General features: G+C 68.4%; 43 protein-coding genes. 14 read left to right on the top strand and 29 right to left on the bottom strand.

Annotated features, from left to right (window positions below; genetic code table 11):
* Positions 1–278 (top strand): WXG100 family type VII secretion target (locus G510_RS0110255; protein WP_245563305.1); only part of this gene is annotated, 278 nt, incomplete at its 5' end.
* A gap of 62 nt (positions 279–340) precedes the next feature.
* On the opposite strand, the gene G510_RS0110250 is transcribed toward G510_RS0110255, so the two are convergent.
* From G510_RS0110250 to G510_RS0110210, 9 genes are read right to left on the bottom strand one after another with little or no spacing between them, the layout of a single operon-like run.
* A complete protein-coding gene (locus G510_RS0110250; protein WP_029153560.1) occupies positions 341–1,342 on the bottom strand; it encodes a sugar phosphate isomerase/epimerase family protein in 1,002 nt (333 codons plus the stop codon).
* Positions 1,343–1,367: 25 nt separating this feature from the next.
* A complete protein-coding gene (locus G510_RS0110245) occupies positions 1,368–2,522 on the bottom strand; it encodes a Gfo/Idh/MocA family protein (protein ID WP_029153559.1) in 1,155 nt (384 codons plus the stop codon).
* A complete protein-coding gene (gene idi, locus G510_RS16455; RefSeq protein ID WP_036322819.1) occupies positions 2,519–3,064 on the bottom strand; it encodes an isopentenyl-diphosphate Delta-isomerase in 546 nt (181 codons plus the stop codon). The genes G510_RS0110245 and idi overlap by 4 nt, the downstream gene beginning before the upstream one ends.
* Complete coding sequence (locus G510_RS16450) at positions 3,061–4,470, bottom strand: alkaline phosphatase family protein (protein WP_036322817.1); 1,410 nt, start codon at positions 4,468–4,470, stop codon at positions 3,061–3,063. Before G510_RS16450 ends, idi begins: the two co-directional genes overlap by 4 nt.
* Positions 4,467–5,630: a metabolite traffic protein EboE gene (gene eboE, locus G510_RS16445; protein ID WP_051216669.1), complete on the bottom strand. Its 1,164-nt coding sequence runs from the start codon at positions 5,628–5,630 to the stop codon at positions 4,467–4,469. The genes G510_RS16450 and eboE overlap by 4 nt, the downstream gene beginning before the upstream one ends.
* Position 5,631: 1 nt before the next feature.
* Positions 5,632–6,516, bottom strand: a complete 885-nt coding sequence (locus G510_RS0110225) for a TatD family hydrolase (RefSeq protein ID WP_029153558.1) — start codon at positions 6,514–6,516, stop codon at positions 5,632–5,634.
* 5 nt (positions 6,517–6,521) lie between these two features.
* Positions 6,522–7,931, bottom strand: a complete 1,410-nt coding sequence (locus G510_RS0110220; RefSeq protein ID WP_029153557.1) for an EboA domain-containing protein — start codon at positions 7,929–7,931, stop codon at positions 6,522–6,524.
* Positions 7,928–8,800: an SCO3242 family prenyltransferase gene (locus G510_RS16440; RefSeq protein WP_036322815.1), complete on the bottom strand. Its 873-nt coding sequence runs from the start codon at positions 8,798–8,800 to the stop codon at positions 7,928–7,930. The genes G510_RS0110220 and G510_RS16440 overlap by 4 nt, the downstream gene beginning before the upstream one ends.
* Positions 8,801–8,842: 42 nt before the next feature.
* Positions 8,843–9,907 carry a substrate-binding domain-containing protein gene (locus G510_RS0110210; RefSeq protein WP_029153556.1) on the bottom strand — a complete coding sequence of 355 codons (1,065 nt, stop codon included), beginning with the start codon at positions 9,905–9,907 and terminating at the stop codon, positions 8,843–8,845.
* 257 nt (positions 9,908–10,164) lie between these two features.
* Here G510_RS0110210 and G510_RS0110205 point away from each other — a divergent pair, with 257 nt between their 5' ends.
* The 3 genes from G510_RS0110205 (at position 10,165) to G510_RS0110195 (ending at position 13,977) form a co-directional block, all read left to right on the top strand.
* Complete coding sequence (locus tag G510_RS0110205; protein WP_245563303.1) at positions 10,165–11,685, top strand: sugar ABC transporter ATP-binding protein; 1,521 nt, start codon at positions 10,165–10,167, stop codon at positions 11,683–11,685.
* Positions 11,682–12,692 carry an ABC transporter permease gene (locus tag G510_RS16435; RefSeq protein ID WP_051216667.1) on the top strand — a complete coding sequence of 337 codons (1,011 nt, stop codon included), beginning with the start codon at positions 11,682–11,684 and terminating at the stop codon, positions 12,690–12,692. The genes G510_RS0110205 and G510_RS16435 overlap by 4 nt, the downstream gene beginning before the upstream one ends.
* Positions 12,693–12,795: 103 nt before the next feature.
* Positions 12,796–13,977: an ROK family transcriptional regulator gene (locus tag G510_RS0110195; protein ID WP_029153554.1), complete on the top strand. Its 1,182-nt coding sequence runs from the start codon at positions 12,796–12,798 to the stop codon at positions 13,975–13,977.
* Positions 13,978–14,064: 87 nt separating this feature from the next.
* Here the strand turns inward: G510_RS0110195 and G510_RS16430 are convergent, their stop codons facing one another.
* The 5 genes from G510_RS16430 to coaBC all read right to left on the bottom strand — a co-directional run bounded on the left by G510_RS16430 (position 14,065) and on the right by coaBC (position 22,546).
* A complete protein-coding gene (locus tag G510_RS16430; protein ID WP_036322813.1) occupies positions 14,065–15,141 on the bottom strand; it encodes a COG1470 family protein in 1,077 nt (358 codons plus the stop codon).
* Positions 15,142–15,201: 60 nt separating this feature from the next.
* The gene (locus G510_RS17620; protein ID WP_029153553.1) at positions 15,202–16,482 is read right to left on the bottom strand and encodes a hypothetical protein; all 1,281 of its coding nucleotides are present in this window, start codon (positions 16,480–16,482) and stop codon (positions 15,202–15,204) included.
* Positions 16,483–16,493: 11 nt separating this feature from the next.
* Positions 16,494–17,504, bottom strand: coding sequence for a sugar phosphate isomerase/epimerase family protein (locus G510_RS0110180; RefSeq protein ID WP_051216666.1), 1,011 nt, complete (start codon positions 17,502–17,504; stop codon positions 16,494–16,496).
* A gap of 92 nt (positions 17,505–17,596) precedes the next feature.
* Positions 17,597–20,770 (bottom strand): PQQ-dependent sugar dehydrogenase, encoded by a 3,174-nt coding sequence (locus G510_RS16420; RefSeq protein WP_157560540.1) that lies wholly within the window; start codon positions 20,768–20,770, stop codon positions 17,597–17,599.
* Positions 20,771–21,217: 447 nt separating this feature from the next.
* Positions 21,218–22,546, bottom strand: a complete 1,329-nt coding sequence (coaBC, locus tag G510_RS0110170) for a bifunctional phosphopantothenoylcysteine decarboxylase/phosphopantothenate--cysteine ligase CoaBC (protein ID WP_029153551.1) — start codon at positions 22,544–22,546, stop codon at positions 21,218–21,220.
* 31 nt (positions 22,547–22,577) lie between these two features.
* On the opposite strand from coaBC, the gene G510_RS16415 reads away from it, so the two are divergent.
* The 3 genes from G510_RS16415 to G510_RS0110160 are packed head-to-tail and all read left to right on the top strand — an operon-like array spanning position 22,578 to position 24,410.
* Entirely contained in the window at positions 22,578–23,099 is a 522-nt protein-coding gene (locus G510_RS16415) for an NRDE family protein (protein ID WP_245563301.1), read from the top strand.
* 36 nt (positions 23,100–23,135) lie between these two features.
* Entirely contained in the window at positions 23,136–23,309 is a 174-nt protein-coding gene (locus tag G510_RS18850; protein ID WP_245563299.1) for a hypothetical protein, read from the top strand.
* 60 nt (positions 23,310–23,369) lie between these two features.
* The gene (locus G510_RS0110160) at positions 23,370–24,410 is read left to right on the top strand and encodes an NAD(P)-dependent alcohol dehydrogenase (protein ID WP_029153550.1); all 1,041 of its coding nucleotides are present in this window, start codon (positions 23,370–23,372) and stop codon (positions 24,408–24,410) included.
* A gap of 5 nt (positions 24,411–24,415) precedes the next feature.
* On the opposite strand, the gene G510_RS0110155 is transcribed toward G510_RS0110160, so the two are convergent.
* A complete protein-coding gene (locus G510_RS0110155) occupies positions 24,416–25,156 on the bottom strand; it encodes a lytic transglycosylase domain-containing protein (RefSeq protein WP_051216665.1) in 741 nt (246 codons plus the stop codon).
* 163 nt (positions 25,157–25,319) lie between these two features.
* Here G510_RS0110155 and G510_RS0110150 point away from each other — a divergent pair, with 163 nt between their 5' ends.
* Positions 25,320–26,720, top strand: a complete 1,401-nt coding sequence (locus G510_RS0110150) for a xylulokinase (protein WP_029153548.1) — start codon at positions 25,320–25,322, stop codon at positions 26,718–26,720.
* 6 nt (positions 26,721–26,726) lie between these two features.
* Here the strand turns inward: G510_RS0110150 and G510_RS0110145 are convergent, their stop codons facing one another.
* The 4 genes from G510_RS0110145 to G510_RS0110130 form a co-directional block, all read right to left on the bottom strand.
* A complete protein-coding gene (locus G510_RS0110145) occupies positions 26,727–28,232 on the bottom strand; it encodes a mannitol dehydrogenase family protein (RefSeq protein WP_051216664.1) in 1,506 nt (501 codons plus the stop codon).
* Positions 28,229–29,071, bottom strand: coding sequence for a carbohydrate ABC transporter permease (locus G510_RS0110140; RefSeq protein WP_245563298.1), 843 nt, complete (start codon positions 29,069–29,071; stop codon positions 28,229–28,231). The genes G510_RS0110145 and G510_RS0110140 overlap by 4 nt, the downstream gene beginning before the upstream one ends.
* Complete coding sequence (locus tag G510_RS0110135; RefSeq protein WP_029153545.1) at positions 29,068–30,012, bottom strand: carbohydrate ABC transporter permease; 945 nt, start codon at positions 30,010–30,012, stop codon at positions 29,068–29,070. The genes G510_RS0110140 and G510_RS0110135 overlap by 4 nt, the downstream gene beginning before the upstream one ends.
* A gap of 73 nt (positions 30,013–30,085) precedes the next feature.
* Complete coding sequence (locus G510_RS0110130; RefSeq protein ID WP_211219180.1) at positions 30,086–31,459, bottom strand: ABC transporter substrate-binding protein; 1,374 nt, start codon at positions 31,457–31,459, stop codon at positions 30,086–30,088.
* Positions 31,460–31,587: 128 nt separating this feature from the next.
* Here G510_RS0110130 and G510_RS16410 point away from each other — a divergent pair, with 128 nt between their 5' ends.
* A complete protein-coding gene (locus tag G510_RS16410) occupies positions 31,588–32,388 on the top strand; it encodes a DeoR/GlpR family DNA-binding transcription regulator (RefSeq protein WP_051216670.1) in 801 nt (266 codons plus the stop codon).
* An 8-nt stretch (positions 32,389–32,396) separates the two neighbouring features.
* Here G510_RS16410 and G510_RS0110120 read toward each other — a convergent pair whose 3' ends face one another.
* The 5 genes from G510_RS0110120 to G510_RS0110100 all read right to left on the bottom strand — a co-directional run bounded on the left by G510_RS0110120 (position 32,397) and on the right by G510_RS0110100 (position 37,075).
* Positions 32,397–33,287: a carbohydrate ABC transporter permease gene (locus G510_RS0110120; RefSeq protein WP_029153543.1), complete on the bottom strand. Its 891-nt coding sequence runs from the start codon at positions 33,285–33,287 to the stop codon at positions 32,397–32,399.
* A complete protein-coding gene (locus tag G510_RS0110115) occupies positions 33,284–34,186 on the bottom strand; it encodes a carbohydrate ABC transporter permease (RefSeq protein WP_029153542.1) in 903 nt (300 codons plus the stop codon). The genes G510_RS0110120 and G510_RS0110115 overlap by 4 nt, the downstream gene beginning before the upstream one ends.
* A gap of 63 nt (positions 34,187–34,249) precedes the next feature.
* The gene (locus G510_RS0110110; protein WP_036322811.1) at positions 34,250–35,527 is read right to left on the bottom strand and encodes an ABC transporter substrate-binding protein; all 1,278 of its coding nucleotides are present in this window, start codon (positions 35,525–35,527) and stop codon (positions 34,250–34,252) included.
* A 166-nt stretch (positions 35,528–35,693) separates the two neighbouring features.
* The gene (locus G510_RS0110105) at positions 35,694–36,530 is read right to left on the bottom strand and encodes an aldo/keto reductase (protein WP_029153540.1); all 837 of its coding nucleotides are present in this window, start codon (positions 36,528–36,530) and stop codon (positions 35,694–35,696) included.
* 44 nt (positions 36,531–36,574) lie between these two features.
* Complete coding sequence (locus G510_RS0110100) at positions 36,575–37,075, bottom strand: hypothetical protein (RefSeq protein ID WP_245563297.1); 501 nt, start codon at positions 37,073–37,075, stop codon at positions 36,575–36,577.
* Positions 37,076–37,198: 123 nt separating this feature from the next.
* Here G510_RS0110100 and G510_RS0110090 point away from each other — a divergent pair.
* Positions 37,199–38,117, top strand: a protein-coding gene (locus G510_RS0110090; RefSeq protein ID WP_157560539.1) for an IS5 family transposase whose coding sequence is annotated in 2 segments (ribosomal slippage) — positions 37,199–37,549 and positions 37,551–38,117 — 918 coding nt in all. Because the reading frame shifts where the segments join, the coding sequence is not laid out codon by codon here.
* On the opposite strand, the gene G510_RS17615 is transcribed toward G510_RS0110090, so the two are convergent.
* Both G510_RS17615 and mgtE read right to left on the bottom strand, forming a co-directional pair.
* A complete protein-coding gene (locus tag G510_RS17615) occupies positions 38,099–38,563 on the bottom strand; it encodes a CAAX protease family protein (RefSeq protein ID WP_157560538.1) in 465 nt (154 codons plus the stop codon). The two genes, G510_RS0110090 and G510_RS17615, sit on opposite strands and share 19 nt — an antisense overlap.
* Positions 38,564–38,791: 228 nt before the next feature.
* Positions 38,792–40,150, bottom strand: a complete 1,359-nt coding sequence (mgtE, locus tag G510_RS0110080) for a magnesium transporter (protein ID WP_029153536.1) — start codon at positions 40,148–40,150, stop codon at positions 38,792–38,794.
* A gap of 456 nt (positions 40,151–40,606) precedes the next feature.
* Here mgtE and G510_RS0110075 point away from each other — a divergent pair, with 456 nt between their 5' ends.
* A complete protein-coding gene (locus tag G510_RS0110075; protein ID WP_029153535.1) occupies positions 40,607–42,130 on the top strand; it encodes a catalase in 1,524 nt (507 codons plus the stop codon).
* Here G510_RS0110075 and G510_RS16400 read toward each other — a convergent pair.
* Entirely contained in the window at positions 42,123–44,270 is a 2,148-nt protein-coding gene (locus tag G510_RS16400) for an MMPL family transporter (RefSeq protein WP_051216662.1), read from the bottom strand. The two genes, G510_RS0110075 and G510_RS16400, sit on opposite strands and share 8 nt — an antisense overlap.
* Before the next feature lie 66 nt (positions 44,271–44,336).
* A complete protein-coding gene (locus G510_RS16395) occupies positions 44,337–47,675 on the bottom strand; it encodes a 3-keto-alpha-glucoside-1,2-lyase-like domain-containing protein (RefSeq protein ID WP_084644310.1) in 3,339 nt (1,112 codons plus the stop codon).
* 299 nt (positions 47,676–47,974) lie between these two features.
* Between G510_RS16395 and G510_RS0110060 the strand changes: the two genes are divergently transcribed.
* Together G510_RS0110060 and G510_RS0110055 are read left to right on the top strand one after the other, a co-directional pair.
* Complete coding sequence (locus G510_RS0110060; RefSeq protein ID WP_051216661.1) at positions 47,975–48,574, top strand: hypothetical protein; 600 nt, start codon at positions 47,975–47,977, stop codon at positions 48,572–48,574.
* Positions 48,575–48,594: 20 nt separating this feature from the next.
* Complete coding sequence (locus G510_RS0110055) at positions 48,595–49,605, top strand: hypothetical protein (RefSeq protein WP_051216660.1); 1,011 nt, start codon at positions 48,595–48,597, stop codon at positions 49,603–49,605.
* Between the two features lie 91 nt (positions 49,606–49,696).
* Here the strand turns inward: G510_RS0110055 and G510_RS17610 are convergent, their stop codons facing one another.
* Positions 49,697–50,350 carry a winged helix-turn-helix transcriptional regulator gene (locus G510_RS17610; protein WP_051216659.1) on the bottom strand — a complete coding sequence of 218 codons (654 nt, stop codon included), beginning with the start codon at positions 50,348–50,350 and terminating at the stop codon, positions 49,697–49,699.
* 61 nt (positions 50,351–50,411) lie between these two features.
* Between G510_RS17610 and G510_RS17605 the strand changes: the two genes are divergently transcribed.
* A complete protein-coding gene (locus G510_RS17605) occupies positions 50,412–51,203 on the top strand; it encodes an alpha/beta fold hydrolase (protein WP_051216658.1) in 792 nt (263 codons plus the stop codon).
* The last annotated feature ends 342 nt before the right edge of the window (positions 51,204–51,545 follow it).

Genomic DNA, 51,545 nt, shown 5'->3' with positions numbered 1-51,545 from the left:
CTGATTTCGGAGTCTCATTCGACCGGATGGACGATGCCTCGAAGAAGCTCGAGGATGGGCAGATCGATATCGAGCAGCTCCTCGAGGATCTCCAGGGCGTGGTCGATGACCTCGTCGAGGACGGGTTCAAGACGGAGAAGGCGTCGGAGAACTACCGCACGAATTACCAGGAACTCACCGATAGCTTGAAAGAGGCCGCGCAGTCGGTGGGCGCGATGGCGCAGTGGTTGGACAAGACCGCGGACGACCTCCGCGGCTTCGACGACGACCACGCATAAGCACGACGCCATAACGAGAATGGCCCCGGATCCTCACGGATCCGGGGCCATTCTCGTGAGACTCAGCGGTTCGAGAACGCCGAGTCGAACGCGGCTCCAGGAGGCGTGATCGCGTTGAGCTTGCGCACGAAGCCCACGGCCTCCGACGCACCCTGCAGGCGATCCATACCGGCGTCCTCCCACTCGACGCTCGTCGGCCCGTCGTATCCGATCGCGTTCAGCGCACGGAACAGCTGCTCCCACGGCACGGCGCCGTGGCCGGTCGACACGAACGTCCACCCGCGGCGCGGGTTCGCCCACGGCAGGTGCGAGCCGAGAACGCCATTGCGGCCGTCGAGGTTCGTCACGGACTCCTTGACGTGCACGTGGTAGATCTTGTCGGCGAAATCGAGCACGAAGGCCGCCGGATCGAGCTGCTGCCACATGAAGTGCGACGGGTCGAAGTTCAGGCCGAACCCAGGGCGATCGCCGATCGCCTCGAGCGTCTTCTTCGCCGTCCAGTAGTCGTACGCGATCTCCGACGGGTGCACCTCGAGCGCGAAGCGCACGCCCTCCTCCTCGAACACGTCGATGATCGGGCTCCAGCGATCCGCGAAGTCGCGGTAGCCGGCCTCGATCACGTCGTCCGAGACGGGCGGGAACATCGCCACGTACTTCCAGATCGCGGATCCCGTGAAGCCCGTCACCGTCTTGACGCCGAGCTTCGCGGCGATGCGCGCGGTGTTCTTCAGCTCCTCGGCGGCGCGCTGACGCACGCCCTCCGCCTCGCCGTCGCCCCAGACCTCAGAAGTCAGAATGTCGCGGTGACGGAAGTCGATCGGGTCATCGCACACCGCCTGGCCGGTGAGGTGGTTCGAGATGGCCCAGACCTTCAGGCCGTTCTTCTCGAGGATGTCGCGGCGAGACTGCACGTATGCGTCGTCGTCCCAGCGCGAGGGATCGAGGTGGTCGCCGCCGCAGGCGATCTCCAGCCCGTCATAGCCCCACTCGCCCGCGAGTCGGCAGACCTCCTCGAAGGGAAGGTCGCCCCACTGGCCGGTGAAAAGTGTGATCGGTCGTGTCATGTCATGTCCTCCTTGACGGTGATTCTCAAACCTGAACCCAGCGCGCGTCCTGCGCCGAGCTCTCCTCGACTGCCGCAATGACGCGCTGCACCTGCGCGCCCTCAGCGAACGTCGGTGCCGGCACGGTGCCCTGGTCGATCGCCTCGACGAGATCCTTGACCTGGTGGCTGAACGCGTGCTCGTACCCGAGCATGTGACCCGCCGGCCACCAGCCCTCGAGGTACGGATGATCGGGCTCGGTCACGATGACTCGGGTGAACCCCTGGTCGACGCCCGGCACCGTGCGGTCGTAGACGTGGAGCACGTTCATGTCCTCGAGGTTGAACGCGATCGCGCCCTCGGATCCGGAGATCTCGACCGTCAGCTCGTTCTTGCGGCCCGTCGCGAAGCGCGTGGCCTCGAACGAGGCGAGCGCCCCACCCGAGAGACGCCCCGTGAACAGCGCGAGGTCGTCGACCGTCACCTCGCCCATCTCGTCGCCGCCGACGCCCGCGATCCCGACGCGCTCGGTCTCGACCGGGCGCTCGGAGATGATCGTCTCGATGACGCCCGAGATGCGCTCCAGCGTCTGACCGGTCAGGAACTGCACGAGATCGACGGCGTGCCCGCCGATGTCGCCGAGCGCGCCGGCACCCGCCTGATCCTTCTTCAAACGCCACGACAGCGGGGCCTTCGGATCGACGAGCCAGTCCTGCCGGTATGCCGCGCGCACCTGCTGCACGGTGCCGACGCGGCCTTCGGCGATCAGGTCGCGGGCCCGCGTCAGCGCGGGAACGCGCCGGTAGGTGAAGCCGAGCATGGCGATCGCCGAGCTCGCCTCAGCGGCATCCGCCATGCGATCTGCATCGGCCACCGAGTTCGCGAGCGGCTTCTCGCACAGGACGTGCTTGCCCGCCGCGAGCGCCGCGATCGCGATCTCGTCGTGCGAGTGGCCGGGCGTGACGATGTCGACGACGTCGATGTCATCACGCGCGATGACCTCGCGCCAATCGGTCGCGGCCTCGCGCCAGCCCCACTTGTCGGCGGCCTCTGCGACCGCGTCGGCGCTGCGCCCGACGATCACCGACATCTCGATCTTCTTCGGCAGATCGAAGACCCTCGGCGCCGTGCGCCAGGCCTGCGAATGCGCGGCCCCCATGAACCCGTAGCCGATCATGGCCACGCGGAGTGTGTCGGTCATGTGTGTGTCCTTTCGCGTTCGCTGAGAAGGTGAGGAGATGCGGCCGCCTGGCCGACGAGCCAGGGGCTGACGAGGTGAGGGGCGAGGCGCACGATCGACGCGAGGTCGGCCGGGTCCATCCATCGCCACTGATCGACCTCGCGCGGGTCGGGTTCGATGTCCGATGCGGCGGTCGCCCGATACACCGGGCAGAGTTCGTTCTCGACGATGCCGGCCGAGTCGGTGGCGCGGTAGCGGAAACCCGGGTCGACGACGCGCACGTCGCGGACCTCGAGCCCCAGCTCCTGCCGCGCGCGGCGATCGATCGCGTCGAGGTCGCCCTCCCCCGGCGCCGGATGCCCGCAGAAGGCGTTCGTCCAGACACCGGGCCACGCCCGCTTGGTGAGCGCGCGACGCGTCACGAGCACGCGACCCGCCCCGTCGAAGACGTGGCACGAGAACGCGCGGTGCAGGGGCGTCTCGGCCGAGTGCACCTCGGCCTTCGGCGCCGTGCCGATCTCGTTGCCGTCATCGTCGACGAGAACGACGAACTCGGCCCTCACGTGCCCACCGCCGACTGCACGGGGGCGCCGTGCGCCTGGCGAAGCAGCTCGTGCACGGCGGTCGCGTCGATGCTGTCGACGCCGTCGCCGATGAGCGATGGATCGGAGCAGATGAGCAGCGGCGTATCGTGCAGGCTGTCCGGCAGCCGTCCGTGCGTGCCGCGCACGTAGGATCCGTCGAGCGGCACCGTGCTCATCGCGTACCGCAGGCCGAGCTTCTTCTTCACGAGATTCATGCCCGCCTTCGCCTTCGCGAGCGGATCCGCCGGGTTCATGAACAGCTCTGCGGGGTCGTATCCGGGCTTCTTGTGGATGTCGACGGCGCGCGCGTATTCGGGCGCGCGGTCGTCGTCGAGCCAGAAGTAGTACGTGAACCAGGCGCCGGGCTCGGCGACCACGACGAGCTCTCCGGCGCGCTCGTGATCGATGCCGTACGCCGCCTGGTGCTCGCGGTCGAGCACGAGGTCGACGCCCGGCAGCTCGCGGAGCACGTCGGCGGTGCGCGCAAGGTCGGCCGGATCGTTCACGTACACGTGCGCGACCTGGTGGTCGGAGACGGCGAACGCGCGCGAGGTCCACGGATCCAACTGCTCGAGGCCCTGCTGCACGTACACCTCGAGCAGGCCCTCGCGCCGCAGCGCGCGGTTGATGTGCACGGGCCGCGACGCCGGCGCGATGCCGTACTCGGCCAGCGCGATCACGGTCATGCCGAGGTTCTCGGCGTCGTCGAGCAACGGGGCGAGCGATGCGTCGAGCTCGGCTGCGGCCTCCGCCGACTCGGGCGCATGCGGACCGTACTTCTGGTGCGCGTAGTCGAGGTGCGGCAGGTAGACCATCGTGAGGTCGTTCTCGTCGTCGCTCCACCGGTGCGACAGCAGGCCCTGTGCGGCGCCGATCAGCCAGTTGCTCGACGCGATCGAGGCCGTCGGGCCCCAGTACTGGAACAGCGGGAACTCGCCGAAGGAACCGACGAGCTCGTCGTGCAGCCAGGCCGGGCGCACGTAGGCGTCGGGGCTCTTGCGCCCATCGGAGTGATAGATCGGGCGCGGGGTCACGGCGACCTCGGTGGCGGCGCCCATCGCGTACCACCAGCCGACGTTCGCCACGCGATAGTCGCCCTCGCGGCGCATCGTGTCCCAGATCTTGTCGGCCGTCACCAGCGTGTTGTGCTGCCGCCAGAGCATCGCATCTCCGAGCCCGCGGAAGTACCAGCCGTTTCCGACGATGCCGTGCTCGCGGGGCATGCGCCCGGTGAGGATCGTCGACTGCACGCTGCACGTCACGGCCGGCAGGATCGTGTTCATGTGCGTCTGGCGCCCGCGGTTCGCGAGCTCTGCCAGCCTCGGCATGTGCGCGAGGGCATCGGTCGTCAGACCGACGACATCGAGCAAGAGCACCTTCTTCATCGAACCATCTCCTGTTCCTTCGTCCGGGCGATCGGGCCGTCGATCGCCGCGGCGAGCTCGCGCGCCGCCCAGCGCAGCTCGCCGGCGATTCCGTCGGCGAGCGTCGTCGGCCGCATCTCGGCGGGCAGCACCGTCCACGTGTACGTCTCGATGTCGAGGTGGGCCTCTCGCCCGTGCTCGGTCTCGAGCACGGCGCCGACAGCCTCACGCAGCACGCGCTGCGTGGAGGCGAGCGGCGAACGGGGCGTCAGGTGCAGCGGAATGTGCACGTGCACGCGCCACGGGCGATCCGTCGGCCAGTCGGGATCCGCGAGCACGTCGACGAGGTCGTCGGCCCGAAGAACCTGCCCGCCCCGCGGATGCGTGCGCACCTGGTGCAGATACCGAGCCTCCGCGAACTCCGCGAGGGCGGATCGCGCGTTCGACGGATCCGGCACCTCGAGCGCGGCCGAGGCCTGCACCTTCACCACGCGAACGCCCGCGTCGTCGATCGCGCGCACGGCGGCGGCCGGATCCGCGTACGAGACCGCGAGGTGGCACGTGTCGAGGCACACGCCGATGCGCCCATCGGCGATGAGCGCGGGGCGGGCCGCGAGCCAGCCCACGACATCCGCGACGTCGTCGAGGATGCAGCCGGGCTCGGGCTCGACGGCGATGCGCACGACGCGTCCGGTCTCGCGCTCTAGCTGCGCGAGGTGCGCGTGCAGCGCGGCCAGGTTGGCGGCCGCCGCCTCGTCGTGCGCGGCGGTCCATCCCTCGCGCCAGCCGAGGGGAAGCGTCGAGATGCTGCCCGCGGATCCCTCGGGCAGCAGGTGCGCAAGAGCCGTCGCGCAGTCGCGGGTGAACGCCAGCCGTTCGGCCGTGGTCCAGTCGGGCGAATACACGCCGAGCTTCACGACGTCCTCGTGGAAACCGCGGTACGGGAAGGCGTTGACGGTGAAGAGATCCAGGCCCTCGCTCTCGAGCGCCTCGGCGAGGCGAGCGCGCGCGGAGGCGTCGCGAGCGAGCAGCGCCGCCGCGTCGACCGGCAGCCACAGGCCGACGCCGAGACGACCGAGCCCGGCCGCCCGCCGTGCGGGACCCGCGTGGCCGTGCAGCTGCGCGATGATGCCGTCGAGGTCTTCCGCGGGGTGCACGTTGGTGCAGTAGGACAGCCGCATGTCAGGCCCCCTGGGCCGCGGGCGCGCCGCGCAGGATCGAGTTGCCCGAGAACGTCTCGGACGGCGGGGACGCCGCATCGAACCCGGGAACGGGCTCGAGGTTCAGCCGACCGCTCTGGCCGTAGAACTCGACGGGGTTGCGCCACAGCACGCGGTCGACGTCGTCGGCCGTGAAACCGGCGGCGAGCATCGCGTTTCCCGTCTTAAGCGTCTTCAGCGGATCGGACCGGCCCCAGTCCGCCGCGGAGTTCACGAGCACGCGGTCGAGGCCGATGCGCTGGAGGATCGCGACCATGCGCGATTCGTCCATCTTCGTGTCGGGGTAGATCGAGAAGCCCATCCAGGATCCGGAGTCGCGCACCATGTCGACCGTCATCTCGTTGAGATGGTCGACGAGCACGGCGTTCGCAGGCACGCCCGACTCGCGCACGACGTCGAGCGTGCGGCGCGTGCCGTTCTCCTTGTCGCGGTGGGGCGTGTGCACCATGACGGGCAGCTGGAACTCGAGCGAGAGCGAGAGATGCTGCGCCAGCACCTCGTCCTCCTCCGGCGTCATCGAGTCGTACCCGGTCTCGCCGATCGCGACGACCCCGTCCTTGCGCAGGTAGCGCGGCAGCTCGGTCATCACCTCGCGGCACCGCGGGTCGTTCGCCTCCTTCGGGTTGAGTGCGATCGTGCAGTGGTGCCGGATGCCGAACTGGCTGGCCCGGAAACGCTCCCAGCCGATGATCGAGTCGAAGTAGTCGATGAAGCTCGCGGCGGAGGTGCGCGGCTGACCGAGCCAGAACGCGGGCTCGACGAGGGCGCGCACGCCGGCGTCGTACATCGCCTCGTAGTCGTTCGTCGTTCGCGACGACATGTGGATGTGGGGATCGAAGATGCGCATATCGGTCACCTCGAGACCGTCGACTCGCGGATCAGCGCGAGGTCGTGGGGAATGGTGCGGCCGGCCGCCGCGCGTTCTGCCGCGAAGCGATCCGCCATCGCGGCGAGCTCGTCGTCGCGGCGCTCGTGGAGGCCGGCGACCTGGTCGAGCGGCGCGTCCATGAACACCAGCTTCAGCACGCCCTGCCGCCAGGCCGCGTCGTCGAGGTGGCGCCGGGCGAACTCGCCCATCGCGGCGCCGACGACGCGCGGATCGTTCGTGCGCAGCGCGTCGGTGACGATCTCGATGCCGGTGTCGTGCCAGGCGGATCCGTCGGTCGGCGCGAGGGCGGCCAGGCTCTTGATGACGGCGAGGCGCTCCTCGGCGTCGCCGCGGCGATACAGGTCGCGGGCGACGCCCGGGCCGGCGGGGTGCTCGGCGAGCGCCACGACGAGGGCGATGCGGGCGCGCTCGGCGGGTTCGCCCCGCCCGACCGCACGGATCGCATCCGCGAACAGCTCCTCGGCACGGTCGGGGTCCGACGCGATCCGCGTCACGGCGTCGGCCGTCCACGGATCCTGCGCGCCCTCGCCCAGGCGTTCGAGGTACTGCAGACTCTGCCGGGCACGCAGGGGCGCCTCGCCGGCGTGACGCGGCAGCTCGACCGCGGCGATGCCGGCAAAGCCCACCTCGTCGAGCGCGGCGAACGTGGCGGCGAGGTCGAGATCGCCCTCGCCGAGGGGAAGGTGGTCGTGGCGTCCGGCAGGCATGTCGTCGACGTGCACGTTGAACAGCAGGTCGCCGGCGGCGCGGATCGCTCCCGCGGCGCCGCCCGGCTCGTCCGCCACGATCGCGTGGCCGATGTCGACGGTGACGCCGAGGTTCTGAGGGCTGCCCGCGAGCTCGCGCCACCGCAGCACCTTCGCGACCGTATCGACGATCATGCCCGGTTCCGGTTCGATCGCGAGCCTCACCCCGGCGTCCTCCGCACGGGCGACGAGGGGGCGGATCCGCTCGGCGAGGCGCTCGAACGCGGCGTCCTCCCCGACGCCCTCGGGGAGAGCGCCGCTCCACGTCGACACGCAATCGGCTCCGATGATCGCAGCGATGTCGATCGCGCGCTCGATCAGGGCGGTGCGCGCCGACGCGTCATCCGCGGCGAGCGACGGCGCGAACGGCACGAACGCGTCGAGCAGATAGGGCGATCCGGTCTCGACCGCGACGCGGAAGCCGCGGCGCGAGAGATCCGCGGCGAGCGCCTCGGCGCGTTCGCGCCAGTCGTCGGCGAACGGATCGAAGTGAGTGGTGCCGAGGGTCAGGCCGAGCGCCCGGTACCCCGTGTGCTGCATGACGTCGAGAGCCGCCTCGAGCGTGTGCTCGCCGAATCCGTTCGTTCCGTAAGCGGGAACCCACCTCGTCGTGGGGTCAGAGGTCATGTGACATCTCCTTGCTTTCTGCGGGCCCCGATCACTCGGCCCGCACCATCGATCACGGCCAGGAAGACGGCACCGCCCGGAGATCCGTGCGATGCCGCGAAGGCCGCCTGCAGCGGCACCATCCCTCGAATGCCGCGACGCGTCGCATCGCGGGCGTTGTCGGCGCTCGGATCGCGCGCGGCGCGCACGAACGCCGGCAGCACCGAGGCGAGGAACGCCGCGCCGCCGATGACGGATCCGACGGTGCCGCCGCGACGGCCCGAACGCGCGCCGCGGACGACCGCCGCGCTCGCGGCCCCGATCGCCACGACGGCGGCCGAAACCGCCGCGATGCGGGAGGTGCCGTGCACCTCTCCTCGGGAGACCTGCGTGACGGTCAGGGTGTGGCCGGCGATCGCACCGGCGGGAAGAACCGCGGAGCGCCAGCCGTTCTCGGCGGCGCCCATGATCACATCGAGCCCGCGGCACGCGGCCATCGAGAGCGGCCCGAGGGCGGTCTTCTTCCCGATCAGGTCGTAGAACCAGACGCACGCCGCGAGCGGTCGCGCAATGCGCAGTGCGCGCGGTCCGGCGCTCGAGGCGGCCGCGAGACCGCCTGCCGTGAGCGCCGTGGCGACGCCGAGCGCCTTCCCGCTCGACACGCGACCCGACGGGATCGGGCGCTCGGGGCGCTCGATCCGGTCGAGGTCGGCGTCGGCGAAGTCGTTCAGCGCCATGCCCGCGGCGTAGAACCCCGCGGACGAGGCGGAGGCGGCGATGCCGGATCGACCGACCCGGCCGTGCGCCGCCGTGGCGCCCGCGATGGCGTCTCCGAGCACAGTCAGCACGGCAGGTGCCCGGATCAGCTCCATCAGATCCTTCAGCGCCATTGTGCCTCCTCAGCTCCAGTCGTCATCGCGGGCGTCAGCGGATCAGGACTCGAAGGCCTGATCGATGTACTGGTCGACGTTCTCCTCGGTCACCACGGGGGCATCGAGCACGATGCGGCGCGGCACGCCCGCCGACTGCAGCTCGGTCAGCGACTCGCCCTTCACGAGCGAACGGGCGAGCTTGATGCCGTCCGCAGCCTGCGTGTAGGGGTAGATGATCGTCGCTTCGACGACGCTGTCCGGGTTCGAGATCTCTTCCATCATGTTCTTGCTGCCGGCGCCGCCGACGAGGATGAACTCGTCGCGACCCGCGTTGTTGATGGCGGCGAGGACACCGATGCCCTGGTCGTCATCGTGGTTCCAGATGGCGTCGAAGTGATCGTTCGCCGTCAGGAGCGACGCGGTCTGCTCTTCGCCGCCGGCAACCGTGAAGTCGGTCGCGACGCGCGCGTCGACGTCGAGGTCGCACTCGGCGAGCGCATCCTCGAAGCCCTGCGAGCGGTCCTGCGTCAGCGGCAGCGAGTCGATGCCGGCGATCTCGCCGATGACGGCATCGTCGATGCCCTCCATCTGCTCGCAGATGTGCTCGCCCGCCGAGACGCCCATGCCGTAGTTGTCACCGAGGACGGTGACGCGCGCGGCGTCGGGGTCGGAGAACTCGCGGTCGACGTTCACGACCGGGATGCCGGCCTCCATCGCCTCGAGCGCGACCGGCGTGAGCGCGGCCCCGTCGCTCGGAAGCATGACGATGACGTCGACCTCGTCGTTGATGAACTGCTCGACCGCGGCGATCTGTGCGTTCGCGTCGTCGGTGCCCTCCGCGGAGCGCAGGTCGACATCGTCGAACTCGCCCGCGGCGTCCTCGGCCGCCTGGCCGATGGATCCGAGCCAGCCGTGGGAGATCGCGGGACCGGACCAGCCGATGACGACCGTGCCGTCGCCCGAGCCGCCCTCTGTGCCGTTCTCCGTCGACTGCTCGGCGGTGGTGTCGTCCCCGCCGTCTTCGCCTTCCGAGCCATCGCTCGTGCAACCGGCCAGAAGACCGACGGCGGCAAGCGCGGCTGCTCCCATGAGCAGCGGCCGGCGCCATGTGCTGTGTACCTGCATGTTTCCTCCTTGAAGTGGTGCAGACGGGTCGGCACACACCCGGTTCACACAGGGCTGTCCGCGCCGACAGGCCCGACGCTAGCAGAACTCGTGTCGGCATGCACAGCTTTTGCGTGAAGATCGTTATAAGTCGCGCTCGATGCCGTCAGCTCGCGGATCCATGCCGCGCTTCCGGGAATCGGTACTTCGGAGAAACTCCGCGCGCCGGACGAAAATTCCCCTGTTGCAACGAGCGCCCGACATGTTATGTTCGTCACGTGATCAAAGTGGACCACCCATCGTCATTACTCTCCGTCCGAGGCGTCACGAAGCGCTTCGGGTCCGTCATCGCGCTCCGCGGTGTCGACCTCGACGTCGCCCCGGGCGAGGTGCACTGCCTCCTCGGCCAGAACGGTGCCGGGAAGTCGACGGTGATCAAGGTGCTCGCCGGCGTGCACTCCCCCGATGAGGGCGAGCTGCTGTGGCACGGCGAGAAGGCCGCGATCGACGGCCCGCAGTCGGCCATCGACCTCGGCATCGCCACCATGTACCAGGAGCTCGATGTCGTCGACGGCCTCACGATCGCCGAGAACATCTTCCTCGGGCACGAGCTCGCCCGCGGCGGCATCACGCGCCGCGCCGAGCAGTTCGCGAAGACCCGCGAGATCCTCCACCGGCTCGGACACGGGTCGATGTCGCCGAACGCCGACGTCGGTTCGCTGAGCGCGGCCGAGAAGCAGATCGTCAGCATGGCCCGCGCGCTGTCGCACGACATCGAGCTCATCATCATGGACGAGCCGTCCGCGGTGCTCGACACCGAAGAGGTCGACAACCTCTTCCGCGTCGTCAAAGAGCTCACGTCCCAGGGCATCGCGGTCATCTACATCACCCACCGCCTCGCGGAGATCCGCACGATCGGCGACCGCATCACCGTTCTGAAGGACGGCGCGTCGACCGCGAGCAACCTCTCGGTGGCCGACACCCCGACCGATGTGCTGATCCAACACATGACCGGTCGCGAAGTGCTCAACGTCTTCCCCGATCGTCCCGGCGTGCCGGCGGATGCTCCCGTGATGCTCGAGGTCGAAGACCTCGCGCTCGACGGCGAGTTCGACGACGTCAATTTCCGCGTGCGCGCGGGAGAGATCGTCGGCCTGGCCGGCCTCGTCGGTTCCGGCCGGTCGGAGATCGTCGAAACCGTCTACGGCGCCCGCAAGGCGACGAGCGGCACGGTCACGGCGCGTGGCAAGAAGCTGCCGCGCGGATCCGTGACGGCCGCCATCGCGGCGGGCCTCGGGCTGAGCCCCGAGGAGCGCAAGTCGCAGGGTCTGATCCTCGGGGATCCGATCTTCAAGAACGTCACCCTCTCGTCGTTCCAGCACATCGCGCGCGGAGGCTGGCTCGACGAACGCGCAGAGCGCCGCGTTTCGGACGAGCAGATCGACGCGCTCGAGCTGCGCCCGGCCGACTCCACCCGCGCGGCGGGAACCCTGTCCGGCGGCAACCAGCAGAAGATCCTGCTCGCCCGCTGGCTCGTGCACGGCAGCAGCATCCTGCTGCTGGACGAACCCACCCGCGGCGTCGACGTCGGCGCCCGCGCGGAGATCTATGCCCTGATCCGTGCGCTCGCGGACGCCGGCAATGCCGTCGTCGTGATCTCGAGCGAGATCGAAGAGGTGCTCGGCCTCGCCGACACCGTGCTCGTCATCGGCGATGGGCGCCTCCTGACCACAGTCGACTCCTCCGAGATCGACGAGCACGGCGTGCTCGATCTCGTTATGAAGGGAACAGCAGCGTGAGCACGCAGACCACTGAAACCACAGAGACGGCCCAGTCGCCCCTCCGGCGAGTCCTCTCCGGATCCGTCGGGCGCAACCTCGGCCTCGTCCTCGCCCTCGCGGTGATCTTCCTCGTCGGAACGATCACTGACGGTGCCAGCTTCGCGGGCCTCGACAACATCCTCGTCATCCTGCGCCAGGCGTCGGTGATCGGTGTGATCAGCATCGGCATGACGTTCGTGATCCTCGCGGGCGGCATCGACCTGTCGGTCGGCGCGGTCGTCGGCCTCGCGTCGGTCGTCGCGACCGTCGACATCATGCAGGACGTGATCGTCGAGAACACCCACTGGATCATGCTGGTGGTCGTCGCGCTCGCCACCGGGTTCGCCGCGGGTCTGATCAACGGAATCGTCGTGGCCTACGGCAAGGTCGCCGCGTTCATGGCGACCCTCGCAATGATGGTCGGTGCCCGTGGTCTCGCTGAGCTCGTCTCCGACAACCGCAACTTCATCGTCGACTCCAGCGAGTTCAAGCGGGCGTTCAACGTCGACATCCTGGGCGTGGACGTGCTGATCTGGATCTTCGTACTCGTCGCCGCCGTCGGCTGGATCGTGCTCAACCGCACCACCTTCGGGCGCCGCACGATCGCGATCGGCGGCAACCCCGAGGCCGCGCGCCTCAGCGGCATCAAGGTCAAGCGCCACACGATGTGGCTGTACTCGATCGCCGGCCTGTGCGCGGGCATTGCGGGCGTCATGATGCTGGCGCGCACCACCGCCGGCACCTCGACGCACGGAAACCTCTACGAGCTCGACGCGATCGCGGCGGTCGTCGTCGGTGGCACCCTGCTCATCGGCGGGCGCGGAACGATCACCGGCACCGTGTTCGGCGTGCTCATCTTCGCGACGCTGTCGAACGTGTTCGTGCAGCTCAACCTCTCCTCGTCCGTGCAGGCCGTCGCCAAGGGCATCATCATCGTGGTCGCCGTGCTGCTCCAGCAGCGCTTCGCCGCGAAGCCCGGCAGATAGCGTCCGCGGCACTCGGGAAACTCGCTGAGTTCGCGGCGTAACATTTCAAGCGATCGACGGAAGGCCCCCGGGCTTCCGTCGAAACGCATTTCAGGGAGATCAGATGAGCGACACCACCTCAGGACGCGGCAGCGTCGGACACCTGTTCCAGCTGCTGCGCGACGGAGCGCCTCGCACCCGCGCAGAGCTGGCGAAGTCGACCGGCCTCGCGCGCTCCACGATCGCAGCGCGCGTGGACATGCTGATGTCGATGGGGCTCGTCGCTCCGGTCGCCGACGGCGTCTCGACGGGCGGTCGCCCGCCCTCGCAGTTCGCGCTCAATCCGGCGGCGCGGCTCGTGATCGCCGCCGACCTCGGCGCATCCCACGCGACCGTCGCGATCACAGACCTCACCGGGGCGATCCTCGCTGAGCACAGCGACAACATCGCGATCTCCGACGGTCCCGTGACGGTGCTGACGTGGCTCGTCGAGAACGCGGCCCGCATGCTCGACGACGCCGGCCGCGCAGCGAGCGACATCGCCGCCGTCGGGATCGGCCTGCCCGGCCCCGTCGAGTTCTCGACGGGGCAGCCCGTCAACCCGCCGATCATGCCGGGCTGGGATCGCTTCGACGTGCCCGGCTGGGTGCGCCAGCACTTCGATGCGCCCGTCCTCGTCGACAACGACGTGAACATCTCGGCGCTCGGTGAGCGCGCCGTCGCGTGGCCCGTGCGCGAGCACCTGCTCTTCGTGAAGGTTGCCACCGGCATCGGGGCGGGCATCGTGTCGGAGGGGCGGCTGCAGCGCGGTGCGCAGGGCATCGCGGGCGACGTCGGGCACGTGCGCATCGCACGCGGCGCCGACATCCCCTGCACCTGCGGCAACAGCGGCTGCCTCGAAGCGCTCGCTTCCGGCCCCGCCCTCGCCCGCACGCTGAGAGACCAGGGCCTCGACGCCCAGACCGGCAGCGATGTCGTCGACCTCGTCAAGAGCGGCAACCTCACGGCGATCCAGGCCGTACGGCAGGCCGGTCGCGACATCGGCGAGATGCTGACCGTCGCCGTCAGCCTGCTGAACCCGTCGGTGATCGTGATCGGCGGATCCATGGCTCGCGTGGGCGAGCATCTGATCGCCGGCGTGCGCGAGATCGTCTACACGCGCTCGACGCCGCTCGCGACCGAGCACCTATCGGTCGCCCAGTCGTCGGTCGGCTCGCACGCCGCGGTCGTCGGCGCGAGCCTGCTCGCGGTGCAGTACGCGCTCTCCCCCGAGGGCATCGCGGCCTTCACGCCGGCGAACGCCTGACGCCTGACCGCGCCCCACTTGGTGCGGGAATAAGGCCGTGTTTCCCGCACCACGTGGGACGCGGTTCGTGGTGGGTGCGCTGCCGGGTCACACCGCGGCGGTCTCGTTCTCCCGCGAGGCAGCAAGGGCCTTCTCGACGGCGCGAGCGACCTCGGCCTCGTGCGCGCGCTTGCGGCGCTTCGCCGCGACCGCGCGCCACACCACGATCAGGATGATGATCAGGACGATCGCGACGATCGTCCACGGCACGGCCCAGGCCTGCGTCGATGCCTCGTCGGTGACGGTCGCAGTCGGCGGAGGAACGGCGCCCTCGCGCACGACGACGTCGCCCGTTGCTCGGAGATCGGCGTTGAACAGGACGAGCGGCCACGCCTCGGTGACCGCGATCGAGCGCGTGAGGCTCGTGCCGGGCAGCATCTCGGGGATCTCGCCGACGTCGACCGCCCGCGCGGCCCAGCCGAACGGGCCGGACACCGCGAGGTCGGCGCCGCCGACGAGCGTCGCGTTGCCCGTGTTGGTCAGAGTCACGTCGATCGAGGCGGATCCGGGCAGGAACGGGTTCAGACCGCCCGAGAAGTCCGCTTGAAGGTCGGAGACCTCGAGCGCGGGCGCGAGGTCACCGGCAACGCGCAGCAGCACGCGGGATCCGAGGCGGCGCTCGGTGATGAGGCCGTCGCCGCCCTCGACGCGCATCGCCGCGACGACGCCGGCGGCGTAGTCGCCCGGCTGCGCGTCCGCGGGAACGGCGAGGTCGAACGGGATCGAGGCGCTCTCGTCGGGGGCGAGAGCAACCTCGTCCTGCTCGACGGCGATCCAGGATCCGAGTTCGGTCGACTCCTCCCCCGAGGGCAGCAGGTCGAGCGTGCCGTCGGAGGTCGTCTTGCCGTCTGCGGCGTACACGGACAGCTCGATCGGCTCCTCGCCCCGGTTCGTGATGAGGATCGCGTCGCTCAGCTCGCCGCCCGGCTCAACGTCGTAGATGAAGTTCGGGCGGCCCTCGCCCTGAGCGGTATCGTCCGGGCGCGCGCCCCACGACACCGACGTCGACGCTTCCTGCTCTTCGCTCGCGGCGAGGGCGGGGGCAGCGATTCCGATGGAGAGGATCGCGACGGCGAGCGCCGCGACGAGTCGTCGCGGCGAGAGGATGCGAGTGAGCGAGGTCATGGTGGCCTTTCGAAGAATGGGGAGGTGCGGGGCGGGCCGAAGCCCGCCCCGCACCGTCGATCAGCTGAGCGCCGTCAGCGTGACGGTCGCGCTGTACGTACCGAGCGGCGTGTCGAGCGGGAGCTGCAGGTCGAGGCCCGCACCCGTGACTGACTCGCCGCGGTCGTGGCCCTCGTTCGCCTGCACCAGCGTGCGAGACACCGACAGGCCGTCGCCGCCGGAGAAGCCGCTGTCGATGGCTGCACCGGCGACGGCGCCGCCCTCGTTCTCGCGCACCTCCGGCGTCCAACCGAGGTAGCTGCTCGAGATCGTCTCGCCGCCGGCCTGGAAGTCGCTCACCTGCGCGGTCAGCGACCACGACGGGCTGCCGACGCGCGTGTCCAGCACGCGGATCGGCACGATCTCGCCGGTGGCAGCGAAGCGGTCGTCGAGGCTCTCGGCAACGCCGAGGTCGACGAGGCCGCTCGTACCGTCGAGCGCCCAGACGAGCTCTCCCGTGGCCTGCTGGGGAACCGTGACGGCGATCGACTGGTCGCCGCCGCCCGCCTCACCGGGATCCTCGCCCTCGTATTCGCCCTCGACCGCGCCCGCCGTGTTGCCGGCGCCGAACACGGCGACCGCGTCGTTGCCGGACGCGGTGATCGTGCCCGTGACGTTGGTTCCCGCCACGCGAGTGTTGCCCGTGTTGCCGGTGACCACGAGGTCGCCGTCGATCTGGTTGCCCCAGGCCTCCGGCTCGCCGTCGGCAGTCGCACCGATCAGCGTCTCGTGCTGCGAGCCGTCGACCGTGAGCGAACCCTTGACGATCGCACCGGCGACAACAGCGCCGAACGGCGATCCGACGAGGTCGGCGTTGCCCGTGACCGACGTGCGCAGCAGCTCCACGTAGTGCGCCGACTGCGTGAGCAGCCCGCTTCCGATCGACGAGTCGGTGATCTCGACGTCGACGCCGCCCGCAGCAACGCTGCCCGCCACGTCGAGGTCGTTCAGATACGCGAATCCGCCGCGGTCGCCGCCGTAGACGCTGACGTCGCCGCCGACGCTCGATCCGTCGATGGAAACGCCGTAGGCGTCGATCGCCTCGACGTTGCCGCCGACCTCGATCGATGTGGCGTCGAGCCATCCGCCCGCCTCGACGACGATGCCGCCGGAGATGGTGGCGCCGCCCAGCGTGCAGGTCTCGCCCGCGGGAACGACGATGCCGCCATCGATTGCTGTGTCTCCGAGGTCCTCGGCGCACGTCGCGCCGCCCGCGGCCATCGCTGCGGGGCCGAACGCGAGGGATCCGCCTGCGAGCGCCGCAACGGCGACGGGGGCAAGCCACTTCTTGGTGATTCTCATGGGTATTCTCCTCAGCCGCGCAGGGCGGCGATCTGCTGATAGCTGCGGCGTGCGTTGCCGAGCGAGTTGAGGTCGTTGCCGGGCTCGGCAACGTTTGCTGCGTTGTCCTGCTCGTACATGCCGTACCGACGTCCGCGGAACGACTTGAGCTGGGTCAGGAACTGCTGGTACGGGATGTCGCCGGCGCCGAACTCGATGATGTCGTAGCCGTTGCCGCTCTCGGGGTTGAGCTTGCCGTCCTTGAGGTGCATCAGCTGGAACCGGCGGGGATCGGCCTTGACGTAGTCGATCGGCTGGAACCCGGGGTACAGGTGCTGGCCGACGTACGCCCAGTACACGTCCATCTCGAAGGTCACGTTCGTGCCCTTCAGGTCCTCCCAGAGCAGGTCGTAGACGCGCGTGTTCGGGTCGTCCGACGTGAACTGGAACTCGCCGGAGTGGTTGTGCATGTACAGCCCGAGGCCCGCGCCCCTGGCCTTCTCGCCCATCTCGGCCCAGGTCTGGGCGGCCTGCTGCCACTCGGCCTTCGTGGTGCCGCGGGTGATCGGCCCGCCCTGGCCGACGAACGGCATTCCGAGCGCGAGCGCGTTCTCGATCTCCTTGTCGATCGACTCCGGCGTCAGCGTGACGTGCGCCCCGACGGCGCGCAGCCCGTTGTCGTCGAGCAGCTGGCGGATCTCCGCGATGGAGATGTCGCCCGTGCCCTGGCCGTAGCCCGCGAACTCGATCTCGGAGTAGCCGATGTCGGCGAGCTCTTCGAACACGGCGCGGAAGCCCTCGGACTGCACCTTGTCGCGCACGGTGTACATCTGGATGCCGATGCGGTTGGTGGGCACGAGGCGGGATCCGCTCGCGAGCGGGGTCGTGGCGCCCGCTTGAACGGGGCCAGCGGCCGCGCTCGCGGCGGAGCCCGCGATGATCGATCCAGCGCTGACCGCGACCGAGCTGGCCGCGAGCGCCTTCAGCATTGTCCGACGGCTCAGCGGCTTCGCCGATACCGTCGGGTGTGCGTGGTGTGTCATGTCTCTCCTTCGAGAACTGTGCGGGGCTTCGCCCCGCGAGTGGGTACTGCGGCAGAAGGGCGGCGGGCCGAAGCCCGCCGCCCCACCGCTTACTAGGAGCGCACCTTGAGCACGGCGGTGCTGTGGGATCCGCGGATCCCGTCGACGCCGTCGTACGTCACGGTCACCCGGTAGGTGCCCGCGTCGAGGCGCGGCAGGCTGATGCTGGCCGCGCCGTCCTCGAGGTCGGCCTCGATGGTGTCGACCACGAGGTTGTTGCGCTTGATCTGGATCTCGACCGATCCAGGAGCAGCGTTGCCCTCCTTCGTCGCGACCGCGACGTCGAGTCGCGCCCGAACCGCGGGCTTGACCACGTCGGATGCGAAGGACGCCTCGACGCTGGACTTCGCCGTCGTCACCACGAGGCGCACGCTGTCGGACGACGAGACGAACTCGTCGGATCCGGCGTACGTGACCGTCAGCGTGTGCGAACCGACCGCGAGGTCGGCGGGCAGGTCGATGACGGCGGATCCGTCGGCGTCGAGCTCACCGCGGGCGATCTCGGTGTCGCCCTCGGAGATGACGACCTCGCCGGCCGGGGTGGCCTCGTCGCTCGTCGTGGTCACGCTGACCTGGCCGGCCTGACCGAACGCCACGCGTGCGGCGTCGACCGTCGCGCTCGTCGTCGTTGCGGCGGGCTCGGGCTCCGGCTCTGCCGGTGCCTCGGCAACGCCCGCGCCCGTGACCGTGATGACGTCGAGTGCGACGCCGTCCGCGGTCGTGGCGTACAGCGTGCCGGTGCCCTCGGGCGCCTCGAACGAAACCTCGACGTCCTGCCAGCCCTCGCCGGCGGGGATCGTCGCGGTGGCGAACGGCTCGGCATCGGCGGCGTCCCAGCGCAGCTGGACCTCTCCCTCGCCGCTGGCGCGGACGACGGCACCGTCGATGTTCGTGAAGTTCACCGTCGGGAATCCGAGGTAGCCGCCCTCGCCGATGGGGCCCACGGCGTTGCCGCCGGAAGCCTCGGAGTCGGCAGCGGGCTCAGTGCCCTCCATCTCGGCGGCGTGCTCGGCTTCGAGGCCCTTCGGGTTGAGGCGCACGGTGGCCTCGCCCTTCGCGCCCGGGAGACCGTTCGCGCCCTGGTCCTCGTAGTTCACGACGACCGCGCCGTACAGCAGCGCGCCGACGCCGTGCTCAGGAGAGTTCGCGTCCGTGCGGAACTCGCCCTCGCAGCCGGTGCCCGACGACTCGGGGTGGGCGTGCTCGTCGTGGCCGAGACCGTAGGTCCAGCGCACGTTCTCGCACACGGTCGCGTCGCCGTCCTCGGCGTCGCTCGTCGTGACCTGGAACGGCACGCGGTCGCCCCACGAGAAGAATCCGCCGTTCGCCGGGTAGGGCAGCGTGACCTCAGGGGCCTGGTTGCCGACCGAGATCACGCGGCTCGTCGCCGAGAACTTGCCGGCTTCGTCCGTCACGCGGAGGCGGGCCGAGTACGCGCCCAGCTCCTCGTACGTGTGCGACGCGGTGATGCCGGTCGCCTCGAACTCGCCGTCGCCGTCGAGATCCCACTCGTAGGTGAGCTCGTCGCCGTCGGGGTCGACGGTCGCAGAGGCGTCGAAGTCGACCGTGAGGGGCGCGTCGGACGACGACTCCTCGGAGACTGCGAAGCTCGCCTGCGGCGTCTTGTTGTCGGGAGCCCAGTCGACGCGGTACAGGCCCGCGTCGGGGTTCTCGCGGAAGAATCCGTCACCGTAGTCGAGGATCCACATCGACCCGTCGGGGCCCATCTCGATGTCCATCGGGTTGTCGTGCGGGTGCTGACCATCGGCGATCAGCTCCGCGTTCGGCAGGAAGTCTTCGATGTCGGTGACCTCGAAGGTGTCCCAGTCGACCGTGAGGGCGGCGACGTAGTCCTGCGAGAACTCGCCCATGAACGCCTTGCCGTCCCAATACTCGGGCAGCTTCGTCGTCGAGGGGTTCTCGGCGTCGAAGTGGTAGACCGGGCCGCCCATGGGTGCCTGGCCGTTGGAGGTTCCGAAGTTCACGAGCTCGTCCCACGGCTGGTCGCCGGGGTTGTCACCGTAGTAGACGGTGGCCTCGCGGGGTGCGGGGATCTCGGTGAGGCCCGTGTTCCAGCGCGACTCGTTGACGAGGTTCTCGGGATCGTGGAACTCGCGAGGAACCATGTTCTCGAAGTCCCAGTTGTTGTAGGCGGCGTTCGGGCCGTGAACGTACGGCCAGCCCGCGTTGTGGGGGTCGTCGAGGCTGACGACGTTCCACTCGACGTAGCCCATCGGTCCGCGGTCCTCGTCTGCCTTGCCGGCGTCGGGTCCGTAGTCGCCCCACGAGAGCGAGTTCGTCTCGGGGTCGACCTCGAAGCGGAACGGGTTGCGTACGCCCATCACGAAGATCTCGGGGCGGGTCAGCTCGGTGCCCTCCTCGAAGAGGTTGCCCTCGGGGATCGAGTACGAGCCGTCTTCCTCGACGTGGATGCGCAGAATCTTGCCGCGCAGGTCGTTGGTGTTGCCCGCACCGCGGCGGGTGTCGAAGCCGGGGTTCATGCCGGGTGCGTCGTTCGTCGGGGCGTATCCGTTGGCGCCCGGCGTGCTGGCGGGCGTGTTGTCGCCCGTCGTGAGGTAGAGGTTGCCCTCGCCGTCGAAGTCGATGTCGGCACCGACGTGGCAGCACTGGCCGCGCTGGGTGTCGACGTCGAGGATGGCCTGCTCGGTCGACATGTCGAGGCTGTCGCCCGTCCACTGAACGCGCGAGAGGCGGTTGATGCCCTCCCACTGCTCCCAGTAGCTCTCGTCCTCGCCCTCGGGGAGCTTCTCCGGGGCGTTGCCCTCGGGGGTGTCCGGCTCGCCGTCGCCGTCGGCGTCCACCGGTGCGTAGACGAAGTAGACCCAGCCGTTGTTCTCGAAGTCGGGGTCGAGCGCGATGCCCTGGAGGCCGTCCTCGGAGTTGACGTAGACGTCGACCTCGTTGACGATCTCGGTCGTGCCGAGCGAGGGGTCGTGCAGGCGGACGTCGCCGTTGCGAGCGGTCGTCAGGACCCGCCCGTCCGGCATGACCGCCATGTCGATCGGCTCGCCGACGTTGCGTGTGATGAGGTTGCGCTCGTAGTTGCTGGTCTCGAGCGCCGGATCCGCGGCGGGGGCCGCCGGTTCTTCGTCGTGGCCGTCGTGCGCCGACGCCGGTACGGCGACGGTACCTAGGCCAATGGTGAGAGTCGCCGCTGTGCTGGCTGTGAGCCACCATCGCGCGCGACGATGAAGAGTACGATTCATCGTGACATCTCCCTTATAGGGTCGAATGTTCCTGCATGGGATGTGTTAATGCGATCGGGTCATCCGCGCGCCGCTGCAACGGCTTGTGCGAGGTGGCCCGATCGGCTTTCGCCCCGATGGTCGGGGACGCTTCTGGAGCCTGTTCTACCGGCTATCAGCCAAAAGATGCGCGATGATCGCTAGCTATCGGTTGACTGTCCGGCTCGGACCGTGTTCACACGGGTGGAGCGGCGTAGGCGGTCGAGGTGATCATCATGGGATTCCTGCGCTGAATCACTCGTACTCCTCTGTGACTTCTCTGTCATGAGCGCCGCATCGTAACGACGCCCGCCCCCGGGAACGAAGGTACGGACACTTATGACGGCTGTCAAGCAAAAGATGCCGGTACATTGCCGTACTTGGCGATGAATGCGCGGGAAAAGGCGCGATCAGGCCATGGATCCGCGCTCAGCGCGCAAGGATCGCCGCGACGAGCGACTCGGCCGTCTCGCGCTTGCTGCCCGCGACGTCGGCGACGATCTCGTCGCGGTTGTTCACGATGAGCAGACGGTTGTCGTCGCGCTCGAAGCCGCGATCCCACCCGACCTCGTTCGCCGCGAGCAGGTCACAGCCTTTGCGCCGGCGCTTGCGGATCGCCCGCTCGGCGAGCGTCATCTCCCCCGGCGTCTCCGCCGCGAATCCGACGATCGTCTGACCCTCGCGCTTCGAGGCCGAGAGCCCGGCGAGGATATCGGCCGTCTCGACCAGCTCGAGCGTGAGCGGGCCGCTCGCATCCTCCTTGCGCATCTTCTCCTGGGCCACCTCGGCGAGCCGATAGTCGCTCACGGCCGCGGCCATCACGACGACGTCGGCGCCGTCGGCGAGATCGCGGGCCGCGTCCCCCATTTCCTGGGAGGTCCCGACAGCGACCACGCGAACCCGCCCCTCCGGTGACGCAAACGGACCTTCGTCGGCTAACGAGGATCCGCTTGCGTCACCGGAACCGGACGGCCCGGCGTTCCGGTGACGCGAACTGCTGTTCCCCGCGGCGGGAGGGTCCGTTTGCGTCACCGGAGCGAGCAGCGACGGATCCATGTTCGCCGCCACCAGCGTCACCTGCGCGCCAGCGCGTGCCGCGGCGAGCGCGACCTCCAGCCCCTGGCGGCCGCTCGAGCGGTTGCCGATGTAGCGCACTGGATCCAGCGGCTCGCGCGTTCCGCCCGCCGTCACCACCCAGTGCTGCCCGGCAGCTGAGCCGCGCACGGGATCCGCCGCCTGCAGCTCGCGGACGACGGCCGCGTGGATGTCGTCGGGTTCGACCATGCGCCCGGGGCCGCTGTCGCCGCCGGTCAGCTCACCGGCCACGGGCCCGATCATGTGCACGCCGCGCGAGATCAGGGTGTCGATGTTCGCCTGCGTCGCCGCGTGCTGCCACATCTCGGTGTGCATGGCGGGCGCGATCATGACCGGCGCCGTCGTCGCGAGCAGCGTCGTGCCGAGCAGGTCGTCGGCGAGGCCCGCGGCCATCTTCGCGATCGAGTTCGCGGTCGCCGGGGCGATGACGATGAGGTCCGCCTGCTGCCCGAGCGCGACGTGGCGCACCCGCGCGACGTCGTCGTGCACGCTCGTGGTGACGGTGTTGCGGCTGAGCGCCTCCCATGTCGGAAGCCCCACGAAGCGCAGCGCATCGTCGGTCGGGATCACGTGCACGTCGTGGCCGTCCTTGACGAGCAGCCGCACGAGCTGGGCGGTCTTGTAGGCCGCGATTCCACCGGTCACACCCACGACGATGAACATGTCCCCCATCTTGTCACTACGCTGGGGGTCGATGTGCACCGTGATCATCCGCATTCCGCATGGCGACGACGAGCCCGTGCAGCTGCTCGCCGTGCGCGATGAAGACCCCGGCCGCGCGTGGGATCCGCTCGGCGCGTGGTGGCCCGACCGGCCCGGCGTCGTGGGCGTGCGCGATCGCCGTTCGGGCGGCGCGTGGCTCGCGGCCGAGCCCGCAACGGGACGCCTCGCCGTCGTGCTGAACCGCGAGGGCGAGCCGGATCTGCCGGAGGACCGCATCCGCACGCGCGGCGCGCTGCCGCTCGACGCTCTCGCGCACAGGCCGCTCGACGGCCTCGAACGCATGCGCGGGTTCAACCTCGTGACGATCGCCGCAGGGTCCGCGGAGGTGACGTCGTGGACGGGATCCGTGCCCGTCGAGACGACGACCCTCGCGCCCGGCACGCACATGCTCGCGCACGACGACGTCGATGATCCGCGCACGGCGCGCATCATCGCGTGGCGCGAGGAGTTCGCGCGCGCGTCGTTCGACGAATGGCCCGCCCTGCTCGCCTAGACCGCTTCCGTCGGATCCGGCGACGACCGCGCGATCGTGCGCGACAACCGCGCGCACGGCTACCCGACACTCACGACGCTCGCGTGCGTCGCCGAGGTGTTCCGCGATCGCGCGGACGTGCGGTACGCCGCCCTCGATACCCCCGCCGAGATGCCGTCGGCGCTCGATTTTCGGGGCGCGACCGGCGCGGACACCCCGCGCGGCGCGTAGCGTTGTACCCGGCCGGATCTTCCCGGCCTGCACTCCCCTGACCATCCGACAGGAGACCCCATGCTCACCGTCAAGGCCTACGGCGCCACCTCTGCCACGGATCCACTCGTGCCCCTCGAGATCGACCGCCGCGACGTCGGCCCGAACGACGTCCTCATCGAGATCCGCTACGCGGGCATCTGCCACAGCGACATCCACACCGTGCGCGAGGAGTGGGGCCCGATCACGTTCCCGCAGGTAGTCGGGCACGAGATCGTCGGCGTCGTCGCCGAGATCGGATCCGCCGTCACGAAGCACGCCGTGGGCGACCGCGTCGGCGTCGGCTGCATGGTGAACTCCTGCGGTAAGTGCGACGAGTGCCTTGCAGGCGACGAGCACCTCTGCGAGAACGGCAACACCGGCACCTACAACTCGGTCGACGTCGACGGCACGATCACGCAGGGCGGATATTCGACCCACGTCGTCGTGAACGAAGACTTCGTGCTGCGCGTGCCGGAGGCGATTCCGTACGACAAGGCAGCTCCCCTGCTCTGCGCCGGAATCACGACGTATTCCCCGCTCGCGGCCTGGGGTGCCGGCCCGGGCAAGAAGGTCGCGGTCGTCGGCCTCGGCGGGCTCGGCCACATGGCCGTCAAGATCGCCGTCGCCATGGGCGCCGAGGTGACCGTGCTCTCGCGCACCCACGCGAAGAAGGACGATTCCCTCGCGTTCGGAGCCGTGCGCCACGTCGCGACCGCCGAGGAGGGCGTGCTCCGGTCGCTCAAGCGCACGTTCGACATCATCATCAACACGATCAGCGCGCCGTTCGACATCGACGCGTACCTGCGCACGCTGCGCCCGCACGGCGCGCTCGTGAACGTCGGCCTGCCGCCCGAGGCGCTGCCGATGCACGTCGGATCCCTCATCGGCGGACGCAAGGTGTTCGCCGGCTCGAACATCGGATCCATCAAGGAGACGCAGGAGATGCTCGACTTCTGCGCCGAGCACGGCATCGCCCCGGAGACCGAGCTGATCTCGGCCGACCAGATCAACGAGGCCTACGACCGCACGGTCTCAGGCGACGTGCGCTACCGCTTCGTGATCGACACCGAGACGCTGTAGCGGCGTCAGCCGACGGCGTCGGCGTAGCGGGCGGCGGCCGTGGCGACCCGCGTCTGGTAATCGAGGGTGTCGTTGTACGAGCGCACCGCACGGATCCAGGTCTCGTCAGTCTCGAGCGTGCCGTCGAGGCGGCACAGATAGCGGGCCGTCGTCGCGGCCGCGTCGTCGATGTTGTGCGGATCGGCGACGCCGTCGCCCGACACGTCGACGCCCCAGATGCGCCACGTCTCGGGGATGAACTGCAGGGGCCCGACGGCCCGGTCGTACTCGGCGTCGCCGTCGAAGGCCCCGCCGTCGGTGTCGCGGATCTCCATCGTCTTGTTCGTGCCGTCGAGCGGGATGCCGATGATGCCCGGGCGCGCGACGCCGTCGGCCTCGATGGATCCGCCCTGCAGCGCGCCGTGGTGGCTCTCGACCCAGCCGATTCCGGCGAGCGTGTTCCACCCCACTGTGCAGCCGTCGTTCTCCGCGCGCACTGAGGCCGCGACATACGCTGAGAGCGCACGGCGCGGGATCCCCGTCGCCTCGGCCGTCTGGTCGAGCCACGCCGAGTCGTTCGCGGGCGCGCTCGCGGGCGTCGCGACGGTCTCGATCGGCTCGGGCGTCGGCAGCAGGTCGTCCAGCTCGAACGACGGGCCCGACATCGAGTTGATCAGGGCGGTCACCCCGACAACGCCGAGCGCCCCGATTCCGCCCAGGAGCGCGAGGCCGCCGGCTACGATCCCGATCGTCCTCTTCGCGCTCATCCGCCCGATTATCCCCGCCGCACATGTGCCCCGGCCGGAGGTGCGCCCGGTGCTAACATAACGACACCCGTGCGCGCTGCGCCGACGGCTCCGCGTCGCCCGCGCTCGATCCCGTCCAGGAGAACACGATGGCCCCCGACACCGCTCCCCGACGATGGGGATCATGAGGCTCATCGCCGGGGTCGACTCGTCCACGCAGAGCTGCAAGGTCGTCATCTGCGACGCTTTGACCGGGCGCGTGGTGCGCATCGGGCGCGCGCCGCACCTGCCCGATTCCGAGGTGGATCCGGAGGTGTGGTGGCAGGCTCTCCAGGCCGCCCTCGACGACGCCGGCGGCATCGAGGATGTCCAGGCGATCAGCATCGCGGCACAGCAGCACGGGCTCATCGCGCTCGACGCCGAGGGGCGCGTCATCCGCCCCGCGCTGCTCTGGCACGATCTGCGCTCGAGCGGGGCGGCGGCCGACCTCGTCGACGAGATCGGCGCCGAGCAGTTCGCGCGCCGAACCGGCCTGGTACCGGTTGCGTCCTTCACGATCACGAAGCTGCGCTGGCTCGCCGACCACGAACCGGGCGCGGCGGCACGGATCGCGGCGATCGCGCTGCCGCACGATTGGCTCACGTGGCGCCTGAGGGGATATGGGCCGGCCGGGCGTTCGCCGCTCGGCCCCGTGCTCGACGAGCTCGTGACGGATCGGTCCGACGCGAGCGGCACGGCGTATTACGACGCCGTCCGAAACGAATACGACCGGGATCTGCTCGCCACCGCCCTGCGCCGCGATGCGGTCGGTATCGTCCTGCCGCGGGTGCTGGCGCCGGATGCATCGTTGACGCGATCCGATGGACTCGTCGTGGCCGCCGGGTGCGGCGACAACGCGGGCGCGGCCCTCGGCCTGGGCGCGGTCAACGGCGACGTGTGCGTCTCGATCGGCACGAGCGGCACCGTGTTCGCCATCACGGATACGGCCGTGCAGGACGCGTCGGGCACGGTCGCGGGCTTCGCGGACGCGGCCGGCGGCTTCCTCCCCCTCGTGACGACGCTCAACGCCGCGCGCGTGTTCGACCGCACCGCCGCCCTGCTCGGCGTCGACCACGCCGGGTTCGCCCGCCTCGCGCTGGAGGCCGAGCCGGGCGCCGAGGGGCTCGTGCTGCAGCCGTGGTTCGAGGGCGAGCGCACCCCGAACCGCCCCGATGCCACCGCGTCGCTGTTCGGGCTGACGCTCGACACGATGCGCCCCGAGAACATCGCCCGGGCGACGATCGAGGGCGTCCTGTGCGGGCTGGCGGCGGGCTTCGACGCGATCCGCGCGCACGGCGTCGACGCGCAGAGGCTGTTGTTCGTCGGCGGCGCCGCGCAGAACGACGCGGTGCAACGGATCGCCGCGCAGGTATTCGACGCGCAGGTGTCCGTGCCCGAGCCGCGCGAGTACGTCGCCCTCGGCGCGGCCCGGCAGGCCGCGACCGCGGTCGGCACCGAGGGGCGCTGGCCGCAGCCGATCGCCGTGGTGCACCCCGTCGACACCCGTGGGATCATCCGCGAGCAGTTCCGCGCGCGGCTGCCCTGACCCGCGTCAGCGCTCTGAGACGAGCCCGCGCACGGTCGCGAGAGCGCCGTGCTCGAACAACGACGCGAGCGCCTCGAGATACGCTGTGCGGAAGCGCTCGTCGTCGGCGAGGTCGCCGAAGAACGCCGGATTGCCGATGAACGCCACGGGGTTGTCGCGTTGCGTCTGCGCGAGCGCCGTGAGCTCGTCTGCGTACCGGTCGACGATGTGGATCGGCTCGCCCGCTTCGTCGATGCCCTCGGCGTACCGCGCCCAGCTGGCGACGATCGCGGCGGATCGGCGCACGTCGCCGCCCGCGGCGAGCCGCTCGCGCACGACGGGCAGCAGCCATTTCGGGATCCGGTCGCTCGACTCGGCGCAGAGCCGCGCGAGCGTGTCACGGATCGCGGGGTTCGCGAACCGTTCGATGAGCGTCGTCTTGTAAACGTCGAGGTCGACGCCCGGCACCGGGTGCAGCGTCGGGGTCGCCTCGAGGTCCATGTAGTCGCGCAGGAACGCCGCGATCGCGGGATCGTCGGTCGCCTCGTGCGCGTAGCGGTACCCCGCCAGATACCCGAAGTAGGCGAGGCCCTGGTGGCTCGCGTTCAGCAGCCGCAGCTTCATCAGCTCGTACGGCTCGACGTCGTCGACGAGCTGCACGCCCGCCTCGTCGTACGGCGGCCGCCCCGCGGGGAAGCGATCCTCGAGCGCCCACTGGAAGAACGGCTCGGCGACGACGGGCCACACGTCGATGATGCCGAACTCGTCCGCGACCAACTGGCGGTCCTCGTCCGTCGTGACGGGCGTGATCCGATCGACCATCGAGTTGGGGAAGGCCACGTTCTCGAGCACCCAGCGCCCGAGGTCCGGATCCCTGAGCGCCGCGAACGTCGAGAAGACGGCGCGCGCCTTGTCGCCGTTGCCCTGGATGTTGTCGCACGACATCACGGTGAACGGCTCGATGCCGCGTTCGCGGCGCCGCGCGATCGCCTCGACGACGAGCCCGAACACCGTCGACGGCGCGGCGCCGGCGGCGAGGTCGGCCTGCACGTCCGGCGCCGACGAGTCGAACTCCCCGGTCACCTGATCGAAGTTGTATCCGCCCTCTGTGATCGTGAGCGACACGATGCGCACGCCCGGATCAGCGAGCGCCTCGATCACGCGCTCCGGGTCGTCCGGCGCGAAAAGATAGTCGACGATGCTGCCGATGACGCGCGCGTCGAGCTGCCCGTCGGGGTGCTTGCGAACGAGCGTGTACAGCCCGTCCTGCGCCGCGAGCGCGTCGCGCATCGCGACGTCCCCGGGCAGGACGCCGACCCCGAGGATCCCCCACTCACGTGCGGATCCGCTCGCCAGCAGGTCGTCGATCACGACCGCCTGGTGCGCGCGGTGGAAGCCGCCGACGCCGAAGTGCACGATGCCGACGGAGACCTCGCTCCGGTCGTAGGTCGGCACCTCGACGCGGCCCGCCGCCGCGATGTCGCCGAGCGCTGCGCCCCGGAGCGGACGCGCCTGTGCGTTGTCGAAGGTCATTTGATCGCTCCCATCGCGAGCCCGCGCACGAGCTGCTTCTGTGCGATCCAGCCCGCCGCGACGACGGGGAGGATCGCGATCGTGGATGCCGCCGACAGCACGGCGAGGAACTGGCCTCGGCCGTCGACGAAGCTCGTCAGGAACGGCGGCGTGGTGCGCGCGACGTTCGCCGTGAGCAGGTTCGCGAGGAAGAACTCGTTCCACGCGAAGATGAAGCAGATGAGTCCGGCCGCGGCGACGCCCGGCATCACCATCGGCAGCACGACTCGGAACATCTCTGTACGCAGCCTCGCGCCGTCGAGCTGCGCCGCCTCGATGACCTCGCGCGGCACCTCCGCGAGGAACGAGCGCATCATCCAGACGGCGATCGGCAGGTTGATGCCGACGTACAGAATCGAGAGCGCGCTGATGTTGTCGAGCAGGCCGAGGGCCTGCAGCACCAGGTACACGGGGATGATCGACGCGGCGAGCGGCATGAACTTCGTCGAGATGAAGAAGAACAGCGCGTCGCGCACCTTGACGATCGGGCGAACGCTCAGGGCGTACGCCGCCGGGATCGCCAGCGCGAGCACGATGAGCGTCGATGTGACGCTCGCCGTGAGCGAGTTGATCAGGTACGGGATCATGTCGCGGCTGAAGACCTTCGAGAACTGCTCCGTCGTGAACTCGAAGATGAAGGTCGGCGGCGAGGTCGCCGCCACGTTCTCCGGCTTGAACGCCGTGAACACCATCCACGCGACGGGGAAGAAGAACACCAGCACGAGGATCCACGTGAGCGCCGTGACCAGCACGCCTCGGGTGCGCGCCGCCATCGGGCGACGTCGGGCGAAATCGCTCATCGCGTGATCCCTTCGGAGGAGAAGACTTTGAACAGGGTGCGCAGCGCGACGAGCGCGAACGCGATCGTGATGATCACCGTGATGACGCCGTACGCCGCCGCCTCGCCGACCTCGAGGCCGACGAACGCGCGCTCGTAGAGCAGGTACGACAGGGTCTTCGTTCCTCCCGTGCCGCGCGTCATGATGGCGATCGGATCGAACGCCTGCAGCAGCAGGATCGTCGCGAGGATCACGGCGATCTCGGTGTACTGCCGCAGGTGCGGCAGCGTGATGAGGGTGAAGGTGCGCACCGCGCCCGCGCCGTCGACGGCGGAGGCCTCGAGCACCTCGCGGCTCTGCGACTGCAGCCCCGCGAGCAGGATCAGCATCATGAACGGCGTGTACTGCCACGTCAGCACGATGATGATCGTCCAGATCGGCACGTCGGTGTTCCACGCGACGGGCGGCAGGCCGACGAGGCCGAGCACCCAGTTCGCGAGCCCCGAGGAGGCGTCGAGGATCGACCACTTCCAGATGAGGGCGGCCGCGGCCGGCATCACGAGGAACGGGGTGATCAGCAGCGTGCGTGCGACGCTCTGGCCGATGAACTTGCGGTCGAGCAGCACCGCGAACATCAGGCCGAGCAACAGGGACAGCAGAACGGATCCGCCGGTGATGAGGATCGTCGCCCACAGCGACGACGCGAACGCGCCGCCCCCGAACACCTTCGCGTAGTTGGCGAAGCCGACGAACGACACGTCGCCGGGGCGCAGGAGGTTCCAGCTCTGCAGCGAGTAGTAGATCGTCAGCAGGAACGGGATCTGCGTGAGCACGATCGCGGTGATCAGCGCGGGCCAGAGCAGGGCCCGCGGCACGCGCAATCGCGACCGGGTGCCGGCCGGAGCGCGACGTGGCGCCCGCTCGGCCCCGCGCACCTCGGGGAGGGTGGTGGTGACGGACATCGGTTCTCCTTCTCGGCGCCCCGGTCGCGCTCTGAGGCGGCGACCGGGGCGTTCAGCGGGGATGATCAGGCGGCTACTGCGTCTGCGCGTCGCCCGCCTCTTGTGCGAGCTTCTGCCCGCTCTCGAGCACGGAAGAGAGCTCGCTGCGTCCGGCGAACACGTCCGCGATCTGCTGGGAGATCTGATTGCCGACGTCCTGGAACTCGGGGATCGTGACGTACTGGATCCCGACCCAGGGCTGCGGCTCGAGGCCCGGCTGCTCCGGGTTGATCGACGTCATGATGTCGTACGTGATCGGCGCGAACGCTGCCGCGGCTTCCTTGTACTCGGGGATCTCGTACGTCGACTCGCGCGCACCCGGCGGCACCCGGGTCCAGCCGAGCTCCTCGCCGACGAGCTGGTGGTATTCCTCGCTGGTCGCCCACGAGACGAACTCGAGCGCCTCGTCGTAGTTCTCCGTGGTCTCCGGAATTGCAAGGTTCCACGCAAACAGCCAGCCCGACTCGTCGGTCTCGACGACGGGTGCGTGCGCGTAGCCGATCTTGCCCGCAACCGCCGAGGACTCGGTGTCCTCGAGCGTGCTGGCGCCCACCGTCGCATCGAGCCAGAACGCCGTCTTGCCCTGACTGAAGTCGTTGAGGCATTCGGTGAAGCCCGTCGAGACCGGATCCGCTTCGCCCGCGTCGTTCACGAGATCGATATAGAACTGCACCGCCTCGGAGAACTCGGGCGAATCGACCTGCGCGTTCCAGTCTGCGTCATACCAGTTGCCGCCGAAGGTCTGCACAACCGTCGTCAGCGGCGCGAACAGCTCGCCCCAGCCCGGCTTGCCGCGCAGGCAGATCCCGGTCACGTCGTCGGAGTCGACCTGGCGCGCCATGTCGGCGACTTCCTGCCAGGTCGGGTGCTCCGGCACCGTGAGACCGGCCGCGTCGAGAATCTCGGTGTTGTAGTAGAGCATCGATGACTCGCCGTAGAACGGAGCCGCGTACAGCGAATCGTCGACCGTCAGCGCGTCGCGCACCGGGCCGAACAGGTCGTCGATGTCGTACGACTCATCGGCCGCGAGGTCATCCGTCAGGTCGCGGAGCCATCCGTTCTGCGCCCAGATCGGCACCTCGTACGAGCCGACCGTGACGATGTCGTACTGGCCGCCCTTCGACGCGACGTCCTTCGTCACGGCATCACGCAGGTCGTTCTCCTCCATCTGGATGAAGTTGACCTTGATGCCCGGGTGCTCGTCCTCGAAGTGCGAGACCAGCTCCTCCATGTCTTTCATCTGCGGGTTGTTGACGGTGGCGAGCGTGAGCTCGACCGTGTCGCCTGATCCGCCGCCCGAGCCGCCCGCGCCGCTGCACGACGCGAGAACCATGGAAGCTCCCGCCGCGATGCCGACCGCTGCGACAACGCGGCGGCTGGTGCTTCCCATCCGAGTTGTGAACGTCATCATTTCCTTCTCTCGTTGTCCCACCGTTGTGAACACGCTCCTCACGATAGGGCACTGAAACGTTCAGGAGCATGGACGCTTCCTCGTCAATCGTGTACGTTTGGCGAACGTTCTACCGAGAGGATCCCGTGAACGAATCTCCCGAGGGCAAGGGCGGCACTCCTGCCGAGCGCCAGAGCAGGATCGTGGCGCTCACGCGCGAGCGCGGGGGCGTCAGCACTGCCGAGCTGGGGGAGATCCTCGAGCTGCCGGCCGCCGCACTGCGGCGCGACCTACGAAAGCTCGAGGCGGAGGGATCCATCCGACGCGGGTACGGCATGGTGTATCCGGTCGAGACCACGCGCTACGAGACCAGCCTCGCCCTGCGCGAAGCGAGCGATTCGGACGAACGCCGACGCATCGCGCGGGCGACTGCCGAGATCGTCGACGACTGGCTCGACGAGAATTCGACGCTGTTCATCGACGAGGGGCGCACCACGCTGCTCGCCGCGGCGCACCTCCGCCGCGACCGCCGGCTGACGATCGTGACCCCGTCGCTGCCGGCCGCCGTCGAGCTGGCGTCAACGGCCGACCACGAGATCCTGCTGCTCGGCGGCCGCGTCCGCGCGCGCACGCTCGGAACCGTCGACTATTGGGCCCGCGACATGCTGTCGGGGTTCGCGATCGACGTCGCGATGCTCGGCTCGAACGGCATCTCGCAGCAGCAGGGGCTCACGACGCCGGATCCGGCTGTCTCGGCGATCAAGTCGATGGCCGTGCGGGTCTCGCGCAAGCGCATCGTGGCCGCGGAGCACACGAAGTTCGGCGTGCACAGCTTCGCGCGGTTCGCGACCATGAGTGATATCGAGACGTTCGTCACCGGCGAGCGGCTGTCACCGTCGCTCGCGCGGTCGATCGTGCATCACGGCGCCGGCCTGCGGCTCGTGTGACGCTCGCCTCAGCCCTTCACGGATCCGGACATCAGGCCCCCGACGAAGTACTTGCCCAGCAGGATGTAGACGATCAGCGGCGGCATCGACGCCAGGAGCGCGCCCGCCATCGAGACGCCGTAGTTCTGCAGCATCGCACCGTTCGCGAGGTTGTTCAGGGCGAGGGTGACGGGCCCGTTCTGGCTCGAGGCGAAGAACACCGCGAAGAGGTAGTCGTTCCACGCGTTCGTGAACTGCCAGATGAGCACCACGACGAAGCTCGGGATCGAGATCGGCAGGATCACCGACCAGTACGTGCGCAGCATGCCGGCGCCGTCGACGCGGGCCGCCTCGACGAGCTCGTGCGGAACCGACGCGTAGTAGTTGCGGAAGATCAGTGTCGTGATGGGGATGCCGTAGACGACGTGCAACAAAATCAGCGACGGCACACCGCTCGGCACGCCCGCGCCGATCATGAGCTGCGTGAGCGGAATCATCACCGCCTGGTACGGGATGAACATCCCGAAGAGGATGCAGGCGAAGACGATGTTCGCACCGCGGAACGACCAGCGCGCCAGCACGAACCCGTTGAGGGATCCGAGCACGGACGAGATGATCGCCGCGGGGATGACCATCTGGAACGAGCGGAGGATGGCCGGCCACAGCGTCGCCCACGCCGTCTTCCAGTTGTCGAGCGTCCAGTCTTGCGGCAGCGCCCAGGCCCGGGTCGGCGCGGCGTCGCCCGGCGCCTTGAAACTGGTCACGAGCAGCACGTAGACGGGAATCAGGACGATGATCACGAAGAAGATCGCGATGACGTACCGAATCGTGCGCCAGGTCGCGCGGCTCGACGCCGCGCGCCCCACGGTGCTCGGGGGCGGAGCGGATCCGGATGTCGTGAGGAGGGCAGTGGTGCTCATCGCGTGTTCTCCTTCCGGTTCGTCCACCAGAGGTAGGGGATGATGACGACCGCCACGATGACGAGCAGGACCATTCCGACGGCAGCGGAGTTCGCGTAGTCGAAACTGCTCTTGAAGACGAACATGTCGACCGCCGGCACCTTCGTCTGATAGTTCGCTGCCTTCGAGATCGACATGATCAGGTCGAACGACTTCAGCGACATGTGCCCGATGATCACGAGGGCCGACAGGGCGATCGGCGCGAGCTGCGGGAACAGCACGTACCGATACAGCTGCCACTCGGACGCGCCGTCCATCCGGGCGGCCTCGCGCAGCTCGTCGGGAATGCCGCGGAACCCCGCGAGGAACAGCGCCATGACGTAGCCCGACAGCTGCCAGATCGCCGGGAGGGCGATCGCGACGATGCCGAACGTGATGTTGTTCCACCAGTTGTTCTGCAGCACATCGAGCCCGACCATCTGGAACAGCCGGTTCAGGCCCGAGGCGTTCTCGCCCTGGTTGCTGTTGAGCAGCCAGCGCCACACGACACCACTCGCCACGAACGACACCGCCATCGGGAACAGGTAGATCGCGCGGAACAGCCCCTCTCCCCGCGCGGGACGTTCGAGGATCCACGCCCACATGAACCCCATCACCATGGCGCCGACGAGGAACACCCCGGTGAACAACAGCAGGTTCAGGAGCGAATGCTGGAAGTCGTCGGTGGCGAGCAGCGCGACATAGTTGTCGAGACCGACGAACGCCGTCGGCTGCTGGCCTGTCGCCTGTGCCGCCGTGTGGTTATCGGTGATCGAGGTGGTGAAGTTCGCGGCGATGAGGCCATAGACGAAGACGCCCAGCACGATGAGCGACGGCGCGAGCAGCAGAATCGGCGGCCAGATCTTGCGGATGCCATTCATGCGATGGTCCTTCCTGCTCCGCGGCGCACCCGGGGCCGTTCGGCCCCGGGTGCGCCGAACGGGTCACTCGCCGACGGCCGCCGCGAGCTCTTCCTGGAACGTCGCGAGATCGCTCGCCCCCGTGGTGAACTTGCTCGTCGCGTCGGTCATCTTGTTCAGCGTCGCGACCGGCGTTGCCGCGCCGTGCGCGAGCGACGACACGATCGTGTCCTCCGCGAACGACGTGATCGCCGTCTGTTGGTACGCGCCGAACTCGCTCGTGTCCGCATCAGTGCGCGCGGGGATGGATCCCTTCGCCTGGTTGAACGCGGTCTGACCGTCGGCGGATCCGACCGTCTCCAGCCAGGCCTTGACGCCGTCGGGGTGCGGGGCGCCGACCGGCAGCGTGAAGCTGTCGGCGAGGAAGTCGAACACACCGTCGGTTCCAGGAACCGGGAAGTAGACGTAATCCGTCGGTGCCTCGAACCCGGCCTCCGCAAACGAAGCCTCCGCCCAGTCGCCCATGACGTTGAACGCCGCCTGACCATCGATGATCTGCTGCGTCGCGTCCGGCCAGTCGAGCCCATCACGGTCGGTGTTCGTGAAGCTCATGAGGGTCTCGAAGTGCTCGAGCGAGTCGGTCACGTCCGAGCCCGTCCAATCAGTGTCTCCCGTCCACAGCCCTTCGTACCCCTCGGCGCCGAGGTCGGCGAGGAGCACCGTCTCGAGCAGGTTCACCTGCGTCCACGTCGTGGCGACCGACAGCGGCGTCTTACCCGTCTCCTTCACGGCTTCCATCGCCTCGATCCAGTCGTCGATCGACGCGTACTCGGCCTCGGGGTCGAGTCCCGCTTCTTCGAGCACGCCCGGGTTCGCCCACACGACGTTCGCGCGGTGAATGTTCGCCGGCACGGAGTAGATCGCGCCGTCGACCGTGAGCCGGTCGAGGAGATCCTGCGGGAACGCCTCGGTCAGTCCGAACTCCTCGTACAGGTCAGAAACGTCCTCGACCTGCGCTGCGTCGATGTAGTCCTGCAGCTCGGCACCCGCGTGCGCCTGGAACGTGTCGGGCGGATCCCCCGCCTGCAGGCGCGACTGCAGCAGGTCCTTGGCCGCCGATCCCGCGCCGCCCGCGACGGCGCCATTGATGAATTCGACGTCAGGATTCTGCTCGTTGAAGACCTCGACGAGCGCGTCGAGGCCCGCCTTCTCCGTGCCCGCGGCCCACCAGGTGAATACCTCGACCTCGCCGCCGGGATCTCCGTCGGATCCGCCGCCGGAATCGCCGCCGGAGCAGCCAGCCAGTGCCATGCTCGCTGCCGCGATGCCCGCGGCCGCCGTCAGAATGCGCGTCCTTCTCATGATGTTCTCCGCCTTCGTCGCCGGAGTCCCGACCGCATAGCCGCGACCGGGACTCGATCGTCAATGACGATCTGCGGTGTCAGTCAATCCCCACGAACCGATGGTGTCCAACAAGACGGCACGGCGAGTCACGGATCGTGATAGATCCGTGACCGAGCGGGGGCGGTTACATCTCTTCGTGCGTGTCGGGGTCGCCGTCCCAGAGCCGGCCCCGTTCGAGAGCGGAGATGCGGTCGACATCTTCGGCCGAGAGCTCGAATCCGAACACATCCGCGTTCTCGTGCTGACGCTCGGGGCTCGCCGATTTCGGGATCGGGGTCGAGCCGAGCTGCACGTGCCAGCGCACGACGAGCTGGGTCGGCGTGACCTCATACTTCGCGGCAAGTTCGGGGATCAGCGGTTCGGCGAGCATCTCGCTGCGCCGAGCGAGCGGGCTCCAACTCTCGGTGCGGATCCCATGCTCCTGATGGAATGCGCGCAGCTCGGCCTGCGGGAAGTAGGGGTGCATCTCGACTTGGTTGACGGCGGGCGCGACGCCCGTCTCGGCGATGAGGCGCTCGAGCATCGGGATCGTGAAGTTCGAGACGCCGACCGAGCGCACGGCGCCGTCTTCGCGCAGTGCGATCAGACCGCGGAACGTGTCGACGTACTTGTCGACAGACGGGTTCGGCCAGTGGATCAGGTGCAGGCCAATCCGGTCGAGTCCGAGAGTGCGCAGCGACTCGCGCGTCGACGCGATCGCCTCGTCGTACCCGTGAGCGCGCCCGGGGATCTTCGAGGTGACGATGACCTCGTCCGGATCGACCCCGCTCGCACGCACTGCCTCGCCGACTTCCCGCTCGTTGCCGTAGTTCACGGCCGTGTCGACGACGCGGTATCCGCCGTCGATGGCGGCCCGGATCGACGCTGTCCCCTCCTCTTCGGTCAAACCGTATGTGCCGAAGCCCACCTCGTAGAACGCGTGGGAGTCGTTGAGGGTGATCTGTGGGATGTCAAGAGTCATGGGGCCATCCTCTCGCACACAAGTAGGTCGGCCGGCTCTGCGCCTTACAACCCGAACTGCGCAGCGAGGTCGTCGGTGGTCGTGTTCGCGCCCTCTTCGGGCGGGGCGACATCGGCAGAGTCAACGGTCCCGGATGCATCGTCGTGCGGCGATACGGTCATCCGTACGAACGCCTTCCGCACGCTCGGCTGCGTGAGATACGTACGGATGAGCGCCTCATGGATGCGTGTCAGCGCCCGTTCCGATTCCTCGCGCGAAGTCGACTTCACGCGGAGGACCCCGGAGATCGTTGTCCCGGAGCTGATGCCGTCCACGTACTGGACGGTGCCGTCGGCGTACTCGGGCAGTGCCTCGACAGCGCCCTGCAGCGCACGCTGCACGGCCTCCGGATCACTGCGCTCACCGGCACCGAGGATGCCACACCCAGCGAGCGCGAGCCCCAGTGTCGCGACGCCGCCCGCGAAGAGTACGCGGCGTGTGATTGCGGCGCTGACGCCGCGCACAGGTATATCGACTCGATCGACGAGCGCCATCTTCTCCCCCACAGGTGCCGCCTACGTTCCTGAGCACACGCTACCGCGCCCGCTCTCGGATCCCAGGTGGCGGCTCCGGCAGCACCTAGGGCGTGTCTGACAAAGATTGGGGGCTGCGGTTGAGAGTCTCGATGGGTGTCGCGGTTTCAGGTGCTTTCGGATGCTCAGTGGTCGTTGATCGAGGGGATGCTGCCTCGTCCTACGGGTCGGCCGGGGCGGAAGTTTTCTGACGCCCGCACGATGGTCGAGGGCATTGTCTACCGGTACCGGACAGGGATCGCGTGGCGTGATCTGCCGGAGGTGTTCGGTCCGTGGCAGACGGTGTGGACTTGGCATCGCCGGATGGCGTTTGATGGAACGTGGGATCGAGTGGCGGCGAAGATCACTGCGGCGGCCGACGCGGCGGGGATGGTCGACTGGTCACTGTCCGTGGACTCCACGATCGCCCGTGCGCATCAGCACGCGACGAACACGACCCGGCTCACAGGGGGCTGGGTCGAATTACAAGGATCTGACGCTCGAGCCGCCTGATCACGGCATCGGCCGCTCCCGAGGCGGCTTGTCGACGAAGATCCATCAGCTCGTCGATGGCAACGGGCTCCCCCTGGTCACGCTGATCACGCCGGGGCAGGCGGGCGACTCGCCGATGTTCCTGCCGCTGATGGCGCAGCTGCGAGTCGGGCGTGACACCGGCCGGCCCCGAACTCGGCCCGACGCGGTGCGAGCCGACAAGGCGTACTCGTCTCGCGCGATCCGAGGGCATCTGCGTTCCCGCGGGATCAAGGCAGTGATCCCCGAACCCGACGATCAGAAGGGACATCGCAAGCGACGCGGGTCACGCGGTGGCCGCCCGGTCGGACTCGACGCCGCCGACTACAAGAACAGGAATGTCATCGAGCGTGGCTACTGCCGGATCAAGCAGTGGCGAGGACTCGCGACACGCTACGACAAGCACGCCGTGATCTACCGCGCCGCAGTCGTCCTGAACGTCGTGATTGCTTGGATTCGAGAAATCAGCAACGCGGCCACGAGAGGTCAGGCGAAAAGGAAGTAGAACGATAGATGCAACGCGAGAATCAGATGCAACGTCTTCAACCAGGATCGTAGCGAGGCCAACGCGAGCCCCAACCCGAGGATCGCGAGGCTCGGAACCCAGTTGGCGAGGCCGAAGCGCTCGGGGATGAACAGAGCGTGCCCCAGCCAGAAGATTACCGCGGTCGATGCAACGACACCCCACGTCGGGAGCCGCCTACCCAGGTAGCTCTGGAGCAACCCGAACGTCAGATAGTCCTGCCAGAACACCGACACGGTCATCCACACCATGTAGAGGAACACTGGGAGAACCAGGTCGTAGTGGAGAGGCAACGCGATCGCGAGAATGAGCGGCAACGCATAGAGCCAGACCGACCACGACGGCGCGAACAACACTCGGTTGAAGCGCTGATGCGTCAGCACCAACATCACAGCCAGCACCGCCGCGAGCAACGTCTCGATGCCCACCGACGCCGCCAAATCATCCGTGAGGAGATGGCCGACGCCATTGCTCAGCAGGCCGGGCGTGAGAGACCAGAGAGCGAACCACCCGACGACAGCCGCGACGATGACCCACCAACCGCGATGAGAACCGCTCGTCCGGACGGCCGATCCCTTGCCCCGCTGAGAGGCCATCGAAGGCTGCGAAGAAGTCACCCGCCAATCCTGGCATCAGCAGCCTTTGTCAGACAAGCCCTAGATCCCGAGTACCGCGCGAGCGATGAGGAAGTAAATGACGAGCCCCGTGGCGTCTACGAATGTCGAGATGAATGGGTTCGAGAACACGGCCGGATCCACGTGGATTGCCCGCGCGAGGATCGGCATGATGCCGCCGACCGTGGCCGCCACTGTGCATACTGCGAGCAGGGTGAGGCCGATGACGAGGCCGACGTTCATCTCATAGATCACGCTCGTGATGGCGAACCCGAGCGTTCCCAACATGAGCCCGAGCAGGGCACCCACGCGCATTTCGCGGGTGAGCACCTTCACGACGTCGCGTGGACGCACGTCGTCGAGCGCGAGCGCGCGAGTGACGGTGGTCGCCGCTTGGTTGCCCGTGTTGCCGCCGGTGCCGATCAGCAGCGGCACGAACAGCGCCAGCACGGTCAACTGCGCGAGTGTCGCCTCGAACACCGAGAGAACCTGGACAGTCAGCGTCGCACCGAGCGCGAGGACGAGCAGCCACACCACTCGGGAGCGCACGAGCGTCAGCACGGGGGTCGCCAGGTACGGACGATTCAGGGGCTCCACGCCACCCTGTCGGGCGACGTCCTCGCTCTCCTCGTGCTGCAGGATCCGCACCGCATCGTCGATTGTGAGGATACCCACCAGGCGTGATTCGCTGTCTACCACGGGCAGCGCCAGCAGTTCCAGATCGGTGCAACGACGAGCGGCGATCTCGGCATCCTCCGTCGCGACCGCCGTATGCGCCTCCTGCATCAGCGACTCGATCAGCACGTCGTCCTCTGCGCCGATGAGGTCGCGAAGGCTCACGACGCCGACGACGCGCCGCTCGTGGTCGACGACGGGCAAGGTGTACACAGTCTCAGCGTCATCGACGCGCAACCGCAGCCGCCGCAGGGTCTCCGCCGCGGTCAGCTCAGGGTGTGTAGCGACCACCTCGGGGCTCGCTCGGCGTCCGATCGAATCCTGCGGGTATCCGAGCACCTCGGCCGTCAGCTGACGATCGCGCTCGGGCAGGCCGCGCAGCAGGCGCTGCGCCACGGTTGCGGGCAGCTCGTCCATCAGCCACACGCGGTCATCCGGGTTCAGCTCCGCGAACAGCGCGGCGACTTCGGCATCCTGCAGCGCCTCGACCAGTTCGCCCTGCAGCGCCGGCTGCAGCGCGTCGAACACCTCGAGCGCACGCTGCTTCGGCAACAGCCGGTAGGCCACGGCGCGCTGACGCGCGCTCAACCGTTCGAGCGTCGAGACCAGTTGCCGCGTGGTCAGTTTGCCCGCCGCCGCCGCGAGTTTCGTCAGGTCGTTATCGTTCACGGACTGCGTGATCGTGTTGATCACCGCCGTCGGCGTGTGGGTCTGCTCTTCGGTCATAAGGAGGCTCGCTCTCGTGTGAGGCATGCGTCGCCCGCGGCCGCTCGCGTGAGGCATTCGGCGGGCGCGATCCCTGTGGCGAAAGATCGCTACCCGCGGGAACTCGCGGCGTGCGCATGCAGAGAAAGTGTTCGTGCAACGGACGTCCGCACGGTTCCACTCCGACCGCTCAGTGAAGAAGAGCGACGGGGAGCGGAACACGCGCGGTGCCCGAACTATGACTATCGCCAGTCATCAGACACTCACCTCGCTCCCCTGTCCGGCCCGCCCCGCGCGACCGCGATCCTTCGAGGATCCGCGGGCGGGTCAGCCGACTCGAGCGTAGTCAGCGCACGTGACGGGCGTCAAACCCGAACGGAATCGCAGAGACCGCCCGCGAACCACCCTTGAGTGCGAGGATGGCGATGTGCGCACCTGAACGGCCATCGATGCAATTCGTCAACGAAGGAGAATGACATGGAGAAGAAGACCCCGAACGCCACTGGTTCCACCACGCAGGCCGGCATCCCGGCCGTCAGCGATCGGAATTCGCTGACCGTAGGCAACAACGGGCCGATCGTGCTGCACGATCATCATTTGATCGAGACCATGCAGCACTTCAACCGGATGAACGTTCCGGAACGCCGTCCGCACGCGAAGGGTGCCGGTGCGTTCGGCACGTTCGAGGTCACCGAGGATGTCTCGAGGTTCACCAAGGCCGGTTTCCTGCAACCAGGCGCGTCGACCGAGATGCTCGCACGCTTCTCCACCGTCGCCGGTGAGTTGGGCTCCCCGGACACCTGGCGTGATGTGCGGGGCTTCGCCTTGAAGTTCTACACCGAAGAGGGAAACTTCGACATGGTCGGGAACAACACCCCGGTCTTCTTCGTCCGCGATCCGATGAAGTTCGCCCATTTCATCCGCTCGCAGAAGCGCTTGCCGAACAACGGCCTGCGCGACGGCACCATGCAGTGGGACTTCTGGACGAACAACCCCGAGTCGGCCCACCAGGTCACCTACCTCATGGGTCAGCGCGGCCTCCCCAAGACGTGGCGGCACATGAACGGTTACAGCTCCCACACCTACTCGCTGGTCAACGCTGAAGGCGAGCGCTTCTGGGTCAAGTGGCACTTCATGAGCAACCAGGGCGTGGAGCACCTCAGCAACGCCGAGGCGGAGCGATTGGCCGGCGCCAACGCCGAGTATCACCGTCAGGACCTTTATGAGTCCGTCGAGCAGGGCGACTATCCGTCATGGGATCTGTATTTCCAGATCATGCCGTACGAAGAGGCCAAGAGCTATCGGTTCAATCCCTTCGACCTGACGAAGATCTGGTCGAAGAAGGACTATCCCCGCATCAAGGTCGGCACCATGACCTTGAACCGCAACCCCGAGAACTTCTTCGCTCAGATCGAGCAGGCCGCCTTCTCGCCGGCCAACATGGTTCCCGGTACAGGGAACTCCCCGGACAAGATGCTGCTCGGTCGGACGTTCTCGTATCAGGACGCCCAGCGCTACCGCATCGGCACCAACTTCCAGCAGCTGCCGGTGAACCGGCCCACGAACGAGGTGCACTCCTACAACTTCGAGGGCAACATGTGGCACGAGCACACTGGTGCGCGTTCCGTGTACGCCCCGAACTCGTTCGGCGACTCATGGTCGGACGAGGAGGGTCCGGTCGAGAACGGCTGGGAGGCTGACGGCGCACTCACCCGGCATGCGTACGACCTGCACGAGGACGACGACGACTTCGGACAGCCCGGCACGCTCGTGCGCGAGGTGTTCAGCAATGCCCAGCGCGACGAGTTCGTCACGACCGTCGCGGGTGCGCTGGACGGCGTGAAGGAGCCCGTCCTGTCGAATGCATTCCAGTACTGGAAGAACGTCGACGAGACCATTGGTCAGCGGATCGAGGACGCGGTGAGGGCGAACGCGTCCGGTGCGGCCGCTCCGGGCATGGGCAACGACGCGGACGAGAACTCCGAGGGCAGAATCAGCTGATCTGGCGCCCCGGGACTCGTTCGCGACGAGTCCCGGGCCACCAGTTGGCGCGCCCCAGCAACGTCATCGTCGCCGGCAGCAGGAGCAGGCGAACGATCGTCACGTCGATGACGATGGCCAGCAGCAGCCCGATCCCCGCCTCCTTCATCGACTGCAGCGCGCTGAGCGAGAAGCCAGCGAACACGATGCCGATCGACACCGCAGCCGTGACCACGACCGGCGCGGAACGAACGAGGCCCTCCATGACCGCGCGCCGGTTCGCGAGCGCAGCGCTCTCCCCCGGATCCCTCTTTCGCCATTGCTCGTGGATGCGGCTGACGAGAAACACCTCGTAGTCCATCGCCAGGCCGAATGAGAGCATTCCGATCATGAGCGGGGTCGTCACGTCGAGGCCGCCCCACGACTCGAAGCCGAGCAGCTTCTCGCCCCAGCCCCACCCGAAGAGGGCCGTGATCGCGCCGAGGGTCGCCGCGATCACGGCGGCGTTCAGCAGCAGCGCCTTCAGCGGCACGATGAGCGACCGCGTGAGGGCGAACAGCAGCCCGAACGTGGCGATCGCGATCATGCCGATCGCGATCGGCAGTCGCGTGGAGAGCTCGTCGATCGTGTCGACGGTCTCCGCTGCCGGCCCGCCGACGAGCACCTCGAAGTCGGCGTCGAGAGCACGGATCTCGCGCACCAGCTCCTGAGCTCGCTCGCCGGTCGCCTCGCCCACCGGCTCGAAGTCGATGACCGTCACCTCGGGCGGAAGATCCTCCGCGTACATGCTCGTGTCGGTGACGCCGTCGAGATCAGCGATCTGTCGCATGTAGTCGCGCACGCGCTCGTCGTCCTCCCGGCCCTCCGCCAACACCGTGATGGCGTCGAAGGAGACGCCGCTGAACTCGCTCGTGGCGAGCTCCTGCGCGCGGCGCTCCGGGCTGTCCGAGGGCAGCGAACGCACGTCGGATCCGCCGAGGGTGAGCCCGAACAGCGGCACAGCGAGGAAGGCGAGCAGCGCGACGGACGCGACGGCGACGGTGACGGGCCGGCGCTGAGCGAGCCCGACCGTGCGCCGGACGAACGACGGGCGGTCGGAGCGGCGGGCGCGCCCCGCCCACGGGCGCGCCCACGTCGGCTCGCCGCGTGCAGGGATCCGGTCGCCGAGCATGGCGACCAGCGCGGGCGCGAGGGTGACCCCCGCGAGCACCGCCACCGCGACGGCCGCGAGCCCTCCCGCCGCCATGCCGGTGAGCAGGGGGTCGCCGAGCAGCAGCATGCCCAGCAGCGAGACGCACATGACCAGTCCGGAGAACACGATCGCGCGGCCCGCACCGAAGAACGTCCGCGATATGAGCACCTCCGGCGCCGCGAACGGCGCGTCGGCGCGCTCGTCGCGGAAGCGGTAGATCACGAGCAGCGTGCAGTCGACCGCGATGCCGAGCCCGAGGATCGTCACGATATTGATGGCGAAATCGTTGACGGGCACGATCGCCGCGAGGGCGCGGAGCGCCAGCAGCGACACTGCGACGACGACGAGCGCCACGACGACCGGCACGGCGCCGACCCGGAACCGCCCGAGGACGACCGTGAGCAGCACGAGGAGGACGACGATCGCTACGCCCTCGCCGATACCGGCGTCGCGCATGGCGCGGTCGCCGAAGGCCCGCTCGCCGAGCACCTCGCCGCCGACGAATACCTCGGGCGCCGGGATTGCGGTGAGAACCTCGGAAACCGACTCCGCGGCGGCGAGCGCCGCATCCGAGTCGAGCGCCGGATCCAGTTCGACGACGACGAGCGAGCTGCGGCCGTCGTCGCTGACGATGCCGCCGGCGGTGTACGCGTCGAAGACGTCGACGACGCCCGATTGCGCACGAAGACGGTGCATCGCCTCCGTCGCTGATTCGCGAATGCCCGGATCGAAGAAATCGGCTCTCGAGATCACGGCAATGACCGTCTCGCCTTCAGGAGCGAGGTCGTGCAGTCGCTCGTCCAGGCGGAGCGACTCGCTGCCGGCGGGCGCGTCGGGCACCGAGGTGGTGCTGCCGAACACTCCGCCGCCCACCGCGATGCCCAGCACCGCGAGAATCCCCCACACGACGACGATCGACTTCCGGAACCTCACGATCGTCGACCCCGGTGACGCGAGCATCGTGCTCATGCGGGAATCCTTTCTACGGGCGTGCCGCGGGGCGGGCCGACATGCGACCCGCCCCGCGATCATGGATCAGCCGCAGCTCAGCGCGGCATACTCCTGTGTGATCTCCGATGTCGATTCTCCATCATCCACCGTGACCGTCACGTCTCCTTCCCCAAGATCGGTCGACCGGATCGTGAAGGCGTGGTAACCAGACTTGCCGGGCTCAACGCCGGCGAATTCTCGCTCGCCGAACTCGGTGCTGATCGTCAGATCGACGGGCTGGTCGCCGTCGTTCGTCGCACGCACCGCGAGGACCGCCTTGCCCGCCATGCATCGCGGGACGGCCTCGACGGTCGCCTCGGGTGCGGGCGCCTCGTCCGCCAGTTCCTTGATCTGGATGTCACGGAAGTACACCGTTTCGCCCCCACCATGGTTCTGGATGCCGATGATCCCGCTCGACAGATCCCGTTCGGGATCGGTGTTGTCGAAGTCGTTCACGAGCTTGCCGTTGAGCAGCACCTTGATGTTCTGCCCCTGGACGACGATCTCGTAGTGGTTCCACTGACCGACGGGGTTGAGCACCTCGTCGACGGCGTCGCGGTCGGCCGACTGGAAGGTGTAGATGGATCCCGTCGTGCGGTCGGGCTCGTCCGACTCGTCGATCTGGATCTCGTATCCGTGGTCGACCGCAACCCACGGGTCATCTCCGGGCTCGGGCGAGCCGACGAAGATGCCGCTGTTGTAGTCGCCGATCTGCTTCCAGTCGAGCTGAAGGCTGTACTCCTCGAACTCCTGCTCGGCGTACCAGAGCAGGCCCATGCCGCCGATCGTGCGCAGCGAGCAGTCCTCCATGCGTCCGAACGAACCGGGGCCGGCAAGCTTCCACTGCTCGAAGCTCGCGAGCGTTCCGTCGAACAGGCTCGTGTACCCATCCGCGGGATCCGTGGGGGTGCACCTGTCGACGACGTCACCGACCGACAGCGCGTCGACGTTGACGTTTCCGTCGTTGCCTTCGTCATAGCGAAGCGCAATGGTGTTCACGCCCTCCTTGAGCGTGACATCGCGACTCGAGAACGCCCACGTCTTCCAGTCGTCGAACGGCGAGAAGACCCACGGCTCGTCCTGGACCTCGCCATTGACGACGAGGTTCATCGACTTATCCATGTCGGGCTCGGGGTTCGGTCCGTTGGCGTAGCGCACGTTGAGCTTCTGCGTCCCGGCTTCCTCCGCCGTGACGGGGAACGAGACGCCGGACCCGACCGACGTGATGCCGTCGACGAAGCCGAGGCCCGAGTGGCCCACGTGCTCATCAGCTGTCTGCGCATCGCCGAGCAGCGAGGCCTCTTCTGCCTCGTACCAGCCGGAGCTCGTCGGCGCTTCGACACCCGGCACAGAATTCGCGGTGTACCACGCCTCCGTGCTGAGCAGCGGCGTGCCGCTCGCGGATTCGAACGGCCGCGGTGAGCGCAGATAGACCACGTTGCCGGGTGTGATGCCGTCCACGTCGAGCGACACGGTGGTGCCGTCCTCGGACACGCGCGCATCCGACACCGTCAGCGCTTCTTCGCCGATCTTCGGTCCGCCGTATCCAGACGTCGGCGTGTAGTGCCACTGGCGCACGGTGTACGCCTCGGCGATGCCGGCGGCCGTCTCCTCGGAGATGGGCTCGGTGTACTCGACCTCGAGTCCGCCCTCAGCGATTCGCACGGCGACCATGTCGAACGTGTTCTCGCCCGTCGGCACGAGCTTCTGCAGGCCGTGGCGGAGCTTGCCGCTCTCGCCCCAGTTGCCGCCCTCGCCGGTGCCGCCGACATAGAACGATCCGTCGGGGCCCATGATGACGCGGTTCACACCCGCTTCGAATCCGGCACTGTGACGGAACACCGCGCCCTGGTACTCGCCCTCGACCTCTTCGAGGAAGATGCGCTGCAGCCCGCCGTACGTGACGTCACCGTGCAGGAGCTGGCCGGCGAACTGGCCCTCCTCGAGGTAGAACGGCGTGCTCGGTGAGTTTCCGATCTCGTTCTGCGGCAGCCAGACGGCCGGCGGTGTCACCGGCTGGTCGTCGTACATGCCCGCGGGGTTCGTGTAGTGGTTGAAGAACCGGCCCTGCTCCACGTGGACGAGCTTCGACGCGGGGAGCCATCCGCCCTGGTTGTCCATCGCGAAGATGTCACCGTTCGGACCGAACGAGATGCCGTTCGGAGTGCGGAGACCGCCCGCGACATAACTGACCTCGCCGGTCTCACGGTCCACCGCGATGGAGGTGCCGCGGTTCTCGCCGGGCTGCGGGTTGGTCGACGCGCCACCGTTGTCGATGGCGACGGAGAGGTTCAGGTAGAAGTTCTCTTCGTCGTGGATGAGTCCGAAGGCGAACTCATGGAAGTTGCCGCCGTCCGGCCACTCGGCGACCGTGGTGTGCGTGTCGTAGAACCCATCGCCATCCGGATCCGTCAGGGCGGTCAGCTGGTAACGCTCGGAGACGTAGACCGTGTCGCCGATCACGTCGATACCCATCGGGTTCAGCAGATCGGTGGCAACCTTCTCGACGGTGACGTCCTCGGGGCCGGTCGCCTCTGCGGCGCCGTCGAGGCGGAAGATCTCGCCGGGGTCAGGATCTTCGAGCCACCCGCCGGAGCTCACGGACCCCGTCGTGCTCACGAGCAGCTCGTCGTTTGCGTCGAAGGCGAGTGCGGAGACCTTCGGGTTGAAGCCCTCGGGGCGCAGATCGACGAGTTCGTAGTTCGGGTTGACCGAGTCGAGGCGGAGCCCGTCGCCTGCCGTGTCCGTCGCGCCTTCGCAATACTTGAGACCGGGTGCCGTGACGCGCACGACGCCAGCCTCGGTGCTGAGAACACTCTCGTCAACGACCTCGAAGCTGTCGGACCCCGGTGTCTTCCACTCGAGGAGGAGCCGCTGCCCGTTCACGCCGTCGAAGTGCTCGACGAAGAGATCGTGTGCGCCCGCCGTCAGCGTCGCGGAGTTCTCCACCGCGGTGACGTCGTGGGAGCCGTCATTGTCGACCACCAGCTCGTCATCGAGCGTCAGGCGCGAGCCATCATCGCTTGTGAGACGGAAGACGTACTCGCCATCCTCGGGCACGGTGAGGGTCGCGCTCGCGTGAGTGATGAAGTCATCGACGAGGCCGAAGTCGTCATCGCTCGTGAGGTCGAGTGCCGACGCGAGACGGTCGACGTTCGGCGTCTGACCGGATTTCAGCGTGCAGAGCTTCTCGAGCCCCGGCGGGACCTGGAACGTCTGCAGTGTGTAGCCGGGTTCGTGGTCGTCGGGCACAGCGGCGGTCGCGAGCGACGGAGTCGCGACGAAAGCCGTTCCGAGAAGGGCCGCCGCCGTGAAGAAGGCTGCTCCCCCTCTTCTGCCGAACGCCACACGCCGACGTCGGCGTGCTGCGGTGGGATTGGGCATCTTTGCTCCTTACGTGTGCGGGCGTCCGGAGATTCGCGTCGCGGATCGCCAAGCGGATCCGCATCAATGCGGGCCCGTGAGGAGCGTAGAAGACTTTTGCTTACTTGTCTACATAAGATGCATGATTGAACGACGAATCATGCTTGACCTCCGAGGTAAATGCTCATAACCTCGGCCACTACGGACTCTTTCCGCTCGCATCGTTGCTGCTGTCGAGTCCGACCCCGCACGTCATTCCGATGCGCGATCAACCGAGTACCGCGCGAGGACGCGCCACGCTCAGAAGAAAGGCCCCGCCCATGAACATTGCCCGCAGCAGCACAGGCTGGCGCACCATCGCCGGCGTCGTCGGAGCGGCGATGCTCGTCGCCGTCGGCGTCGGAACCGCCTCCGCCGCCGAGGAGGGAATCGGTATCGGCGTCGAGATCGACGAAGCGGATACCGGCGCCCTCAGCATGACGGTTGACACTGCCGATATGGTGCAGCTCGTCGAGGACGGGTCGACGGGCACCGAACGACAGTTCATCGGCTCGCTGCCCGATGTCACCGTCACCGACACCCGGGATCCGTCGAGCATCCCCGAAGGCGCTTACTGGTACGTCACGGGATCCGTCACCGACTTCGTCGGCGACGCGGGACAGGCCGACATCCTCGCCAGCGAGAGCTTCGGCTGGTCGCCTCGCGTCGTCTCAGGTGAGACCTCGGACGTGGCCGTCGGCGATGACGTCGTGCCGGGCGAGGGATTCTCCGACTTCGAGCTCTTCGCCAGCACGTTCAGCTCTGCGGATGCGGGCCCGGGCACCTGGGTCGCCAGCGCCGATCTGACGCTGCGGACCGACGCGAACGTCGAGCCCGGCAGCTACTCGTCGACCCTTACGCTGGGACTGTTCGAAGACTGACCAGGACTGTTCCGAAGGACGTGTGCCGCACCGTGATCCGACTGTGGAGCGCCATTGCCCTTGCGGCCGGCCTCGTCCTTCTCGGCGGATCACCGGGAGCCGCTGCGGCGGCGCCCGGTGAGTCCGTTACGTGGTCCGTTGTGCCCGCCGACGAGCAGGGCCCCGACGACAGGAGCGCGATCGAGGCCGAGCTCGAACCGGGCGAGGCCGCGACGGAACACCTCGCGGTGCGCAATCTCGGCGCGGCCGAGGCGACGTTCCGGCTCGGCGCCGCCGACGGGTACTACACCGAGAACGGCCGTTTCACGACCCTGCCCGCCGGAACCGAGTCGACGGCGGCGGGCGCGTGGATCGATCTGCCCGAGGACGTGCGCGTCGCTGCCGGCGAGACCGTGGTGATCCCGTTCGAGATCACCATTCCGGAGCAGGCGACGCCGGGCGATCACGCGGCGGGGGTCTTCGCGTCCGTGGCCTCGACGGGTGACGCCGACGGCTCGACGATCGGCGTCGAGAGCCGCGTGGGATTCCGCGTGCTCGTGCGGGTCGACGGCAAGCTCGCGCCCGCCCTCACGATCGATGAGGCCGCGGCCGATTACACGGCGCAGTGGAACCCGTTCCGCCCGGGGGCGCTGTCCACTCAGTACACCGTGACCAACACCGGCAACGTCGCGCTCGCGCTGAGCGACGAGATCGACGGCCGCACGGGCGGCGACCGGGGCGATCTCCTGCCCGGGGAGTCGCGCGCCGTGAGCATCGACCCGACGCCCACCTGGCCGCTGTTCATGGTCGGCGATACCCTGACGGTGCACGGCTCGGCTCCTGGAGACGAGCCCCTCGCGACGTCTGCCGAAACCCGCGTGTCGACATGGGCTATCCCGTGGCCGCAGCTTCTCGTGATCGCCGGTGCGGCCCTCGTCATCGCCGCCCTCATCGGCGGACGACGACGCAGCAGCGCACGCCTCGAGCGGGCGATCGAGCAAGCGCGCGAGGAGGGGAGGCAGGAGGGCGCCGACGCTGTCGGTCGTTCGTAATACGTTCTGCGCAGGTTCACGAGTGGCAGCTGTCGGTACCTGGCCGCCGCCCTCCTCAGCCGGCACTCGACGCGCAGCCTGATCCATCGCGTCAGGCCGAGAACGCCTCGACCATGCGACGGGCCTCGTCGAGGTCGCCGTCGATCTCCATCTCGTTCAGCGGCACACCGTCGTAGAGCACCCGCGCCCAGGTGGTGGAGTCCCCCGCGACCCGGGCGCGGGCCGACGGTGCGGGCTCGCGCGCGATCGACAGGTCGCTGTCCCAGGTCAGGCGATAGTCGTATGAGCGGGCCGGCGTGCGGCGCCCGTCGTGCAGTCGCAGCTCGACCTCGAGCGGCGCTGCCGGCGGGGTCGCCGGCGCCATCGTGAGCATCGACTGCACGACGGCGTCCGGCGTCAAACCGCCGGAATCATCGCGGATCGGGGACCTCTGCGCCCACCGCCCGAGCTCGTTCAGCACGGGCCGCAGATCCCGTCCCCAGTCGGTCACCCGGTATGCAGCAGCACGCGCGGGAGCCGGCAGCGCGACACGCTCAATGAGTCCGGACTCCTGCATCCCGCGCAGTCGCGCGGTCAGCACCGCCGGGGTCACGCCCCACAGCCCCTCGGCCAGTTCGACGAACCGCTTCGGGCCGAGCATGAGCTCGCGCAGGATCGGGTACGTCCACCGGTCGCCGAGGAGTTCCATCGCGTGCGCCGTGGCACAGGCATCCCCATGGTCGGCGTAGGAGCGTTTGATCGGCATGCCCACATCATCCCACATTCACTATGGACATCATAGCATTCACTATGCTAAACGTAGTGTCATGACTGTTTCAGACACCACCACCCACGGCACGATCACGTCCGCAGACGGAACGCAGCTCGCGTGGAGTCGCACCGGCTCCGGCCCGGACCTCGTCATGGTGCACTGCGTCGCGACGTCCCGAGCCGCCACTCCCCAGCCCGGCCTGCCGACCGCACTCGCAGAGCACTTCACCGTATGGACGTATGACCGCCGCGGCACGGGCGAGAGCGGATCCACCGATCCATACGCCGTGGAGCGCGAGTTCGATGACCTCGCGGCGATCGTCGGCCTCGCGGAGGGCCGCCCCGTGACGGCCTACGGATTCTCGTCCGGCGCGACGCTGCTGATGCTCGCCGCCGAGGCCGAGGTGCCGCTCGCGCGCCTGGCCCTCCTGGAACCACCACTCATGCCCGAGGATCCCGGATACGCCGCGCGCGCCGAGGCGCAGCGCCTCATCGATGAGGATCTGCTCTCGGCACGGCAGTGGTTCAACACCGAGATCGTGGGCGTCCCCGCCGAGGTTCTCGACGAGATGCCACCGCCCACCGCCGAGGATCTCGAGAACACTCGGACGATCGTCCACGAGCTGACATTCCTTCCCGGCACGACGGCCGAGCGGTTCGCGGATCTCCGCATCCCCACCCTCGTCATCGCGTCCGACGCCACTGACCCCGGCATGCTCGAGGGGGTCGAACTGCTCGCCGCGACGGCCCCGAGCGTGACCGCCCAGATCCTGCCGGGCGAGTGGCACGGCGTCGACGATGGCGCCCTCGCGACCGCGATCCACGAGGTCGTCGCCGTCGGCCCCTGAACAAGCTCTATCCAACATCAATGTCCGATCTCACAAAGGTTGTCGGTTGGTGAGACAGATCACCCCCGGAAATACTGGTAAGTGGCGCGCTGCCGAAACTGCCGGTTGTCTCACGAAACTTGTCGGTGATCGCGTTTCGCTCTCACTCTGCCTAAAACGTCGAGCGGATCATTTCGGCGCAACTGGTTCCGACAGGTGCGCGAACGATGTGTCGTGCAGTCGGCCGACGACTCGGTGCGCCTGTCAGAAACGGTGGCGGTCTCAACCGGTAAACGCACCACCCGCCTACTCTGTCAGGTCTTCGTGCCGTAGGTGCCATGTCTGCGGTAGCGAGACCCAGCG

Origin of the sequence: Microbacterium gubbeenense DSM 15944 (assembly GCF_000422745.1) — a bacterium.
In the GTDB taxonomy this organism is placed as follows: domain Bacteria; phylum Actinomycetota; class Actinomycetes; order Actinomycetales; family Microbacteriaceae; genus Microbacterium; species Microbacterium gubbeenense.
Note: the sequence above shows the minus strand (reverse complement) of the source record. Positions and strands in the feature narration are given on the sequence as shown.

Excerpts from the sequence above, each read along its gene's own strand:
- G510_RS0110250 (WP_029153560.1), bottom strand. The coding sequence starts at position 1,342 with ATGACACGACCGATCACACTTTTCACCGGCCAGTGGGGCGACCTTCCC.
- G510_RS0110245 (WP_029153559.1), bottom strand. The coding sequence starts at position 2,522 with ATGACCGACACACTCCGCGTGGCCATGATCGGCTACGGGTTCATGGGG.
- G510_RS16450 (WP_036322817.1), bottom strand. The coding sequence starts at position 4,470 with ATGAAGAAGGTGCTCTTGCTCGATGTCGTCGGTCTGACGACCGATGCC.
- eboE (WP_051216669.1), bottom strand. The coding sequence starts at position 5,630 with ATGCGGCTGTCCTACTGCACCAACGTGCACCCCGCGGAAGACCTCGAC.
- G510_RS0110225 (WP_029153558.1), bottom strand. The coding sequence starts at position 6,516 with ATGCGCATCTTCGATCCCCACATCCACATGTCGTCGCGAACGACGAAC.
- G510_RS0110220 (WP_029153557.1), bottom strand. The coding sequence starts at position 7,931 with ATGACCTCTGACCCCACGACGAGGTGGGTTCCCGCTTACGGAACGAAC.
- G510_RS16440 (WP_036322815.1), bottom strand. The coding sequence starts at position 8,800 with ATGGCGCTGAAGGATCTGATGGAGCTGATCCGGGCACCTGCCGTGCTG.
- G510_RS0110210 (WP_029153556.1), bottom strand. The coding sequence starts at position 9,907 with ATGCAGGTACACAGCACATGGCGCCGGCCGCTGCTCATGGGAGCAGCC.
- G510_RS0110195 (WP_029153554.1), top strand. The coding sequence starts at position 12,796 with ATGAGCGACACCACCTCAGGACGCGGCAGCGTCGGACACCTGTTCCAG.
- G510_RS16430 (WP_036322813.1), bottom strand. The coding sequence starts at position 15,141 with ATGACCTCGCTCACTCGCATCCTCTCGCCGCGACGACTCGTCGCGGCG.
- G510_RS17620 (WP_029153553.1), bottom strand. The coding sequence starts at position 16,482 with ATGAGAATCACCAAGAAGTGGCTTGCCCCCGTCGCCGTTGCGGCGCTC.
- G510_RS0110180 (WP_051216666.1), bottom strand. The coding sequence starts at position 17,504 with ATGACACACCACGCACACCCGACGGTATCGGCGAAGCCGCTGAGCCGT.
- G510_RS16420 (WP_157560540.1), bottom strand. The coding sequence starts at position 20,770 with ATGAATCGTACTCTTCATCGTCGCGCGCGATGGTGGCTCACAGCCAGC.
- coaBC (WP_029153551.1), bottom strand. The coding sequence starts at position 22,546 with ATGTTCATCGTCGTGGGTGTGACCGGTGGAATCGCGGCCTACAAGACC.
- G510_RS16415 (WP_245563301.1), top strand. The coding sequence starts at position 22,578 with ATGTGCACCGTGATCATCCGCATTCCGCATGGCGACGACGAGCCCGTG.
- G510_RS0110160 (WP_029153550.1), top strand. The coding sequence starts at position 23,370 with ATGCTCACCGTCAAGGCCTACGGCGCCACCTCTGCCACGGATCCACTC.
- G510_RS0110155 (WP_051216665.1), bottom strand. The coding sequence starts at position 25,156 with ATGAGCGCGAAGAGGACGATCGGGATCGTAGCCGGCGGCCTCGCGCTC.
- G510_RS0110150 (WP_029153548.1), top strand. The coding sequence starts at position 25,320 with ATGAGGCTCATCGCCGGGGTCGACTCGTCCACGCAGAGCTGCAAGGTC.
- G510_RS0110145 (WP_051216664.1), bottom strand. The coding sequence starts at position 28,232 with ATGACCTTCGACAACGCACAGGCGCGTCCGCTCCGGGGCGCAGCGCTC.
- G510_RS0110140 (WP_245563298.1), bottom strand. The coding sequence starts at position 29,071 with ATGAGCGATTTCGCCCGACGTCGCCCGATGGCGGCGCGCACCCGAGGC.
- G510_RS0110135 (WP_029153545.1), bottom strand. The coding sequence starts at position 30,012 with ATGTCCGTCACCACCACCCTCCCCGAGGTGCGCGGGGCCGAGCGGGCG.
- G510_RS0110130 (WP_211219180.1), bottom strand. The coding sequence starts at position 31,459 with ATGACGTTCACAACTCGGATGGGAAGCACCAGCCGCCGCGTTGTCGCA.
- G510_RS0110120 (WP_029153543.1), bottom strand. The coding sequence starts at position 33,287 with ATGAGCACCACTGCCCTCCTCACGACATCCGGATCCGCTCCGCCCCCG.
- G510_RS0110115 (WP_029153542.1), bottom strand. The coding sequence starts at position 34,186 with ATGAATGGCATCCGCAAGATCTGGCCGCCGATTCTGCTGCTCGCGCCG.
- G510_RS0110110 (WP_036322811.1), bottom strand. The coding sequence starts at position 35,527 with ATGAGAAGGACGCGCATTCTGACGGCGGCCGCGGGCATCGCGGCAGCG.
- G510_RS0110105 (WP_029153540.1), bottom strand. The coding sequence starts at position 36,530 with ATGACTCTTGACATCCCACAGATCACCCTCAACGACTCCCACGCGTTC.
- mgtE (WP_029153536.1), bottom strand. The coding sequence starts at position 40,150 with ATGACCGAAGAGCAGACCCACACGCCGACGGCGGTGATCAACACGATC.
- G510_RS0110075 (WP_029153535.1), top strand. The coding sequence starts at position 40,607 with ATGGAGAAGAAGACCCCGAACGCCACTGGTTCCACCACGCAGGCCGGC.
- G510_RS16400 (WP_051216662.1), bottom strand. The coding sequence starts at position 44,270 with ATGAGCACGATGCTCGCGTCACCGGGGTCGACGATCGTGAGGTTCCGG.
- G510_RS16395 (WP_084644310.1), bottom strand. The coding sequence starts at position 47,675 with ATGCCCAATCCCACCGCAGCACGCCGACGTCGGCGTGTGGCGTTCGGC.
- G510_RS0110060 (WP_051216661.1), top strand. The coding sequence starts at position 47,975 with ATGAACATTGCCCGCAGCAGCACAGGCTGGCGCACCATCGCCGGCGTC.
- G510_RS17610 (WP_051216659.1), bottom strand. The coding sequence starts at position 50,350 with ATGCCGATCAAACGCTCCTACGCCGACCATGGGGATGCCTGTGCCACG.
- G510_RS17605 (WP_051216658.1), top strand. The coding sequence starts at position 50,412 with ATGACTGTTTCAGACACCACCACCCACGGCACGATCACGTCCGCAGAC.